Origin of the sequence: Tardiphaga robiniae, assembly GCF_013359755.1 — a bacterium.
Lineage (GTDB): Bacteria > Pseudomonadota > Alphaproteobacteria > Rhizobiales > Xanthobacteraceae > Tardiphaga > Tardiphaga robiniae.
This window is the reverse complement of sequence record NZ_JABMCJ010000065.1, coordinates 1-56,727: the sequence shown is the minus strand read 5'-3', so window position 1 is coordinate 56,727 and position 56,727 is coordinate 1. Positions and strand designations below refer to the sequence as shown.

56 protein-coding genes, 1 tRNA gene and 2 pseudogenes (1 of these 59 only partly in view) are annotated in these 56,727 nt (G+C 58.9%); 35 read left to right on the top strand and 24 right to left on the bottom strand.

Annotation, left to right across the window (positions count from 1 at the left end; all coding sequences use genetic code 11):
• A protein-coding gene (locus HP556_RS03070; RefSeq protein WP_175365869.1) for a glutathionylspermidine synthase family protein crosses the window boundary here: on the top strand, positions 1-981 show its 3' portion. It extends 177 nt beyond the left edge of the window; 981 of the gene's 1,158 nt are visible here — the last part of the coding sequence; its start codon lies beyond the left edge, outside the window; the stop codon is at positions 979-981.
• A 6-nt stretch (positions 982-987) separates the two neighbouring features.
• On the opposite strand, the gene HP556_RS03065 is transcribed toward HP556_RS03070, so the two are convergent.
• The 6 genes from HP556_RS03065 to chpT all read right to left on the bottom strand — a co-directional run bounded on the left by HP556_RS03065 (position 988) and on the right by chpT (position 7,617).
• Positions 988-1,869, bottom strand: a complete 882-nt coding sequence (locus tag HP556_RS03065; protein ID WP_175365868.1) for a CheR family methyltransferase — start codon at positions 1,867-1,869, stop codon at positions 988-990.
• On the bottom strand, positions 1,866-3,032 hold the full coding sequence (locus HP556_RS03060; protein WP_175365867.1) for a protein-glutamate methylesterase/protein-glutamine glutaminase: 1,167 nt from the start codon (positions 3,030-3,032) through the stop codon (positions 1,866-1,868). Before HP556_RS03060 ends, HP556_RS03065 begins: the two co-directional genes overlap by 4 nt.
• Before the next feature lie 102 nt (positions 3,033-3,134).
• Positions 3,135-3,500: a response regulator gene (locus tag HP556_RS03055; RefSeq protein ID WP_068737128.1), complete on the bottom strand. Its 366-nt coding sequence runs from the start codon at positions 3,498-3,500 to the stop codon at positions 3,135-3,137.
• A 45-nt stretch (positions 3,501-3,545) separates the two neighbouring features.
• Positions 3,546-4,043 carry a chemotaxis protein CheW gene (locus HP556_RS03050; protein ID WP_089267521.1) on the bottom strand — a complete coding sequence of 166 codons (498 nt, stop codon included), beginning with the start codon at positions 4,041-4,043 and terminating at the stop codon, positions 3,546-3,548.
• An 11-nt stretch (positions 4,044-4,054) separates the two neighbouring features.
• Positions 4,055-6,769 (bottom strand): hybrid sensor histidine kinase/response regulator, encoded by a 2,715-nt coding sequence (locus tag HP556_RS03045; RefSeq protein WP_175365866.1) that lies wholly within the window; start codon positions 6,767-6,769, stop codon positions 4,055-4,057.
• A 200-nt stretch (positions 6,770-6,969) separates the two neighbouring features.
• Complete coding sequence (gene chpT, locus HP556_RS03040; protein ID WP_068737134.1) at positions 6,970-7,617, bottom strand: histidine phosphotransferase ChpT; 648 nt, start codon at positions 7,615-7,617, stop codon at positions 6,970-6,972.
• A gap of 170 nt (positions 7,618-7,787) precedes the next feature.
• Here chpT and cysQ point away from each other — a divergent pair, with 170 nt between their 5' ends.
• Positions 7,788-8,624, top strand: a complete 837-nt coding sequence (gene cysQ / locus HP556_RS03035) for a 3'(2'),5'-bisphosphate nucleotidase CysQ (RefSeq protein WP_175365865.1) — start codon at positions 7,788-7,790, stop codon at positions 8,622-8,624.
• Positions 8,625-8,631: 7 nt separating this feature from the next.
• Here cysQ and HP556_RS03030 read toward each other — a convergent pair whose 3' ends face one another.
• On the bottom strand, positions 8,632-9,126 hold the full coding sequence (locus HP556_RS03030; RefSeq protein WP_175365864.1) for a YHS domain-containing (seleno)protein: 495 nt from the start codon (positions 9,124-9,126) through the stop codon (positions 8,632-8,634).
• 113 nt (positions 9,127-9,239) lie between these two features.
• Here HP556_RS03030 and HP556_RS03025 point away from each other — a divergent pair, with 113 nt between their 5' ends.
• The 4 genes from HP556_RS03025 (at position 9,240) to HP556_RS03010 (ending at position 12,126) form a co-directional block, all read left to right on the top strand.
• A complete protein-coding gene (locus HP556_RS03025) occupies positions 9,240-9,824 on the top strand; it encodes a DUF1134 domain-containing protein (RefSeq protein WP_089267524.1) in 585 nt (194 codons plus the stop codon).
• Positions 9,825-9,959: 135 nt separating this feature from the next.
• The gene (locus HP556_RS03020) at positions 9,960-11,222 is read left to right on the top strand and encodes a coiled-coil domain-containing protein (RefSeq protein ID WP_175365863.1); all 1,263 of its coding nucleotides are present in this window, start codon (positions 9,960-9,962) and stop codon (positions 11,220-11,222) included.
• A 183-nt stretch (positions 11,223-11,405) separates the two neighbouring features.
• Positions 11,406-11,480 (top strand) — tRNA-Val (locus tag HP556_RS03015).
• Between the two features lie 286 nt (positions 11,481-11,766).
• Positions 11,767-12,126 carry a hypothetical protein gene (locus HP556_RS03010; RefSeq protein ID WP_175365862.1) on the top strand — a complete coding sequence of 120 codons (360 nt, stop codon included), beginning with the start codon at positions 11,767-11,769 and terminating at the stop codon, positions 12,124-12,126.
• Positions 12,127-12,187: 61 nt separating this feature from the next.
• Here HP556_RS03010 and HP556_RS03005 read toward each other — a convergent pair whose 3' ends face one another.
• From HP556_RS03005 to HP556_RS02985, 5 genes are all read right to left on the bottom strand, one after another.
• Positions 12,188-12,877 (bottom strand): alpha/beta fold hydrolase, encoded by a 690-nt coding sequence (locus HP556_RS03005; protein WP_175365861.1) that lies wholly within the window; start codon positions 12,875-12,877, stop codon positions 12,188-12,190.
• A gap of 86 nt (positions 12,878-12,963) precedes the next feature.
• A complete protein-coding gene (locus tag HP556_RS03000; protein ID WP_175365860.1) occupies positions 12,964-13,596 on the bottom strand; it encodes a hypothetical protein in 633 nt (210 codons plus the stop codon).
• 9 nt (positions 13,597-13,605) lie between these two features.
• The gene (locus HP556_RS02995) at positions 13,606-15,861 is read right to left on the bottom strand and encodes a xanthine dehydrogenase family protein molybdopterin-binding subunit (protein ID WP_175365859.1); all 2,256 of its coding nucleotides are present in this window, start codon (positions 15,859-15,861) and stop codon (positions 13,606-13,608) included.
• A 1-nt stretch (position 15,862) separates the two neighbouring features.
• The gene (locus HP556_RS02990) at positions 15,863-16,327 is read right to left on the bottom strand and encodes a (2Fe-2S)-binding protein (protein ID WP_175365858.1); all 465 of its coding nucleotides are present in this window, start codon (positions 16,325-16,327) and stop codon (positions 15,863-15,865) included.
• 44 nt (positions 16,328-16,371) lie between these two features.
• Entirely contained in the window at positions 16,372-17,343 is a 972-nt protein-coding gene (locus HP556_RS02985; RefSeq protein WP_175365857.1) for a helix-turn-helix transcriptional regulator, read from the bottom strand.
• A gap of 391 nt (positions 17,344-17,734) precedes the next feature.
• Here HP556_RS02985 and HP556_RS02980 point away from each other — a divergent pair, with 391 nt between their 5' ends.
• From HP556_RS02980 to HP556_RS02960, 5 genes are all read left to right on the top strand, one after another.
• The gene (locus HP556_RS02980; RefSeq protein ID WP_175365856.1) at positions 17,735-18,496 is read left to right on the top strand and encodes an alpha/beta hydrolase; all 762 of its coding nucleotides are present in this window, start codon (positions 17,735-17,737) and stop codon (positions 18,494-18,496) included.
• Positions 18,497-18,591: 95 nt separating this feature from the next.
• Positions 18,592-19,605 carry an aldo/keto reductase gene (locus tag HP556_RS02975; protein ID WP_175365855.1) on the top strand — a complete coding sequence of 338 codons (1,014 nt, stop codon included), beginning with the start codon at positions 18,592-18,594 and terminating at the stop codon, positions 19,603-19,605.
• Positions 19,606-19,699: 94 nt separating this feature from the next.
• Positions 19,700-20,554: a VOC family protein gene (locus HP556_RS02970; RefSeq protein WP_175365854.1), complete on the top strand. Its 855-nt coding sequence runs from the start codon at positions 19,700-19,702 to the stop codon at positions 20,552-20,554.
• Positions 20,554-21,075, top strand: a complete 522-nt coding sequence (locus tag HP556_RS02965; protein ID WP_246297357.1) for a putative quinol monooxygenase — start codon at positions 20,554-20,556, stop codon at positions 21,073-21,075. The genes HP556_RS02970 and HP556_RS02965 overlap by 1 nt, the downstream gene beginning before the upstream one ends.
• A 408-nt stretch (positions 21,076-21,483) precedes the next feature.
• Positions 21,484-22,776 (top strand): ATP-binding protein, encoded by a 1,293-nt coding sequence (locus tag HP556_RS02960; protein ID WP_175365853.1) that lies wholly within the window; start codon positions 21,484-21,486, stop codon positions 22,774-22,776.
• 171 nt (positions 22,777-22,947) lie between these two features.
• Here the strand turns inward: HP556_RS02960 and HP556_RS02955 are convergent, their stop codons facing one another.
• Both HP556_RS02955 and HP556_RS30170 read right to left on the bottom strand, forming a co-directional pair.
• Complete coding sequence (locus tag HP556_RS02955) at positions 22,948-25,749, bottom strand: ATP-binding protein (RefSeq protein WP_175365852.1); 2,802 nt, start codon at positions 25,747-25,749, stop codon at positions 22,948-22,950.
• 396 nt (positions 25,750-26,145) lie between these two features.
• Positions 26,146-26,442 (bottom strand): annotated as a pseudogene (locus HP556_RS30170) (beta-barrel domain-containing protein); the annotation flags it as partial.
• Positions 26,443-26,550: 108 nt separating this feature from the next.
• On the opposite strand from HP556_RS30170, the gene HP556_RS02945 reads away from it, so the two are divergent.
• The gene (locus tag HP556_RS02945; protein ID WP_175365876.1) at positions 26,551-27,108 is read left to right on the top strand and encodes an alpha-ketoglutarate-dependent dioxygenase AlkB; all 558 of its coding nucleotides are present in this window, start codon (positions 26,551-26,553) and stop codon (positions 27,106-27,108) included.
• A 190-nt stretch (positions 27,109-27,298) separates the two neighbouring features.
• Here the strand turns inward: HP556_RS02945 and HP556_RS02940 are convergent, their stop codons facing one another.
• Positions 27,299-28,300, bottom strand: coding sequence for a helix-turn-helix transcriptional regulator (locus tag HP556_RS02940; RefSeq protein WP_089267557.1), 1,002 nt, complete (start codon positions 28,298-28,300; stop codon positions 27,299-27,301).
• Between the two features lie 444 nt (positions 28,301-28,744).
• Here HP556_RS02940 and HP556_RS02935 point away from each other — a divergent pair, with 444 nt between their 5' ends.
• The 9 genes from HP556_RS02935 to HP556_RS02895 all read left to right on the top strand — a co-directional run bounded on the left by HP556_RS02935 (position 28,745) and on the right by HP556_RS02895 (position 38,660).
• Complete coding sequence (locus HP556_RS02935) at positions 28,745-29,671, top strand: formylglycine-generating enzyme family protein (RefSeq protein ID WP_175365850.1); 927 nt, start codon at positions 28,745-28,747, stop codon at positions 29,669-29,671.
• Positions 29,664-32,048, top strand: a complete 2,385-nt coding sequence (locus HP556_RS02930; RefSeq protein ID WP_175365849.1) for an arylsulfatase — start codon at positions 29,664-29,666, stop codon at positions 32,046-32,048. Before HP556_RS02935 ends, HP556_RS02930 begins: the two co-directional genes overlap by 8 nt.
• A gap of 125 nt (positions 32,049-32,173) precedes the next feature.
• Positions 32,174-32,521 (top strand): HdeA/HdeB family chaperone, encoded by a 348-nt coding sequence (locus HP556_RS02925; protein WP_089267559.1) that lies wholly within the window; start codon positions 32,174-32,176, stop codon positions 32,519-32,521.
• Positions 32,522-32,586: 65 nt separating this feature from the next.
• The gene (locus HP556_RS02920) at positions 32,587-33,408 is read left to right on the top strand and encodes a DUF2092 domain-containing protein (protein WP_175365848.1); all 822 of its coding nucleotides are present in this window, start codon (positions 32,587-32,589) and stop codon (positions 33,406-33,408) included.
• Positions 33,405-33,728 (top strand): hypothetical protein, encoded by a 324-nt coding sequence (locus HP556_RS02915; protein WP_175365847.1) that lies wholly within the window; start codon positions 33,405-33,407, stop codon positions 33,726-33,728. The genes HP556_RS02920 and HP556_RS02915 overlap by 4 nt, the downstream gene beginning before the upstream one ends.
• A 266-nt stretch (positions 33,729-33,994) precedes the next feature.
• Positions 33,995-35,074 (top strand): SphA family protein, encoded by a 1,080-nt coding sequence (locus HP556_RS02910; RefSeq protein WP_338117525.1) that lies wholly within the window; start codon positions 33,995-33,997, stop codon positions 35,072-35,074.
• Positions 35,075-35,682: 608 nt separating this feature from the next.
• Positions 35,683-36,504: an acid phosphatase gene (locus tag HP556_RS02905; RefSeq protein ID WP_246297355.1), complete on the top strand. Its 822-nt coding sequence runs from the start codon at positions 35,683-35,685 to the stop codon at positions 36,502-36,504.
• A 76-nt stretch (positions 36,505-36,580) separates the two neighbouring features.
• Positions 36,581-37,429 carry a hypothetical protein gene (locus HP556_RS02900; RefSeq protein WP_089267598.1) on the top strand — a complete coding sequence of 283 codons (849 nt, stop codon included), beginning with the start codon at positions 36,581-36,583 and terminating at the stop codon, positions 37,427-37,429.
• A gap of 196 nt (positions 37,430-37,625) precedes the next feature.
• Entirely contained in the window at positions 37,626-38,660 is a 1,035-nt protein-coding gene (locus tag HP556_RS02895; RefSeq protein WP_175365846.1) for a DUF1254 domain-containing protein, read from the top strand.
• A gap of 411 nt (positions 38,661-39,071) precedes the next feature.
• Here HP556_RS02895 and HP556_RS02890 read toward each other — a convergent pair whose 3' ends face one another.
• Complete coding sequence (locus HP556_RS02890) at positions 39,072-40,724, bottom strand: acetolactate synthase large subunit (protein WP_175365845.1); 1,653 nt, start codon at positions 40,722-40,724, stop codon at positions 39,072-39,074.
• Positions 40,725-40,776: 52 nt separating this feature from the next.
• Here HP556_RS02890 and HP556_RS02885 point away from each other — a divergent pair, with 52 nt between their 5' ends.
• On the top strand, positions 40,777-41,301 hold the full coding sequence (locus tag HP556_RS02885; RefSeq protein ID WP_141137188.1) for a hypothetical protein: 525 nt from the start codon (positions 40,777-40,779) through the stop codon (positions 41,299-41,301).
• Between the two features lie 74 nt (positions 41,302-41,375).
• Here the strand turns inward: HP556_RS02885 and HP556_RS02880 are convergent, their stop codons facing one another.
• A complete protein-coding gene (locus tag HP556_RS02880; RefSeq protein ID WP_089267600.1) occupies positions 41,376-41,600 on the bottom strand; it encodes a cysteine rich repeat-containing protein in 225 nt (74 codons plus the stop codon).
• A 264-nt stretch (positions 41,601-41,864) separates the two neighbouring features.
• Between HP556_RS02880 and HP556_RS02875 the strand changes: the two genes are divergently transcribed.
• Entirely contained in the window at positions 41,865-42,122 is a 258-nt protein-coding gene (locus HP556_RS02875; RefSeq protein WP_175365844.1) for a hypothetical protein, read from the top strand.
• 36 nt (positions 42,123-42,158) lie between these two features.
• Here HP556_RS02875 and HP556_RS02870 read toward each other — a convergent pair whose 3' ends face one another.
• The 4 genes from HP556_RS02870 to HP556_RS02855 form a co-directional block, all read right to left on the bottom strand.
• A complete protein-coding gene (locus tag HP556_RS02870; RefSeq protein ID WP_175365843.1) occupies positions 42,159-42,335 on the bottom strand; it encodes a hypothetical protein in 177 nt (58 codons plus the stop codon).
• Between the two features lie 284 nt (positions 42,336-42,619).
• The gene (locus HP556_RS02865) at positions 42,620-42,772 is read right to left on the bottom strand and encodes a hypothetical protein (RefSeq protein WP_175365842.1); all 153 of its coding nucleotides are present in this window, start codon (positions 42,770-42,772) and stop codon (positions 42,620-42,622) included.
• A 67-nt stretch (positions 42,773-42,839) separates the two neighbouring features.
• The gene (locus HP556_RS02860; RefSeq protein ID WP_089267567.1) at positions 42,840-43,013 is read right to left on the bottom strand and encodes a DUF3606 domain-containing protein; all 174 of its coding nucleotides are present in this window, start codon (positions 43,011-43,013) and stop codon (positions 42,840-42,842) included.
• Between the two features lie 436 nt (positions 43,014-43,449).
• The gene (locus tag HP556_RS02855; RefSeq protein ID WP_175365841.1) at positions 43,450-43,710 is read right to left on the bottom strand and encodes a hypothetical protein; all 261 of its coding nucleotides are present in this window, start codon (positions 43,708-43,710) and stop codon (positions 43,450-43,452) included.
• 593 nt (positions 43,711-44,303) lie between these two features.
• On the opposite strand from HP556_RS02855, the gene HP556_RS02850 reads away from it, so the two are divergent.
• On the top strand, positions 44,304-44,456 hold the full coding sequence (locus tag HP556_RS02850; RefSeq protein WP_170849795.1) for a hypothetical protein: 153 nt from the start codon (positions 44,304-44,306) through the stop codon (positions 44,454-44,456).
• 165 nt (positions 44,457-44,621) lie between these two features.
• Here the strand turns inward: HP556_RS02850 and HP556_RS02845 are convergent, their stop codons facing one another.
• Positions 44,622-44,897, bottom strand: coding sequence for a hypothetical protein (locus HP556_RS02845; RefSeq protein WP_139285936.1), 276 nt, complete (start codon positions 44,895-44,897; stop codon positions 44,622-44,624).
• A gap of 445 nt (positions 44,898-45,342) precedes the next feature.
• On the opposite strand from HP556_RS02845, the gene HP556_RS02840 reads away from it, so the two are divergent.
• On the top strand, positions 45,343-45,522 hold the full coding sequence (locus HP556_RS02840; RefSeq protein WP_093760758.1) for a hypothetical protein: 180 nt from the start codon (positions 45,343-45,345) through the stop codon (positions 45,520-45,522).
• 67 nt (positions 45,523-45,589) lie between these two features.
• Entirely contained in the window at positions 45,590-45,850 is a 261-nt protein-coding gene (locus HP556_RS02835; RefSeq protein WP_175365840.1) for a PepSY domain-containing protein, read from the top strand.
• A gap of 26 nt (positions 45,851-45,876) precedes the next feature.
• On the opposite strand, the gene HP556_RS02830 is transcribed toward HP556_RS02835, so the two are convergent.
• The gene (locus HP556_RS02830) at positions 45,877-46,044 is read right to left on the bottom strand and encodes a hypothetical protein (RefSeq protein ID WP_175365839.1); all 168 of its coding nucleotides are present in this window, start codon (positions 46,042-46,044) and stop codon (positions 45,877-45,879) included.
• Between the two features lie 86 nt (positions 46,045-46,130).
• Between HP556_RS02830 and HP556_RS02825 the strand changes: the two genes are divergently transcribed.
• From HP556_RS02825 to HP556_RS02810, 4 genes and pseudogenes are all read left to right on the top strand, one after another.
• Positions 46,131-46,340 carry a hypothetical protein gene (locus HP556_RS02825; RefSeq protein ID WP_175365838.1) on the top strand — a complete coding sequence of 70 codons (210 nt, stop codon included), beginning with the start codon at positions 46,131-46,133 and terminating at the stop codon, positions 46,338-46,340.
• A 1,176-nt stretch (positions 46,341-47,516) separates the two neighbouring features.
• Entirely contained in the window at positions 47,517-48,242 is a 726-nt protein-coding gene (locus HP556_RS02820) for a Crp/Fnr family transcriptional regulator (RefSeq protein ID WP_089268285.1), read from the top strand.
• 207 nt (positions 48,243-48,449) lie between these two features.
• Positions 48,450-49,048 (top strand): annotated as a pseudogene (locus tag HP556_RS02815) (LOG family protein).
• Between the two features lie 474 nt (positions 49,049-49,522).
• Positions 49,523-49,726, top strand: coding sequence for a hypothetical protein (locus tag HP556_RS02810; protein WP_141137220.1), 204 nt, complete (start codon positions 49,523-49,525; stop codon positions 49,724-49,726).
• 782 nt (positions 49,727-50,508) lie between these two features.
• On the opposite strand, the gene HP556_RS02805 is transcribed toward HP556_RS02810, so the two are convergent.
• A complete protein-coding gene (locus tag HP556_RS02805) occupies positions 50,509-50,916 on the bottom strand; it encodes a BLUF domain-containing protein (RefSeq protein WP_089268287.1) in 408 nt (135 codons plus the stop codon).
• 377 nt (positions 50,917-51,293) lie between these two features.
• Between HP556_RS02805 and HP556_RS02800 the strand changes: the two genes are divergently transcribed.
• From HP556_RS02800 to HP556_RS02780, 5 genes are all read left to right on the top strand, one after another.
• Positions 51,294-51,515, top strand: coding sequence for a hypothetical protein (locus tag HP556_RS02800; RefSeq protein WP_089268288.1), 222 nt, complete (start codon positions 51,294-51,296; stop codon positions 51,513-51,515).
• Between the two features lie 69 nt (positions 51,516-51,584).
• The gene (locus tag HP556_RS02795) at positions 51,585-51,908 is read left to right on the top strand and encodes a hypothetical protein (protein WP_089268289.1); all 324 of its coding nucleotides are present in this window, start codon (positions 51,585-51,587) and stop codon (positions 51,906-51,908) included.
• Positions 51,909-52,536: 628 nt separating this feature from the next.
• A complete protein-coding gene (locus tag HP556_RS02790; RefSeq protein ID WP_338117523.1) occupies positions 52,537-54,819 on the top strand; it encodes a TonB-dependent receptor in 2,283 nt (760 codons plus the stop codon).
• A 90-nt stretch (positions 54,820-54,909) separates the two neighbouring features.
• Positions 54,910-56,124, top strand: a complete 1,215-nt coding sequence (locus tag HP556_RS02785; RefSeq protein WP_175365837.1) for a PepSY-associated TM helix domain-containing protein — start codon at positions 54,910-54,912, stop codon at positions 56,122-56,124.
• A gap of 408 nt (positions 56,125-56,532) precedes the next feature.
• The coding region (locus tag HP556_RS02780; protein WP_175365836.1) for an FAD-dependent oxidoreductase at positions 56,533-56,727 on the top strand (195 nt) is incomplete at its 3' end.

Below are 56,727 nucleotides of genomic sequence, written 5' to 3'. Positions count from 1 at the left end.
TGCCGCGAGCTGGTGAGCCGTGCGGTCAAGGATGAGCGCTATCTGCGGCTGCTGAAGATCCCGCAGGCCTACTGGACCTTCATCGCCGCAAGCTGGCAGCGCAACGATCCGAGCCTCTATGGCCGTTTCGATTTCCAGTTCGACGGCAAAGGTCCGGCAAAGCTGCTCGAATACAATGCGGACACGCCAACCTCACTGTTCGAGGCCGCGGTGTTTCAATGGACCTGGCTCGAACAGGCGATCGAACGCCAGATCATCCCGAAGCGGGCCGATCAATACAACTCGCTGCATGAGCGGCTCATCGAGGCCTGGCGCAAGATCGGCGCCGACAAAGCCATTCATCTCGCAGCCGCCATGGACAATGCCGAGGACCGCGGCACAGTGCAGTATCTCGCCGATGTCGCGCAGCAAGGCGGCCTCACACCGGCGCTGATCGACATCAAGGACATCGGTTATGCCGACAGCGGGCACTTCGTCGATCTCAAGGACCAGCCGATCGACCTGATGTTCAAGCTTTATCCGTGGGAGTGGATGTTCCGCGAGGCATTCGGCGGCCGTCTGAAAGGCGCATCGACGCGCTGGATCGAGCCACCGTGGAAAGCCATTCTGTCCAACAAGGGCATCCTGCCGCTGCTATGGGCGATGTTTCCGAACCACCCGAACCTGCTGCCGGCCTATTTCGACGATGATGCTGCAGCCGCTGAGCTTGGCACATCCTATGTGCGCAAGCCGCTCTATTCGCGCGAAGGCGCCAATGTCACGCTGGTGAGCGGCGGCAGCGCCATCGATGCGCAGCCCGGTCCCTATGGCGAAGAAGGCTTCATCCGGCAGATGCTGATGCCGCTGCCGAACTTTGCGGATCAGTATCCGGTGCTGGGCAGCTGGCTGGTCGATGAGGTGCCATGCGGGCTCTCAATCCGCGAGGATGAGAATCCGATCACCGGCAACATGTCGCGCTTCATTCCGCACGCGATCCTGTGACGGCGCTCAGCGTGCCGGCGAAGCAGCGGCCTTCAGACCCACAGGCGTCATGCTCGGCACGATCGACGGTGCGGCACGGACGACGTTCGGGCGGTACAGGCCACGCTTGTCGGCATGCGGCTTGAACGTGTCGGTCAGACCGACAACGGTCTCTGCGGCGCCCAGCGCCAGGAAGCCATCAGGCTCCGTGCACTTGGCAAGGCGGCCAAAGATCTGCGTCTTCATCTCCTGATCGAAATAGATCAGCACGTTGCGGCAGAAGACGATGTCGAACTTGCCCATGCTGGAGAAGTCCTGCAGCAGATTGAGCGGCTTGTACTGGATCATCGACCGGATCTCCGGATTGATCTGCCACATCTCGCCGGTCTGCTTGAAGTATTTGACCAGCAGCTGGATCGGCAATCCGCGCTGGACTTCGAACTGGGTGTAGATGCCCGACTTCGACTTCTCGAGCACCTGCTGCGAGATGTCGGTCCCGATGATCTCGATCCGCCATCCGGCGAGCTGGGCGCTCATTTCCTTGATGGTCATCGCGATCGAATACGGCTCCTGACCGGTGGAGGCAGCCGCACACCAGATCCGCAGGCTCTTGCGGGCGGCACGTGCCTGGATCATCTCCGGCAGCACGACGTCACGCAGATGGTCGAACGGGACCTTGTCGCGGAAGAAGAAGGTCTCGTTGGTGGTCATCGCCTCGACCACGTCGGACGCAACCGTGGACGAGCCGTTCTTGATCTTCTGGACCAGCTCTTCAATGCCCGACAGGTTGGCCTTGCGTGCGAGCGGCATCAGCCGGCTTTCGACCAGATACTGCTTGTCAGCAGACAGATCGAGACCCGAGCGCTCCTTCAGGAACTTGCGCAGGAAATCATAGTCTGCCGGTGTCATGACCGATCTCCCGAGAAAAGACGAACCACTTTCGAACCGATTTGATTGAGCGGCAGGATAGCCGAGCAGATGCCCGCATTGGCGGCAGCGCCGGGCATACCCCACACCACGCTCGATGCTTCGTCCTGCGCGATGACATTGCCGCCAGCCGCGACGATATCCTTGCCGCCGCGCATGCCGTCCGAACCCATGCCTGTCAACACGACGGCGAGAATGGCGCCGTGCCAGACGTCGATGGCAGACGTGAACAGCGGATCGACAGCAGGCTTGCAGAAATTCACCGGCGGACCGTCATCGAGCGCGATGGCGATGTTGGCACCCTGCTTGACGGCGCGCATATGCTTGCCGCCCGGCGCAAGGTAGATCTGACCGGCCTTGACGATTTCGCCATCGACACCTTCGCGAGCCGGACGCTTGCTGGCCCGGGCGAGATGTTCGGCAAGAATGGTCGTAAAGGTCGGCGGCATATGCTGCGTGATCAGAACAGGCACCTTGTCGATCACGGCGCCGATTTCGGCAACCAGCGTCATCAGGGCTTGCGGACCACCAGTGGACGAACCGATCAGCAGCGCGCGTGGCATCGTGGCGCTGAAAGGACGCTTCACGAGCTGCGCCTGCGCGGCGACTGATGTCACGGACTTGAAAGACGGTGCAGCCTCACGCGCCGCGGGAGCTGGCACGATCGACGGCGTCGTCGCCGACTTCAGGCGGCGAACCTTCGCGCCAAGATGACGGATCTTCTGCAACAGGTCGTGCTTGAAGATGTCGGCTGCGGAAATCTCCCGGGTGCTCTCCGGTTTCGGAATGTAGTCGGCGGCGCCGAGCGACATCGCCTTGAAGCTGATCTCCGCGTTGCGGCGGGTCAGCGTCGACGCCATGATGATAATGAGATTCCGCTTCTTCGCCAGCAGCTGCGGCAGCGCCGAAATGCCATCGAGCTCCGGCATTTCAATATCGAGAATCGCAACGTCGGGATTGATGCGCTCGATCTGGTTGACGGCATCGAGACCAGTACGAAGCGACGCCGCGACGGCCATATCAGGCTCGGCCTCGATCCAGCGCGAGATCAGGCCACGAATGACGACGGAGTCGTCCACCACCATGACTCGCAGTGGCTCATACCGCGAATCGACAACAGCAGGACTTATCACATCAACACTCATGAACTCACCAGACGCAACACAACGCGACAAATGCACTGACAAAACAAATGCACAAACAAAAAGGCGGCGCCGGAAGTGGAATACGCAATTCCGGCGTAGAACTTAGATCAGGCCGACTTCCTGAAACTTCGCCGACACGATTTCCTTGTCGAACGGTTTCATGATGTATTCGTTCGCGCCGGCGTGCAGAGCGCGCGCGATGTGGGCCACGTCGTTCTCCGTCGTACAGAACACGACCTTCGGAACGTCACCGCCCGGCATGCGGCGCAGGTTACGCAGGAACTCGTAGCCATCCATCACCGGCATATTCCAATCAAGCAGAACAGCGTCCGGCAGGTTCTGCTTGCAGATTTCGAGCGCTTTCTCGCCGTCTTCAGCCTCGGTGATCTCGAAATCGAGACCTTCGAGAATCCGACGGGCGACCTTACGGATGACACTGGAGTCATCGACAACCAGACATGTCTTCATGTGAGCCTCATTTTCACCGCGGACAAAATTGTCCAAGTGCTGGTCTTAGGCGGCCAGCTTGTCAGGCGAGATTTCAAGGATGCGATCAACGTCGAGTACGACCATCAGTTGCCCATCGAGACGATGGACGCCATCGGCCATCTTGGCCATGCGCGGATCCAGATTGACCGGATTCACCTCACGGCTCTCATCGGCGAGCTTCAGGACTTCACCGATCGAATCGATCAGCAAGCCGTAGGATTCACCGCGGAGATCGACGCCCACAGCCATCGGCGGTTTGCCGTCATCGTTCTTCGGCAGGCCAAGGCGCGAACGCATGTCGATCGCGGTCACAATTCGACCGCGCAGATTGAGCACGCCGGCGACGTCGCTGGAGGACAGCGGCACGCGGGTCAGGCGCTCAGGCATGAACACGTCCTGCACGCGCGAGATCGGCATGCCGAACAGTTGTCCACCGATCATGGTGGTTACGTATTCGGTGATCGCGCCGTCAGCGCTCGGAGCCTTGGTGGTGGTGGTGGTCGTAGTGGTGGTGGTGGTCATTGCGATTTCCCTCACGCAGCCTGGCGAACTTCAGTGGTCTGTTCTTTGAGCGCCGCAATCAGGCCGGGGCGATCGAACTTGGCGACGTAATCATGGAAACCTGCGAGACGACCGCGCTCGATGGCAGCCGGCGAGATCATCGCCGAGAGAGCAATAATCGGCGTGTGGCTGAGTTTCTGATCCGCACGGATGGTCTCGGCGAATTCGAAGCCGTTCATATCCGGCATTTCGATGTCGGTGAGGATTACGTCGACCTCCTGACCCGAGCGCAGGAATGACAGACCTTCCTGGGCGTTGGTAGCGACGCGTACCTTGTAGCCGGCAGCCTTGAGCACGGGCGAGAGCATGTTGCGGAAGAACGCGGAGTCGTCGACCAGCAGCACCGATTGGGCGGTCGCCGAGACACGCATTTCCTTACGCGAGAACCAATCGGCGAAAGCCATCGGCAGGAAGTGACCGACGTCGATCACTTCGGTCGCGAGACCCTTGATGACAGCCGAGCCGAGGATTCCCTCGCGACCGCTGGCCACTTCGATATGCAGCCGCTCTTCGACGATATCGACGATTTCGTCGACGACGAGACCCATCGAGCGACCGTCGTCTGCGAAAACGAGGATTGGCTGGGTACCCGACGTACGGACGGTCACGCCTTCCATCTGCACCAGCGGCATCAGCTGATCGCGGTACTGGACCATGTAGCGGCCGTTCGACAGCTCGACCTTGTCAACGCCCACTTCTTCGAGGCGCGTGACGAGACCGAGCGGCACCGCCTTGGGCTGTGCGGAGCCGGCGCGGAACACCAGCAGCGACGTCAGCTGTTCTGCATTCATCGCGCGCATTGCGGCGTTCTCGTCGGCAATCTCGTGAGCGTTGGATGCCAGAGCACCAAGCTCCTGTGCGATGCCGTTCGGATCGACGATCATGATCACCGCGCCATCGCCCAGGATGGTGTTGCCGGAGAACATGCCGATGTGACGGAGCTTGGTGGACATCGGCTTGACGACGATTTCTTCGGTGTGGAAGACGCCATCGACGACGATGCCGAAGGTCTGGTTGCCCACCTGGGTCACGACGATGAAGCCGTTCTCCGGATCGGCCGACGAGCCGTCATCGATCTGCAGCAGCTTCTTCAGATGCATCAGCGGCAGCAACTTGTTGCGCAGACGGAGCACCGGGGTGTCCTTGATGCGCTCGATGCGATGTTCGGAGTTGGCGCGCGCACGCACCAGTTCGACGACCGCGAGCTGCGGGATCGCGAAGCGATCACCACCGGCCTCGACGATCAGCGCGGACACGATGGCCAGCGTGAGCGGGATCTTGATGGTGACGCTGGAGCCCTCGCCGGCGACCGACTTGATGTCGATGGTGCCGCCGATCTGATCGATATTGGTGCGCACCACGTCCATGCCGACGCCGCGGCCGGAGACGCTGGTAATTGCAGCTGCAGTCGAGAAGCCCGGTGCGAAGATGAACTTGTGGATCTGGGCTTCCGACATCTTCTCGATATCGGCTTCGGTGGCCAGACCGTTCGAGATCGCCTTCGCCTTGATCCGCTCGGTGTTGAGGCCACGGCCGTTGTCGGCGATGCAGATCAGGATGTGGCCGCCTTCATGATAGGCGGACAGACGGATCGTGCCCTGCTCCGGCTTGCCTTCGGCAGCGCGCTCAGCCGGCGTTTCGAGGCCGTGATCCGCCGAGTTGCGCACCATGTGGGTGAGCGGATCCTTGATCAGGTCGAGCACCTGGCGATCGAGTTCGGTATCGGCGCCGTGCATCTCGAGTTCGATCTGCTTGCCGAGTTCGCCGGCCAGATCGCGCACGATACGCGGCAACTTCTGCCAGGCGTTGCCGATTGGCTGCATGCGGGTCTTCATGACACCGTCCTGCAGTTCGGCGGTCACGGTGGACAGGCGCTGCAGCGGCACCTTGAATTCGGTGTCTTCATGACGACGGCTGATTTCCAGCAACTGGTTGCGGGTCAGCACCAGCTCGGAGACCATGGTCATCAGATGTTCGAGCGTGTCGACGTTCACGCGGATCGACTGGTTTGCGACCTTGTCGGCTTCTGGCTGGTCGACCTCGACTGCAGTCTTCTTGGCAGCGGGCTTCGGAGCGACAGCCTTCGGCGCGGCGGGCTTTTCAGCAACCGGAGCCGGCGGCGCGACAGGCGCTGCAGCTGCCGGCGGTGCGACTTCGATGGCGGTTTCCTGGAAGGCGCGCTCAAGCTCTTCGAGCGAGACTTCACCGGGACGCAGCTCACGCTCGAGGGTCGGAACGATCAGCGGGGCCGTCTCGGCCGCGACAGGCGCTTCCGGTGCGATCGGAGGTGCGGACTCAGTCATCGATTCCATGCCTTTTTCGACCATGTGATGCAGTTCGCCGATCAGATCCTCGTCGACGCCTTCCGGCTCCGCTTCCGTGGCTTCGAGCTGACCGAGGATTTCCTTGATGCGATCGATCGTGGTCAGGATGAGCGTAACCGCTTCTCCGGTGACCGGCATTCCATCGCGGAATTTGCCCATCAATGTCTCGGCGGCGTGGGCCAGGGCTTCGAGACGGGGCAGTCCGAGAAATCCGCACGTGCCCTTGATGGTGTGAACCAGGCGAAAAATATTATCGAGAATTTTCGCGTTATTCGGGTCCTGTTCGAAGCGGACCAGCTGATTGTCAACCGTATCCAGGCTCTCGTTGGTTTCCGTCAAAAACTCGCGGAGAAGATCATCCATGAAAATAGGCCTTCACACTCCAGGCTCGCGACTTTCGCTACGCCTTTCGAAGTCTGGCTACTTTCCCCGCAAAGCGTTTAATATTAGTTGAGCATTCCCAAAAACAATGAATACGACATTTAGCTATATGCTCGCACACGTACGAGCCCGCCAAACGGCGGACTCGTAAAGAGTTCATTAAGAGTTGAATGAGTTTGCGATCAGATCGCGGTGACGACGATGGCGTCGCCTTCGGGCACCAAGGTCACCTTGAGGCCGCAAGCCTGCGCCAGGAGCCGCGTGTAGTAAGGCTGTACGGCATGGGCATCGATGCTGCCAACTTGTTCCGAGGCTAGCATATCGACGATGGCCTGCGGCAGGCGCGCGTTGAGGCCTGCAGCGGTGATCTTGAAACCCTGCGGCTCACCTTCGCCGATGCCATCGATCTTGAGCACGCCGCCGCGCGGAATCGTCTGCTGCGCGATTACCAGCATGTTGAGCAGCAGCTTGACCTTGTTCTTCGGCAGCAGAAGCCGCGGCAGATTCCATTCGATCTTGGTCTTGGCATCTTCAAGATGGCCGCGCGACATGGTCTGCGCATCGCCGAGATCGATCTGCGCGCCAGCGGAACCGGCGGCGCCGAAGGCGAGCCGGCAGAACTGCAGGCGTGCCGATGCGGTCTTGGCGCTCTTCCGGATCAGATCGAGCGCGAATTCCTTGTCTTCCGGCTTGGGATTGTCGTCGAGCACTTCGAGCCCGTTGACGATGGCGCCCACGGGGCTGATCAGGTCGTGGCAGACGCGCGAGCAGAGCAATGCCGCGAGTTCGAGGGCATCGGGGGCCGGACCTGGCGTGGGGGTGTCGGACATGAAATGCGCTCCTGGGGCCACACAGAATGAACGGCGAATCAAGCATTTGCTTTACGGTTAGATACACCGCAGATGGTGGCGCGACCACAACAAGGCTGGCACAGTCCACCGGTGCAACAGGCGCGTGTAAAAATGAACGGGGATGACATGCAGGGGATGAAGGCTAGTCGATGACGGATGATTCGCGACCTCGCATGGATGCCGCGCGGGCTGCCACCCTGATGGCGCCGCTGACCGAGCTCGCCGCACAGGCCGGCGCTGCTATCCTCAAGGTCAACCGCACTGTCATGACCGTGGATGGCAAGGCGGACGGCTCGCCCGTGACCGAAGCCGATCTCGCGGCCGACCATGTCATCGGCGAAGGACTGGCCCGGCTGTTTCCGGGAATCCCGTCGCTGTCCGAAGAGCGCCTCCATCTCGCCACGCCCCCCTATGCCGGCACACTGTTCCTCATCGACCCGCTTGACGGCACCAAAGAATTTGTCGCCGGCCGCCAGGAGTTCACCGTCAATATTGCATTGATCGTCGATGGCACTCCGCTGCTGGGTATTGTCGGTGCCCCTGCCCTCGGGCTGATCTGGCGCGGGCTGGTCGGGCGCGGCGCCGAGCGTGTCGAACTCGCGCCAGACCTGTCCATTCGCAAGGTCACACCGATCCAGACCCGCACGGCGCCTGCTCCGGGCGCGGCATGGACCGCAGCGGTCAGCCGCTCCCATGGCGACCAGCGAACCGAGGCTTTCATCGCCAGTCGCCCCGGTGCTGTCAGACAGGAGTTCGGCTCGGCGCTGAAATTCTGCCGCGTGGCCGAGGGCCAGGCTGACATCTATCCGCGGCTGGCGCCGACCTGCGAATGGGATGTGGCTGCGGGCCATGCCGTGGTGGTGGCTGCAGGCGGCAAGGTGACCGACACCTTTGGCAAGGCGGTTCGCTTCGGCGGCAACCGGGAAGACTTCATCGTGCCGGAATTCATCGCCTGGGGTGACAGCACCGCGAGCGCGCGCGGCTGAACCCGCATTATTTCGCCAGGATATCCTGCACGCCCGGCCAGCGCTTGCGCGCGCCGGGCAGATATTTGGCCGGTGCCGCAGCAAAGGCGTCGCGGGTTTCCTCCCGGCCGAACAGGTAAAGGCGTTCGCCCGTAATGAGCCACAAACGCGGATTGCCGGCGAAGGCGACGCCGCGGGCGACGTCGACGGGATCATAGCCACCGAATTGCGGACCGTAGATGTCCGGATGCGCGGCAAAGGACGCGCGGTTACCCTCATTGCGGAAGCGCCAGACGGTGCCCTCTTCCGACATTTCGAAGTCCGGCTGCCCCAGCGTCGGGCGGCCTTCGGTGAAATAGGCCACCGGATCGAAACCGCTGATTGCGAGACCCGTATATCGGTCAGTGACCACGCGTTCACTGGTCGCAGCCTGCGCGCCCGCCGGGACCAGAGTGGCCGCCAGCAGCAGAATCAAGGCAATTCCACGGCTCCAGCCTGACAATTCCCGCCGTTGTGCCGTCATAGTTGATACCGATAGTATAGGGAGTCGGGGACAATGACTGCAGAGTTAAACCGTGCTTCTCAGCATCCGGTTAAAGCCGCGGTCGCAAATTTGAAATACCAGGGGTTCTTTTCATGACCTTCGCATCACGCCTGGCAGCGGTCGCGCTAGCCACGTTCACGCTCGCCTTCTCGCCGGCTTCTGCGCAGCAACCACCGCGCGGCCAGGCCGCACCGGACACCTACCGGTCCGAAGAACTCATGACGGCCGGCCATCGCTTCTTTGGCAATGTCTCGCGCGGCCTCGCCTCGGTGATCGAAAAGGCCGTCAGCCAGTGGGGGCTGCCGAACGGCTATATCCTCGGCGAGGAAGGCAGCGGCGCGATTGTGGCGGGCCTGCGTTACGGCGAAGGTACGCTCTATACGAAGAATGCCGGCGATCTGCGCGTCTACTGGCAGGGCCCTTCGGTCGGCTTCGACTGGGGCGGCGACGGCGCCCGCACCATGACGCTGGTCTATAACCTGCCCGCCACCCAGGCGATCTATCAGCGCTTCGCCGGTATCGACGGCTCCGCCTACATCATCGGCGGCTTCGGCATGACGGCACTGACGGCCAACAACGTCGTGCTGGTGCCGATCCGTTCGGGCCTCGGCCTGCGGCTCGGCGCCAATATCGGCTATCTCAAATATACCCCCAGTGCGACCTGGAACCCGTTCTAACCTCTTCGATTTGAGAGGCGCGCGATCAAGCGCTTCTGAACGGCTGAATAAAGGTTAACGAGGCGTTACGCTGTCTTTGCCGGCGGTGCCATGGCATGCTAACCGCTGCATTTTGAGAGCGTGGGAGCATTCGTCATGGTTGAACCGATCATGTATCTGGCGATCGGTTTTCTGGTCTCGATGCTGTGCGGCCTGATGATCATGCCGCTGGTGCATAACCGTGCCGTCCGCCTCACCACCCGCCGGCTCGAAGCCGCGACGCCGCTATCGATGGCGGAAATCCAGGCCGACAAGGACCAGTTGCGCGCGGAATTCGCGATGGCGGCACGCCGGCTGGAAATGAGCGTCGACCAGCTCAAGAACAAGACCACCAGCCAGCTCGCCGAACTCGGCAAGAAGTCCGACGCCATCAACCGCATGAAGCTTGAGCTCGGCGAAAAGAACGCCACGATCTTCGCGCTGGAAGCCCGTGAAGCCGCCGTGAAGGAAAAGCTCGGCCTCACCGAGGCCGACTTCACCAGCAAGACGGAAGCGTTGCGCGCCGCCGAACAGGCCTTGAGCGACAAGCAGAGCGAACTCGCCAAGCTGAACCACGACCTCTCGGACCGCTCCATGGTGGCCGACACCCGCCAGGTCGAGCTCATCGCCGTACGTGCGCAGGTCGAGGAATTGAAGGGCCGCGTCGGCGATGCCGAAAAGGAATTCGCCAATACGCAGCACCGGCTGGAGCTGCAGCGCGGCGAGTCCGACACCGCGACGCGCGAGCTCACCGAGGCGCGCGCCCGCGTCGAGAATCTCAGCCAGCGCGTGACTGACCTCGATCAGCAGCTCACCATCCAGGTGCGCGAAGCCGAACAGCTCGGCGCCCGCGTCACCGATCTCGAGAGCCAGCTCTCGACCCAGACCAAGATCCTGGCCGAGCGCGATTTCGAGAACAGCCAGTTGCGCCAAGCCAATGAAGCCGCCGAACAGATCGCGCGCGACCTGCGCGTCGAGCTCGCCGCCATGAACGGCGCCAAGGGATCGCCCGTCATCGAGAAGCTGCGCGCCGAGAAGGCCGCCGTGGAGACCGAGCTCGCCGCCGCCCGCGAGGAGCGCGCCAAGCTGCAGCGCGACCTCAACGGCGTCCATCAGCAGGCCGAGAGCGCATGGGCCACCGAGCGCATGGAAAACGCGCTGCTGCGCGAGCGCATCAACGACATCGCCGCCGAAGTGGCCAAAATGGCGATGACACTGGAAGGGCCGAATTCGCCCATCGAGGCAATTTTGGCCGCCGCTCCGGCGCCCGCGGCCCAGCCGCGCCCGGCCAATGACGCAGGTTTCGCCCCCAACAGCACCCTCGCCGACCGGATCCGGGCGCTGCAGTCCCATGCCTCCCGCGCCACGCAGCCGGGCTAAATCGCGCGCCAGGAACCCGGATTGGCCGTCCGGCCGGATCGGGAGACTTATTGTGCGGACTTATTGTTAGAACTTGCGGCAGGGTTTGCTTGACACCCCCGCCCCCTATTCCCTAAATCGCGCCACTGACGTCAGTCCCCGCCGGGCCATTACCGCCCGGCCTTTTGGTCTGTACGGCATCCCGGGCGCATAGCTCAGCGGGAGAGCGTTCCCTTCACACGGGAGAGGTCCAAGGTTCGATCCCTTGTGCGCCCACCATTATTCCAGCATATTCAAGTACTTAGCGGCCTTATTCCCTCGAAGTGTGCCCCGGAAAAGCTGGGGCACAGCAGGGGCACACTCGTTTCGGCGCTTGATCATCGTCATGGATTGGCCGGCGCAGCTCTCTAGCCGCCAAGTTAGACTTTCGTGAAATCGGGCTTTCGCTTCTCTGCAAAGGCAGAGAAGACCTCGCGAGCTTCCGCGCTCTGAAGCCGCTCTTTGAAAAGAGCGCTCTCTTCAGCGATCCTTTCAACCATTTCCTGCTGCTCCCGCATCAAAAGCTTTGTATGGCGAAGTGCGCCTGTCGGACGCTGCGTCAATCGACGGCATTGCGTGCGCGATTTGCCCGGTGGAGATTACTGGATCCGACCGCGTCGTAGCGCTTCTGCTGATCTTCACCCCACGCGTGAGAGGCCCGTTGCGGATATCCCCGGACAACCTGAACGAGCTGTTCGGTTCCTTCTTCACGACGAAGCGTCAAGGAATGGGATCGGCCTGGCAATCTGCAAATCCATTGTGGAGGCACGGCGGCTCGCTCGCGGCGCGCAACAACGAGCTTGGCGGCGCAACCTTCGAGGTCGTCCTGCCGATATTTGCCCCCCAACCGGAGAGCGTTGCGGTTGAGGTGCGCCGCGGCGCTTGAGTCGCTTCTGGCGGCTAATTACCCCACCCCGCAGGCGCCGCCAAGCGCCCTCCGATTTACATCAGCCGTGCAGAGAAACCGCCGCGTTGGCGATAAACTCCGCGACTGCATCGGGCTGAGAAAGCATCGGCACATGCGAGCTTTCAAGCACCAGGGTCTTGGCACTCATCCGCTTCGCAGAATCGCGCTCAGCGTCGGGAGGAATGGTTTCATCGTGAGCTGCAACGATATACCATGATGGCTCGGAGCGCCAAGCTGCCTCGGTAATCTTGTCGCCGAAGCATTTTACTGCCAACGGCCCTTGCGTGGCGAATACGATGTCGGCTTCATCCGCCGGGATGTCTTGCACGAAGTGTTTGCGAACACCCTCGAGGGTTAAGGCGACGTAGCCTTCACCATAGGGTTTGATTTCGGAAGCGCCAGGCGCTGGCGGATACGACTTCCACCAATCATCGAAGGACTGCCCGCTGTCTGGCGCGCCGGCAGCGACATAAACAAGGCCTTTAACCTGCGGATGGTTGCCGGCCTCGGTGATGACGGCCCCGCCCCAGGAATGTCCAACCATGAGAACCGCACCGTCCTGCATGTTTACAACCCGATGCGTGGCCGTAACATCGTCGGCCAGCGAACTAAGAGGATTTTGAACTGCGATAGCTTTCAGGCCTCGCTTCATGAGCAGAGGGATAACCTTCGCCCAGCAAGAGCCGTCCGCAAAGGCCCCATGGACAAGAACGATCGTACCGATTGCCATAACGCTCTTCCTTTCGTGTATAATCCTGGCTCAAGACTTGGCGGCCTGCATCAACCTGGTAGCTGCTCGCGCTTTGGCGGAAACCGTCAGTTCGGACACGGTTGCCCGGCAGCTCCCCACAGGGCCATGTCTTTGACGTGATCCTCGAACGTCCCCGGAGGGATCGAGCGGCCTGCTCCGGGTGCCCACCCGCGAGGGATGAAGCCGTTTAACGATGCATCGTGCCGCAGGTGTCCAACGAGGCCAGCGGCGTCGCGACCACCATTGCGTTTGGGATCTTTCAGTTGCGCACAAATCTCGGCGCCGCTCTTGCCGAACCAGATGAAGGCCACCGGGGCGAGCTGCCAGTCGATGCCGGCGCGCGGTGGCGAGGGTGCTGGCTCGTTCGGCTGGGTGGAGGTCATGTGACAGGTCGAGCAGGCGAGTTTCTCAGTCCCGATGCGGCTCTCTCCGCCATGGATGTTCATCCCATGCACGCGGGGTTTGCTTTCGCCTGCCGGCGTCCATATGGGAATCGCCTTGGCATCAACATGGCAGTTGGCGCAACGCGGATGCGTCACCACAGCCTCAATCCGCTTCCACGCCTCCAGCCCCTCGGTGCGGCTCACGCTACCAGGCCGCAACACGTCCTTGGCAGCCTCGTCCTTGGCCGCGACAATTCCCGTGAAGGCCGAAATTACTGAGACCGCAAAGACGACCGCAATCAGAGATGCCTTCATGTCTCGCCCTCACACGAAATCAATGAACTTGTCGAAGGGCATTTCGCGGATCCGCTTTCCGGTCGCCGCGAATATCGCATTGGCGAGCGCGGGAGCGGCAGGAGGAACAGGCGGCTCTCCGACCCCTCTCACTTTGGGATCATTCTCGAGCCCGCGAACTTCGATCACCGGACATTGGTAAATCCGCATGGCTTCGTGGTGATTGTAGTTCGTCTGCTGCGCCCCGCCCTTTGCGTAAGTGAGTTCGCAGTTGATGGCGTGGCCGAGTCCCCAGACGACTCCACCCTGTACCTGGTTCTCGAAATTGACGGGATCGACAACCTTGCCGACATCGACCGCAACCCAGACCTTGTCGATCCTGATACCTCTGTCAGTCACGCTTACTTCGACGACTTCGGCCGTTGGGGTTCCAAACGACTCGACGAACGCGACGCCACGCCCCTTGCCGTTACCGAGTGGCCCCTTCCAATTCGACATCTCTGCGACCGTTTCAAGAACCTTACGGTAGGTCGGCACAGCGCACATTTCGATGCGCGCCTTCAATGGATCGAGGCCGGCCGCATGGATCAGTTCGTCGATGAAACTTTCGGTGAAGAAGCCGGCTGTAGAGGCTCCCACCGACCGCCATGTGGTGCACGGCGATAATCCCTGCGCCTCAAAGCTCGTGGCCCTGAAATGCGGAATGTCGTAATAGACATTCCACATGCCGGCCGCCAATTGGGGATCGGGGTCTTTCGAAGGCGCTCCCATACGCTCGAGCAGCCCCTTGAACGGAGCGGTCGCTGCCAGTTGCAGGTCGGCCGCGACGATCTTCCCTTTGTCGACGCTCCCTCTGTGTCGGGCGATCGAAATCTGTCGTGGAATATCCTGGAGAAAATCCTCTTCGCGCGAGAACACGAGCTTGACCGGCGTTCCGCGCATCTGATTTGCAATCTCGGCCAGGACGCGGACGTTCTCGAATTCAAGGCGGTGCCCGAAACTTCCACCTGTCCATTGATTATGGAAGATAACTTGTTCCGGCTTGAGGCCGATCGCTGTCGCCGCGACGTACTGCACGGCCTGAGGACTCTGATGGCCGACCCAAATCTCCATCCCTGCGTCGGAGACAACCCCGATCCCATTGAGAGGCTCAAGCGGTTGATGCGCGACATAAGGCGCGCGATACTCCGCCTGGACCAGCGTTCCGACCTTCAACCCGGTCTCGACATCGCCGATTTTCCGCCACTCCTTGCCGAGGAATTCCGGCTTGAATGACGCCTCCAGAACCTTCCAATGGTCGGCTTGCTCTGCGGGATATATCGAAGGTGCCCACGCGCAATCGATCATGTCGACCGCCTTCATCGCGTACCAGCTGTTCGTCGCGATCACCGCGACGCCATTTTTTATTTCGAGGATCTTTTTGACCCCCGGCATCGACCGCGCCTTGCTCGCGTCATATGATTTCAGCGGCTGACCCTTGTGGGGATTCAGCTTGACGGCAGCGTACACCATGCCGTCGATCTTCAGATCGATGCCGAACTTCAACTCGCCCATGACCTTCGAACGAACGTCGAGGCGCATCATCGGCTTGCCCAGTATTCGCCATTTTGACGGGTCGCGCGGCTTTGCATCGAGCACAGGCGGAATTTTTGCGGCCTCCGCCGCGAGTTCAATGTAAGGAATTTTCCTTCCGTCTGGCAGAATCACATGGCCGGATTGGGTGCGGATATCGGCAACAGGGACGCCTGAACGCTTGGCCGCCGCGGCTTTGAGTGTTTCGCGTGCGACCGCGCCGGCAACTCGCAACTTTTCGTAGGTGTCGGGAATCGTACTTGACCCGCCTGTCATCTGCAGGCCCGACGTCCTGAGGCTTTCGAGCGCCGCGGCACGTGCCGCTTCAGCGGCTGGGCTTTGATCCGCTGCCAGGAACGGGGCCAGCTCATCCGCGAACCCGGTATTGAAATAAGCGGGGCTTGGCCCCGCGAACCGAATTTCGAATTGGCCGGGATCGAGGTCCATCTCTTCGGCAATCATGATCGGCTGCACGGAGCCGACGCCTTGGCCGATGTCGGCGTGTTGCGCGATGAGCGTGATTTTTCCCGGACTGATCTCCACCCATGGATTGAAGGTCGCGGAGTTGGGTCCGAGGCCGACGGCCAACGGATTGCCATTGGCGGTCGCGGCGGCCTGTGCAGCATTGTCAAAGGAGCCGAAAGCGATGCCGCCAGCCACGGCTGCGGAGCCGAAAACGAAAGCCCGACGGGAAAGTCTCTGCATATGGCCCATCTCACTTCCCCGTCATCTTTTTTGCAGCAGCCGTATGGATCGCGGCGCGAATGCGCGGATAAGTCCCGCAACGGCAAAGATTGCCGGACATGACTTCGTTGATCTCCTCGTCTGTCGGCCGGGGGATCGATTCGAGAAGCGAGATAGCCTGCATGATCTGACCGGTCTGGCAGTAGCCGCATTGCGGGACCTGATGTTCGATCCAGGCCTGCAGGACCGGATGGTCATTCCTGTTGTCCACCCCTTCGATCGTGACGACCGACTTACCCGCGACCTCGCCTATATGTGACTGACAGGATCGGACAGCCCTTCCGTTGATCTGGACGGTGCAGGCGCCACATTGAGCGACCCCGCAGCCGTATTTGGGACTTGTGATGCCGAGCTCGTCGCGCAATACCCAAAGCAAAGGCATCTCGGGAACGACGTCGACCTGCCGCTTGATCCCGTTGACCGTGAGTTCGATCATATCGATATGTTCCTGGCGGGTTTGACTGGTGCAACAGCACTGACTCACAGGAGCTGAGCAGTATTTCCGAATCCTGCGGGATCATGTGCAATCCCTGCGGAATCCTCAGCGTCGCGATCAGCTTTCACGTCGATCTGGCCACAGCACAACTCGCGATACTGCCCTGGGGTGAGTCTCGTGGCCTTTCGAAACACCCGCGTAAAATTGGCTTGAGAGCCGAAGCCGAATTCCAGGGCAATTTCCGCCAGGGATAGATTTCTGCGCGCCAGTTCTTGCCGTGCGGCCTGGACGCGGCGATCGATCACATAGCGGTGCGGTGACAATCCGGTTGCTTCGCGAAAAAGGCGGGAGAAATGAAACGGGCTGAGGCAGGCCTGGGCCGCGAGTTCCTCGAGCCTGATCTCGCGATTAAGGGAAGCGTAGATATAGCCCAACACGCGCTGGAGCCTTCGCGGATCGAGCGACGGTGACTTTTCGGGCGGATGCCAGCGGTCAATCGTATAGTGTCCAAGAAGATGCGCTGCGAGCGCTATCTGAATGCCCTCCACGAACAACGCGTCAGTCGGTTGGCGAGGACGATGAAGCAGGTCACGAAGCGGCGAGCAGATGTGGAAGAGCACCTGGTCCGCCAGACCGTGGGCATAGGCGATCTGCACCTCTGCGGGATCGACATCAAAACCTGCGAGGGTACTTTGGTCCAGCAGCGTCGGAGGGAGATAGACGTGAAGACATTCCATCCGGTCCCAAAGCTCGAGATGACTCTCCTGCGTTCCCGCGGGTACGAGATAGCTCATTCCCGGCCGGGCAAGGCTCTTCTGAACTTCGCCGTTGCCGGCCCGATAGACCATTCCGCCGCCTGACAGCAGCATCATGATCTCCGTGCAAATCGGAACGGGCGTATCCTGCCGCCCCGCCTCGAACCTTCGATGTTCGATGCTCAGTGCAGGCCAATCGGCGGTCTCCGCGAGCTTCTCGCTGTTCTTATATTTTTGATCTCCATGCGTGACGAGCGTCATTGTGACTCCCCTTAGCTGCAGCGAGTCCCTGCCCCATATCGCAAGCGAGCGCTGATTCCCCGTCCCCGTGTGCGACTGGAATCATGAACACTGTCGGCCACGGAAAAATCTCACAACGCGCCGCACCGGAGCGCTGTGCCGATCCATCCGAAGTTGTTGGATAAGCTTACTGCCAAGTCGAGAGATGGAGCGGTTAAAAGAAGTAAAAGCCAGGCAAAGCAAGAGCTTAATCACGCGGCCTGATTGCGCATCGCAATCAGGGGGACCTCGCCCGGGATGAGCAGGATTCGACCCTCATCGCGCAGGAATCGGAAATACCGGAATGCACGCGTGATCTAGTGATGGCGCTCATCGAACAGAAATTGCCGCCCATCGAGGAGTGGAGCCTATTATGAAGCCGATTATCTCCGCGCTTGCCGCGATATCGATCGTCGCCGCTCAAGCCGTCCCTGCGGCCTCGGCCGAGAGAACCGTTTCCATTGTCCTTGTCCATGGCGCCTTCGTCGATGGGTCGGGCTGGAAGAGCACCTACGACATACTTTCGAGTGCCGGCTATGAGGTACTCGTCGTCCAGCAGCCAACGATCTCGCTTCGCGACGATGTCGCCGAAACCGAGCGTGTGATCGCCAAGGCCCGACACCCGGTTGTTCTCGTCGGGCACTCCTATGGAGGAATGGTCATCACGGAAGCAGGCGATAATCCAAAGGTCCGCAGCCTCGTCTATCTCGCGGCATTTGTTCCCGAGGCTGGGGAGTCGGTGAGTACACTTGCAGAAGCGCCTGTGCCAGCCGGCGAGCACAAGGCTCCGCTCGTCGCTGAGGGGAACTATCTCTTCGTCGAAGCCGATAAATTCCCTTCGTCATTCGCGGCCGATGTTGATACCGCCACAACCCGCTTCATGAGTGCCGCGCAACTGCCGTGGGGATTGCAGGCGGTGCAGACCAAAGTCGGTCGTGTGGCCTGGAAGGCGAAGCCGACTTACTACATGGTGACAAGTGAGGATCATATGATCCCCCCGACCGCGCAACGAAATATGGCCCGACGGTCGGGCGCGAAAGTGGCTGAGCTGAAAAGCAGCCACGCGGTGATGCTGTCGCATCCGCGCGAGGTCGCAGCGTTCATAAAGAGCGCGGACACATCCGCTTCTGACTGAAGTTGACGCGGCCGGGCGTCGATGGCCGAGGTCGATGTTCTCACGATTATCTCTCGACGGATGGCTTGGTCTGCCCGAAACAGAGGACATGCCATATGACACTCAAGGATGTACTGCCCGGCAAGCTGGGTTTCGGTGCGGCGCCACTCGGCAACATGTTTCGCGACATCCCGGAGCAGGAAGCACTCGCGACGGTGAATGCAGCGTGGGACGACGGCATCCGATACTTCGATAACGCACCGTTTTACGGCGCGGGGCTCGCGGAGATCCGTATGGGCGCCGCCCTCGCCGGCAGGCTGCGTGACGATTATGTTATCAGTACCAAGGTCGGACGCGTGATCCTGGATGAGACCGAGGATGTCGATGCCCGTGACCTCGGCGAGAAAGGCAACGTGTTCAAACATGGGCGCCCGAACAAGATCGTCAACGACTATTCGAAAGATGCGACGTTGCGCTCTATCGAGGACAGCCTGAGGCGGCTGAACACCGACCGCATCGATATCGCTTTCGTGCACGACGTGGCGCAGGATTTTTATGGCGACGAGTGGCTGGCGGTGTTCGAAAGTGCGCGCAAGGGTGCGTTCAAGGCGCTTGACCAGCTACGCGATCAGGGCGTGATCAAGGCTTGGGGACTTGGCGTCAACCGGGTCGAACCGATAGAACTCCTGCTTGCGCTCGACGACCCGCGCCCCGACGGATTCCTGCTCGCGGGCCGTTACACACTTCTCGACCATGCCCGCGCGCTCCAGCGGGTGATACCCATGGTCGCCGAGCATGAGCTCGCCATCGTTGTCGGCGGCCCCTACAGCTCGGGAGCGCTCGTCGGCGGTCCGAACTTCGAGTATGCACCGGCGCCTCCGGAGATCATCGACAAGGTGACGCGGATCAAGACGATTGCCGACCGCTATGGCGTCAGCATGAAGGCTGCAGGCCTGCAGTTTGCGCTCGCAAATCCGGTAGTTGCGGCCGTCATTCCGGGTGCGAGCCGTCCGAGCCGCATCGCCGAGGATAGCGCCGCGCTCGAGGAATCCATACCCGCCGATTTCTGGCGCGAACTCCGTTCGGCGGGCCTCGTCAGTCCCGCAGCCCCTCTTATCGGAGTCGATTGAGCTGCCCGGGATCCCAGCAAGTTCATTCCAATCGGGCGTCGCTCCAACGCGGGATGGTGCAGGCAAATTCAACCGAACGACCAAGGAGACGGAAATGACAGATGAACCACAGGACGCCCCTGAAATAGGCCGCCGGGCCGCGCTTCGAACAGCCGGCGTAGCCATGATCGCAGGCCTGGGGATCGGCGGCACACCGACAGCCGCACCGGCCGCTGCACCGGACACCGGCGGAATGTCGGCGGCCGAGCGCAACGAGGCACCGCTCGGCGCGCGGCTCCAGGGCGTTCAGCATTTCGGGCTGACCGTCCAGAATATGGAGCGGGCTTATCAGTTCTACACCGAGGTACTGGGCGGCACCGAAGTTTTCCGCCACGGCGACTTCCAAGGCGATGGGGTGCAGAACACGCTGCTGGCCGACCAGGAAATCGAGGCGAACGCACGCGGGGTCAATCCTCGGACAATCGGTGTTCCCGACCTGCGCGGTGGAGCGCAGCGGCTCGATGTTCGCTTCATCCAGTTCGACAATGTGGTGATCGAGTTGCTCCAGTATCGAGACGCGGATCAGCCCATGGGCAGCTCCAGGAGCTTTGCTGAGCCGGTGCAGCACATGAGCCCCGCTTTTCCGCGTATGATGCACATCTGTTTCTATGTTCGCGACGATGTCGACTTCAACAAGTTCATCGCCGACCTCGAGGCAGAATCCGCGCGCCGCGGCATGACGCAAGTGAGAGCGAACCGCACTGTTCGGGTCATGACCGAAGCGGACCGCAAGGCAGCTCCCCGCAGCGCCAACACGAACCGGGTGACCCAGGCCCCGTCAGATGGCTGGGAACTGATCTATTGCAAGGGTCCGGAGGGCGAGCAGCTCGAATTCGTAAAAGCACTGGGGCCCGTCAAGCAACGTTTTGCCGAAGCCTTGGCGAAACGGCAGCAGACTATCACACGCTGATGGACAAGATGCGGCGGACGAACGGCCGCCTGTCGCACCGGCCAGATGTTCGTGACAACGATGTGAAGGCGCCCATGATGCAAACTATCCGTCGCAATTTGCTCGCCACGGCGCTGTTGGCCCTCTCGCTGTCCCTTCCGGCGTCGGCGGCAGTCGCTCAGCAGGCCCCGCATATGCGTTATCAGGATATTCGCGAAGGTGCCTATTCAGTAGTCGCCCAGGTGCGAGCCAAGCCTGGAAAGGAAGATGCTCTCCGGGCAGCTACCTTGCCTCTCATCGACCTGGTTCGCGCCGATCCCAAAAACCTAGTTTACTTTCTCCAGGAAGATCGCGCCAAACCGGGGCATTTCATCTTCTACGAGATTTTTGCCAGTCAAGCCGATTTCGACGCACATAACGCCATGCCCTATGTGCAGGAGTGGTTCGCCAAGCTTCCAGAGCTTGCCGAAGGTGGCGTCGAGGTGATGCGCATGGCGATCCACAGTATCGCCCAAAAAATAGCCGAAATCGTCGAGAAATAATCCGCAGCCTGGAGACAGCCAACCGCCGCTCACCGCCCGCGTGAAATTCCACGCGAGGCCTGTGCTGCGGCGAAATGTCCGCTGTAGTGGGCCCCGTGCACTTTAGCCCTTCTGCGTGTAGACTCCTGGTTAAAGTCTTGTTCGAATAGCTCTTGCCAATTTTCGCTCACGGATTGGTCGAACTATGCGATGTCGTCATTCAGAGGCACTGGCTGATAAGGCAAATCTACAGAGCGCCCCCTTCTGCGCTTCGCCTCTGATGCAAACCGGGTTACCCCGGTGAAGGTGGCGTCTCGATCAATCGCTCCAACGAGCTCAACGAGTGGTAAAAACACCGACCAGCCTCTTGGGCATAGACCCGACGCAGAGATTTTTTTCGGACCATATCGGTTCGATCGAGATCGGCGAATGTTGTGGCAAGGGGATATCTTATTACGAGTTGGGGCCCGGGCGCAGGCAATTCTGAGCGTGCTCACCGAGACCCCCGGACGTCTTGTAGGGAAACGTGAACTCCTAGAGAGGGTATGGCCTGATGGCCATGTAGACGATGCAAATCTTAAAGTACAAATTTCCACTTTGCGAAAAGCACTTCACCGCTGCGAGGGATTGATCAGGACCGAATCCTCGCTGGGCTATCGCTTTCTCGGAGAAACGGTGCCGAATGATTCGTATCGCAGCACCCAGCGGCGGTGCTTCTTGGCGCCAAGACATCTTACCGAGCCTATTGGTCGTGACGGCGTGGTTGCGGATATAGTCAGCCTTCTCAAAGAAAGCCGCCTGGTAACGATCCTTGGTCCCGGCGGCATCGGGAAGACAACAGTCGCGCTCGCAATCGCACATCAACTAGCCGATACATTTGCGGATGAAACCTGCTTTGTCGATCTTAACAGAATTGCGCGCGACGATCAGATTTGCGAGGCCCTGGCGCGCTCACTCGACCTCACCGTCGGGGGGGCGCCTGCTCTTGAGCAGATAAAGGTGGCACTGCGGGGCAAACGCCTTCTACTGGTCATTGACTCCTGCGAACACCTTACCGATACGGTAGCGTTACTGGTCGAGCAGATTCTGAGCTTCTCCAATGAAGTCTGGATCCTCGCAACGTCCCGAGAGACCTTAAGAGTTGGAGCTGAATTCGTCTGGCAGCTCGAACCGCTCGACGTGCCGCCGCCCTCTCCGAGTAATACCGCGGTGAATGCCGCACGCTATTCTGCAGTTCAGCTCTTCATAAGGATCGCGACCGAAGTTTCTGGCGACTTTAGGTTCAACGACGACACCGCACCGACCGTCGTCGAGGTCTGCCGACGTCTGGACGGAATTCCACTAGCCATCGAAATGGCGGCCTCGATGGTCGGCCCCCTCGACATTGGTGAAATCCTCCGCAATCTGGATCAACGCTCGTCCGTTTTGGAGTCCGATCGCCAAGCCGCCAACCCTATGCAGCATTCTCTGTTCTCAACCCTCCACTGGAGCAGCAATCTTCTTCCAGTCAACGAACGAGCGGTACTACGTCATTTGACATTTTTTACTGGTGCTTTCACCCTCGATGATGCGGTTGCGGTCGCCGCTGATGACATCACGGACGCATCCATCGTTCGCGAGGCGGTTATCGCGCTCGCCAATAAGTCCTTCTTGATCGTAAATCATGAGATCAGTCCCCCAGAGTACCGCCTTTTCCGGTTTCTTGAGAATTCACGGAGCTAACCGTGGATACTTCGCCAAGCGTCATTGGCCTCGCATGACCTGCTTCCGCATGAACATACATCAAGCAGAGATGTCAGCTCTCGGTAATGACGCTATCGCCGGCCGATAGCTGAAGAACAACCTCAAAATTCCTGAACGCCTGTCTCGCTGAGTGATCGCAGTTCGCAAGCGTCAGGATATGTTGATCCCGGCGAGGATAGTTTGAGCGCGAGAGAGAAACGGTACGCGTGATCTGTCCTGTAAATTGGACAGGACATCGACAAGTGCATTGCGCGCCGCCCACGGTCTCCCCACGTTTAGCTCAAGCTCGGCGAGGCCGACAGCAGCTTCGCACTCATAGAGATAGAAATCGTGCAGCTTGCTTAGCTCGATTGCTTGTCTGAATAGTTCGCGTGCCGTATCGACGTTCCCGGGCCGGTTACGAGCAATGAGCACCTTGGCGAGGATTGGGTGGTGTTTACCGATGAGACGAACATCGGACGGGCCCAGGCACTGGCTCATCGCCTTCAAGAGTGCAGATTCTGCACCGTCCAGATCACCAACAATTCGTCGTGCATCGGCCAGTTCGACCCACAAAATCGGATGAAGAGAACCTGTTTTAATTATGAACTCATCCTCCAAACACGAAGTCAGGATGCGTTCGGAGGATCCAGCATCTCCATCAGCATATCTGAGAAGAAGTGCTCGAAATGCCTCGGCAACCGCATGCCAGGGTCGGTAGTGCCGCGATACTTCCTCCAATTTTTGCAAGCAGCTGCGTGCACGGTGAAATTCCCCCGAGGATATGTTGACCCATGTTGCACCCTGGGCAAGAACGAAATAGGTGGTTGTCAGATGTCCTTTTGCCTCGGCCTCATCAACCGCTGTGTTCGCAAGCGACAATGCCTGTTCGCAGTACCCCATGTAGTGTTTGGCAAGCGCCAACCCGATCTTGCAGGAGATGAACGAGTCGATTCCTCCGAAATACAAGTAGGCGCTTCTGGAAATCGACGGGCAGTCCTGCAGGAACATCTCGAACCTCTCATGGGCCGATCGTATGGCAGAGGTTTCAAAATCGTTGAATGCGGTTATTCGTTGAAGAAGATAGTGCACATCAGGGGCATTGGATCGCTCCGCTGCCTTGGCAAATGCGTCGAGATGACGCGTCGCCTGGCGGCGAGTGAGAAGCATATTCTGAATGATACCGTAGAGAGCCCGCAGCTCCAGGAAATCATCTCCTGCGGCTTGCGCCGCGTGCCAGGCACGCTCATACAAGCTCGCTCCCTCGAATCCCGCCAGGTATACCTGCGCGGATGCAAGTGACACCAGCAAGCGAGGCCGCACGGCGGAATCAAATGCTGAGCTATCATCGACGAGATGAAACGCCTTGGTTAGATAAGGGACTCCTTGAACCAACGAGGTTAGCGCAAGCCAAAGCCGTTCCGCGACGATAACAAGTTTTACGCCGAGTTCAGGATCTGACGAAAACGCCCAGTCAAGAGCCACCCGGAGCTCGTCCAGGTAGCCCCGCATTTTCGTGTTCTCAGATGTCTCGTCGTAAAGGTCCCAGTCGATGCCGTCGAGCAGTTGGAGGAAGTATTCCGCGTGGCGTCTTTGCGCTATGTCGCTGGCAGGAAAGTCCAACTGAGCTATGTATGCTCTTGTCGTATCCAGCAGACGATACTCCGCATGTATCGAGTCCGGGTCGGAGGAGAGAAGTGAGCGGTGAGACAGTCCAATAATGGCGTCGCGCGCAGCGGATGCGCAGAGTTGGTCGCTGCTTGCCACGGCGATGCCGGCGTCAAGCGAGAAGGTCCCAGCAAAGCAAGCGATGTGTCGCAGAGCGGATTGTTCTGCCTCGGACAGCAGATTATAGCTCCAGTCAATCGTCGAGAACAACGACCGTTGACGGGGAACAGTACTTCTTCGGTCGACATTGATCACTGACGATTTTTCGCTCAGGCTGCGGAGTGTTTCCACGAAGCCGAGCACGGCGGCAATCGAAGCGGCAATTTCAATTGCCAGTGGGATCCCATCGAGGCGCCGGCAAATCTCCGCGACAGCAGCAGCTTGGCGATCATCAAAATGCAGCTTCGCCGCCCGCTGATGCAGGCACTTCAAGAATAGTTGGACTGACGAATAGGTCTTGATGTCGTCCGCATGCGTTTCGGCAGCCTTCGGGGGAACTGTCAGGGGGGCGAGTCGCCAAATGGCCTCATCATCAAGCTGCAGTGGCTCTCGCGTCGTAACAAGAATATCCACGTAGCTCGTGTTAACGAGGAAGCTGTCAACGAGTTTGGCCACTGGACCCAGCACATGCTCACAACAGTCCAGGATCAGAAGCATCCGCCTGTCGCGGAGCGCCAACACGATTTGTTCGATGCCGGGCCAGTCCGTTACTCGCAACCCGATCGCATTCGCCAATGCGGTGTAGACAAGATCAATTGAGGATATTCTACCAAGATCGATAAAGTAGGCGCCGTCGGCGTAGTTTGCGGCCCGGTCGTTCGCGACCTGCAACGCAATCGTTGTTTTCCCGATGCCACCCGATCCAAGGATCGTCACAAGTCGTCGGCTATTTAGAAGCTCATGAATCCCATCCGCTGCCGCCTCGCGACCGATCGGCTTTACAACAATTCCAGGGATACCGAACCGGGGCTGGTTTTCAGAGGGACGGATGACCGGCTCTTTCACAACATGAGCGTCGAAACGGTAGCCCCGAGATGGATCAGCTTGAATTGCGGCGCCGTAATCACGCAGAGCTTTTCTCAGCCCAGAGATTTGGACCCGCAAATTGCTTTGATCAACGTGCAAGCCTGGCCATGCGCTCCTGATCAAGGCGCTACGACTGACGGTTGCGCCAGGTGCTTCAAGAAGGACTTGCAGAATGGCTAACGCCCGAGCGCCAAGCCGAACTGGGACGCCTCCGTCCCACAGTGTGCGGGTAGCTGCGTCGAAGCGGAACGGTCCGAAGAATATCTCTCGGCTCACCATTGCACCTGCTTGGAAACCATATCTCGCAGAGCACCATAGAAGTATTGCCTCAGGTTTTACCAGAATTTCCGCAGGGTTTCGAAGAGGCTGCCATCACCTTCGGCAAAGCGGCCACACGCTGCAAAAGGCAACCTGGCCTATCCAGTGTCTGCGATTGAGCCATTTGATGACGCTTGGTGACTACGACCTCAGGGTATTAGCCAGGCGACCACCATTCCCTCAGCTAGTGCTGCCGTACCGATGTCTTGGGGGCAAGCAATGACCCCAGCGCGCTCGGCCTGAACGGCAACGCGCTGGACTCATACGCCTGCGAGTGCTGATGTCTACGTGGGACTATGTGGATGCATTCAAGGCGAAAACTCATGGAATTCCGGCCGACAAGTCATCGTAGTTTTGCTACCTCTCCCGAAACGCTTTTGCGATCTGGTCGTGCAACGGCTTCACTAGATAGGACAAAACCGTTCGATCTTCGGTACGAACGAAAGCCTCGACTGGCATGCCTGGCAGCAGTTTGAGGCCTACGAGCTTCGATAGCTCACCCGCCGAAAGGGACACCCTGCCAAGATAATAACTTACGCCCGTCTTTTGATCTTGAGAGATATCGGCGGAAATCCGGCTGAGTGACCCCACGATCTCCGGCGTCGTCCTTCGGTTGAACGCTGAGAATCTCAGATTCACCGACTGCCCTAATCGCGCGTATCTTGTCGAGGGTATCCCGAGCTGTACCGGAACTGGAGTTATTGTAGAGGTTTTCAAGTGTGGCCAGTATGTCTGCCTGAGCCTCGGCGCTAAAGCCGGAGAATTGCACGTAGTCTCGAATGTCTGAGCCACGCCGACAATTTCGTCTCGCCCGACATCGAAAAAGCGCTGATCCACGAGATTTCCACCCTGCCCCTGACGCCATTCCAGTTCGGCCAATACGAGGGCAAGCGCCGGATCGCCTCCTTCGGCCTCAGCTACGATTACACACTCCGCCGCCTGACCGAGGCCGCTCCCATTCCGGAATGGCTCGGCGACGTAATCCAGAACGTCGAAGCATTCGGCGGTCCGTCAACGCGGATCCAGCAGGTACTCTGCACGGAATACGACGTCGGCGTCGGGATCGGCTGGCACCGTGACAAGCCGCACTTCGACCGCATCTTCGGACTTTCGCTGGGATCGGACTGCAAGCTGCGCTTCCGGAGATCTGCCTCTACCAAATGCGAGAGGTTCGCGTTGGAGGCCAAAGCCCGCTCGATCTATCTCATGTCCGGCCCGTCGCGCGCGGAATGGGAGCACAGCATCCTGGCGGTTCCGCAGAAGCGGTACTCGATCACGTTCCGGACGATGGCAGGTCCCATTGTTCTGGGAGCGATCTAGCGCTTAGGATAACCTCCTATAGCCGCACAGACGCCGTCAAATCGCCACGCCAGGCGCCGATTCGCCGCTGTTTTGGTGGCGCACTCGGATGGCAGACGACCTTTCGCGAAGCGATCTCGTTCCATAGCGAGGAGCTTTGAAGGGAACGCAGATAAACGTCGAGCCGCGATGGTGGGCTGCAGTCATCCGTCTATCCCGATCGCGATTGCTCGCGAAACTGCCGCGGCGTCACACCGGAAATTCGCCGGAAGGCGCGGCTGAAATGTGCCGGATCCGTGTAACCGGACGAAAATGCGATATCGATAATCTTGGAATTACTGTCACGCAAAAGCTTGCTCGCATTCTCATATCTGACGGTGTCGAGCAGATCAGAATAGCTCAGGCCGACATCCGCGAGCTTGCGCTGAAAGCTGCGTGTGCTGACGCCCGCCATCTCTGCGACTTCAGCAAGAGCTGGAATTCCGTCGTCCAGATAAGACGGCAGCATCAGCTTTAGCAGTTCAACTATGTCATAGCCGGAAGGGCCGTCCTCGTAAGCTTGCGGCGCAGGGCTCACGTCTTTCCGATGGTTGGTGAGACTGAGATACGAGATCGGCACGTCGATCCACGCCGCATGCTGGCCTGACAGGAACCGCACATTCGGCCACAAGGATTGCGTCGCCGGACGTGGCGTGTAGCGCGCTTCAAAGGCGATCGTCGCCGGCATCCAGTCCGCTCCCGCGAACTGCCGGACGATGTGTATCGAGAAGATGTTCTGGATCCATTGCAGATGCTCCATATGCAGGAGTCCGTTTGTCCCGGCGAGCGTGGTGCAAATCCGCGCGTGATCGTCGTCGTGCTCGATCCACATGCTCAGGATCGTATCCTCCCGCGGCGCCCATGTGCAGGCGTGCCGCAGCGCAACGAGCAGTGTCGGAGAGTGAGCGATCAGGGCCCGCGTTTTCTCGCGCATATGGGAGAAATGCAGCCGTTGGCTGGCTAGGAAGCCGAATTCTTCAATGCCCTGGCTTCTCCGGGCGGTTTCCATGAAGCGGATTGCCGGCATCAGCGGGACATAGAGATCGCTCTTGTCGACCAGAGACGACGGAAGCCGAAACTTGGTCAGAAGCGAACTCGTCGGCGCACCGGTCTCATCGAGAATCCCGACGAAGGGCAGAAGAAACTGGCAGCGCGTCAAAGGGATGTTGGCCATTGGGTCTCGTTGCGATCATCAGTAGGTACTTTGCATCAGCCACAATTTCATTCGAATCGCTACTGGTGAGCCCGGAGAATGTCACCGTTCTCTTGCCGGCACCTGTCGGCCTCGAATTGCAACGGTCGCCGCGTCGTGTGCATGCAGCAAGAATTCACCTGCAAATGACATGATCGGCCGCGATTGGCGCGAAGTGGCAAGACGGCCGGCCCTCGTCTGCACGAAATGACCCGGACAGGGTGCACCTGTCGATCGGAAGGCAACCGGGCCGGGCGCAGGCCCCGGCTCCCCCAAGATTCCGCCCACGGAACGTCGGCACCGGCCCGGCTTTGCTTCCACCTTCACAATGAATCCGGCAAGTAAACTGGAACCACCATATTGAGAACGCTGACCTGCGCCGAAACGGCTCAGACGGATTTGCGATCGGAGCGTGTACGAGACGGCATGATCTTCGTGAGTGCCGGAACGTTCTGGATGGGTTCGGATCGGCACTACCCCGAAGAGAGGCCGGCTCACCCCGTCAGTGTCGATGGGTTCTTCATTGACGAGACTCCTGTCACCAATACTCAGTTTGCCGAGTTCGTGGCCGCAACCGGATATCGCACGGTTGCCGAATCCGTGCCCGATCCAAAAGATTATCCCGGCATAATGCCGGAGATGTTGTATGCGGGCTCGCTGGTTTTTCGCGAGCCGACCGAGCGTGTCGGTCTTGATGACTGGTCGCAGTGGTGGTCGTTTCTCGAGGGCGCCAACTGGCGTCGTCCCTATGGTCCGGTTAGCAGCATCGAAGGACGAGATGATCATCCCGTCGTCCACGTCACCCACCAGGACGCGCTGGCCTATGCACGATGGAAGGGCAAGGATCTTCCTACAGAAGCCGAGTGGGAGTTCGCCGCCAGAGGCGGTCTCGAACAGGCCGAATTCGCATGGGGATCGGAGTTAATCCCCGCTGGCCGACATATGGCCAATACCTGGCAAGGATCGTTTCCGACGGTCAATCATAACCAGGACGGATACGCCCGCACGTCACCTGTGAAAGCCTTTCCGCCCAACGGATACGGTCTCTACGACATGATCGGAAACGTCTGGGAGTGGACATCTGACTGGTACTCTTCGCAGCACGAAGTAGACATGACGAAGGCCTGCTGTGTACCCAGGAATCCCCGTGGGGGGCTTGAGTCTGCCAGCTACGATCCATGTCTCCCCGAAATAAGAATACCGCGGAAGGTCCTCAAAGGCGGCTCGCATCTGTGCGCCCTGAATTATTGCCGCCGCTATCGGCCTGCAGCTCGCCATCCGGAAGCAATCGATACTTCGACAAGTCATGTCGGGTTCCGATGCATTGTTCGAGACGGAGAATCGAATGAATAAGCCTATTAACAATCATCTCAGGACACGCTGGTTGGGCGTGAGCACGACTCTCCTGTTGTTGGGAACGCCCGCTGTCGCCCAGGAATCGCTGCCGTTCCCGCCCACGCCATCAGGAAGCAAGGCTGGTCCGACGATCGCGCGGTCGACCTACAACCCGGTGCCGCCGCAATCGCGCCTTCCAGCCAATGCACCGAACATCGTCGTCATCATGCTCGACGACGTTGGTCCGGCACTCCCCAGCACCTATGGCGGCGTGATCAAGACAGACACGTTGAGCCGTGTTGCCGAAGGCGGCGTGTCGTACAATCGCTTCCACAATGCGGCGATGTGCTCCCCAACGCGCGCAGCGTTGCTGACCGGGCGTAATCATCACCGCGTGGGGTTTGGCCAGATCGCCGAACTGGCAAATGATTGGGATGGCTACTCCGGCCACATCCCGGCGACATCCGCGGCCGCGCCGAAAGTGCTTGGCTATTACGGCTATGCGACGGGTGCATTCGGGAAGTGGCACAACACGCCGGCGAACGAGACCACGGCCGTCGGTCCCTATACGAACTGGCCAGCGGGGCGCGGCGTTGGTTTCGACTACTTCTACGGCTTCCTTGCCGGGGAATCCTCCCAATGGGAGCCCGCGGTCGTTGAAAACACGGTTCGCCTGGATCCATCCGCGGGCAAGAAAGAATATCACTTCACCGAGGACATGACCGACAAGGCTGTCTCATGGATCAAGCAGGTCCATGCGCTGACGCCGGATCGTCCGTTCTTCATGTACTGGACCCCTGGCGCCTCCCATGGTCCGCATCACATTTTCAAGAACTGGGCGGACAAATATAAGGGCAAGTTCGACGACGGCTGGGATGTCATGCGCGAGCGCGTCTTCGCCCGTCAGAAAGAACTCGGATGGATACCGAAAGACACCGAGCTGACGCCGCGGCCAAAAACGCTTGCGGCATGGGCCGATATCCCCGACGAGGAAAAGCCATTTCAGCGTCGGCTCATGGAAGTGTTCGCCGGATACACCGAGCATGCGGACGCCCAGGCCGGTCGACTGATCGATACGCTCGACGAACTCGGCATTCGTGACAACACCCTCATCTTCTACGTCTGGGGCGACAACGGGTCGAGCGCCGAAGGTCAGAACGGGACCATCAGCGAACTTCTGGCACAGAATGGCATTGCTTCCGAGATGAAGGATCACCTCCGCACCCTGAAGGAGCTGGGCGGCCTGGATGTGCTCGGATCGCCCAAGGTCGATAACATGTACCATGCCGGCTGGGCTTGGGCTGGCTCTACGCCTTATCAGTCCACCAAACTGATCGCCGCGCATTTCGGCGGGACGCGCTCGCCGATGGCGGTTTCCTGGCCAAGCAAGATCAAGCCGAACAAGACACCGCATCCGCAGTTTCATCATGTCAACGATATCGTGCCGACGATTTACGACATCCTGAAAATCACTCCGCCGAATCTTGTCGATGGCGTCACCCAGGATCCGCTCGACGGCATCAGCATGGTCTACTCCTTCGGGGCGCCAACCGCGCCCGGACAGAAGAAAGAACAGTATTTCGAGGTGATGGGCAGCCGCGCGATCTATAAGGACGAGTGGATTTCTTCCGTGTTCGGACCGCGCATCCCCTGGAAGGCAGGTCTCGATCCGGCGATCGCGCAATGGACGCCTGAGAACGACGTGTGGGAACTCTACGATCTTCGAAAGGACTTTTCGCAGGCGAAGGATATCGCGTCTGCCAATCCCAAAAAAGTCGAGGAGATGAAGAAGACGTTCGATGCAAACGCGAAGGCCAACAAGGTCTATCCTGTCGGCGGCGGCCTGTGGTCCGTTGTCTTCCATCCCGAAGACGCGCCATCCAATCCGGCCAAGGTGTTCGACTATACGCAGGAAGTCGTTGCCGTTCCGGAGTTCACCGCACCGAAACTCGGGTCACGAAGCAGCCTTGTCAGCATCGACGCAGAACTGAAGCCGGACTCGAAGGGCGTGCTCTATGCACTGGGTGCGATCTCGGGAGGGATTTCGCTGTGGGTCGAAGACGGCAAGCTCAGCTTTGAGTACAATCTGTTCGAGATAGAACGGACAAGGCTCGATACGACCGCTCCGCTCCCGACCGGAACGGTCAAGATCGAAGTCGAAACACACGTGGCCAGCAGCGTACACGCAGGTCCTCTCGACATCGTCATCCGCGTCAACGGCAAGGAAGTGGCCAAGGGCCGCGTGCCTCGCTCAACCTCGCTCGGGTTTACTGCCAATGACGCTTTTGACGTCGGCCGTGACAGCTATTCGCCAGTCTCGTTCGCATATTTTGACCGCAAACCATTTGCGTTCAACGGAAAGATCAACCGTCTACGGGTTGAGTATCTGAACTGAGTGGCTTGATCCCATCAAGTCATCGTCGGCCAGGAGCGGAGATCGAAGGTGTTCGCCGCTCCCGGTCGAGAACGAACGTCACCACCCCTGCAGATAACGCCTCCTGAATCACGAGGGAAAACTCAATGATGAAGAAACTTGCTTTTGCTCTTGCTGTTGCGTGCGCAGCACCGCTGGGCTCGGCTCAAGCCCAAACCGAATTGAAGGCCTATGCCGATGCGGATGGCTACATCAACGTGCAGAAGCTGACTTGCGCGCAGCTCGCCGGAACGTATCAGGAAGACGCGAACTTTCTCGGCGTTTGGTACAGCGGTTGGTACAATGGCCTCGGAAAGAAGTCTTCCATCAACTTGCCTAGAGTTCGAGAAGGCATTCACGAATTGATCGTCTACTGCAAGGCCAATCAAGGCACGACGATCATCAAGGCCATCGATGTTCTTCTGAAGGCTGAAAAGGTCCGCACTGCCAAATGAATGTTGGTCCCCCCATCATTCCGACTTGTCGGCCCAGCTAACTAACAATTAACAGGAATCATCTCTTGAAAAGCCAATCCAGAACGCCCTTGAATGCGGCGCGCCGTTCGATCCGCTCTGTTGCCGCACTCCTGATCGCGTCGGGTTTATCTGCGACATGCATCGGAGCTGGCGCTGCCCACGCGGATGATGCTGCATCGATCCTGCGCGCAATGTCCGACTACATCGCGAATCAAAAGAATGTTTCGATATCGTATGATTCCGATATCGAGATCATGACCCCGGACATGCAGAAGATTCAGTTTGCCAGTTCCGGGCAACTCACCATCCATCGGCCGGACAAGCTCCGCGTGACACGGACCGGCGGCTACGCCGACGTTGAGCTCGTGTACGATGGCGCCAATTTCACCGTTTCTGATCGTGCCCGCAAAGTCTACGGGCAGATGCCAGCCACCGGTACGATTGATCAACTCGTCGACAGCATTCGTGACAAGTCCGGCATCGAGGCGCCGGGTGCCGATCTTCTTCTCGCCAATTCCTATGCGGCCTTGATCGATGGAGTCTATGACGCCAAGCATATCGGCAGGGGCGTCATCGATGGCCATGAGTGTGAACACTTGGCTTTCCGTACGCCGGATACCGACTGGCAGATCTGGATAGAACCAGGCGCGACGCCGATTCCGCGCAAATACATCATCACCACCAAAACGGTGACGGGCGCGCCTCAGTACACGCTCCGAATTAGCAGCTGGAAAACCAGCCCCGACACCACTGCCGATGCATTCGCTTTCAAGCCGAGCGCAGACATGAAGAAGCGCGAGATTCAGAATCTCGGCCATATCGATGAGATTCCCCCAGGAATCAGCCCCAGCGGAGAGAAGAAATGACTGGATTGAAAAGCAAGCTGCTGAAGATCGCCCTCGGAACGAGCGTGGCCATCCTGTGTCTGTCGGTCAGCGAACAGGCGTCGCTCACGCATGGCGGTACCTTCATGACCTCGGCTGAGGCACTCATCGGAGCTCCGCTCACGCCCCTGAGTTACGCCGGCGTAGCACGGCGAACGACGCGCCGAGCCATCGTGGGTGGAGCCGTCGTTGGTGGAGCCATCGTGGGCGGAGCAATCGCGGGTGCAGCCGTCGTAGTCGTGCCACCCTCTTGCGTTCAGGCGGTCGACGTCTACGGCCGAATTTATAACCGATGCTACTGATCGCACTCTGACCGAGAGCTATTTCAGCAGGCCGTTGTTGTCGATCTACGTCGAACAGTGACTGCTACGGTGTTCTCAACGTTCCTGAAAATGCTGGAGCGCGTTCCCATCGGAAAGCGCTCCAGCTTTTTTTGACGCATCCCGTCTCAGAGCGAATGCGTTTGTGCTGGAATGGCCCGATTCAAGATCGGGTCCCTTAGCGTGGTGTAGCTTTTCGATGCAAACGCAACACCCTGCGAATAATGTAAGTAGCGCGGGAATTCGGTGTGACGAATATCGATTTGCGCGTATGTCGATCCAGTTTTGATTTGTGCTGTTTTGCCACGCGGAGTTTGTTGATGCGCTTCTCTTTGACGATGACGGTCGCTGCCAGCGCCATGCTGTGCTGGTCACAAACGCCGGTCATAGCAGCCGAAGGCGGCGTAAGTGTCTCCCTCCTCGGGTCACACGCAACCGGCGCAGGCATTACGCCGCCGCCCGGCGTCTTCTTTCAGAACGACTTTTATTATTACGACGGCAAACTCAGCGGCGGTCGAACTCTGCCGACCGGTGGTCTTCTCGTTGCAGACGTCTCGGCCCAGAGCTGGATCGAATTGCCAACAACACTCTGGGTTACACCTGCCAAGATTCTCGGCGGCAATCTCGCATTCTCGTTGACGGTGCCCGTTGGTGAGCCGCGCGTGAATGCAAATCTGCTGGTGAACTCGCCGCGCTTCGGGCCGATCGGTGTCGGCGTGACGGACAAGAATGCTAACCTCAGCGACTTCTTTCTCCAGTCCTTTGTCGGGTGGCAGTCGGGCAACTTTCACTGGCAGCTCGGCGTCAGCGGTGTGATCCCGTCCGGAACGTACGTCGCCGGTCAACTGTCGAACGCCTCGCTGAACAGACCCGCGCTCGACGTCTTCGGCAATTTCACATGGCTAGATTCTGCCATTAGCTGGGATCTCTCCGCCGCGGTGGGCGTCACCTTCAACCAGACCAACACGGCGACCGACTACAAGAGCGGCGATGAATTCCACCTCGAATGGGCAGCAACCAAATACATCACCAAGGAATTCACGCTCGGGCTCGTCGGTTACTATTACCAGCAACTGACGGCGGACTCCGGAACAGGCGCGAGGCTGGGCGCCTTTGAAGGTCGTGTCATCGCACTCGGCGTCTCGATTGGGTACACGTTCGAGGTCGGGAAGCTCCCGATTTCAACGCGCCTGAAAATCTATCGTGAATTCGATGCCGTAAACCGCATGGAAGGCACTGCCGGATACTTTACCGTGTCTGTGCCCGTCGCGTTGGATACCAATGTAATGGCGCTCGCCGATGGGCGCTCGATAAAAACAAAATTCTAGCTCCTTCGACTGGGAAGCCTCCAGGCTTGTTCTTTGTCGATGTTCTGAGGAACGATGGATAGGATTGATGACGGGCATATCAGTCAGGACACACCGGCTCACAAATTTCGAAGAACTCAATGCCGCCGTTTATGGAGCACACATCAGCGGGACGTAGAGATCGCTAAATGGCTTGACCGGTCGCGATTGGCGCGAAGTGGCAAGACGGTTGGCCTTCGTCTGCACGAAATGACCGGATAGGATTCGCCTGTCGATCAGAGGCAATCGGGCCGGACGCAGGCATCGGCGTCCGCGAACGATCTGCTCCACGGAACGTCGGCACCGGCCCGGCTTTGCTTCTGCCTTCCCAAGGATTCCGACAATTAAACTGGAACCACAATCTTTACCGCCTCCGCTTCGATTGCTTTTTCACGGGGCAACTGGTTGTGCCGAAAAAGTCAGGTGGCAACCATGTTCAGAGCACTGATCATTGCAGCAACCTACCGTTTTTGATCGGCGGCTCTGACTTACCTTCTAAGGGGCGGCTCGGTCAGATGGCGGGAACCCGCATTCGAGGAAACTCAGTCGCCTGATGATCCCGGCACTCTTGAAATGAATAGAGACTATCCATGACCGCAAACCTGGTTCGGTCCGCAGGCCCATCCATCTTCGTGCTGCTTATGATTTGCGGGCAGGCCGTCGCGCAATCGAACGAAGCCCAATCGAAGGTCACCGATCCCCATTTCAAAATAGCGCCCGGTTATCTGAAGCCGGCCGACCTGCCGAATAGCCTGGTCCTGCTCGGTCCGCCCCCCGAGAAGGATTCGGCCGCGCTTGCCAGGGACGAAGAAGCACGCAAGGTAACGCTCCCCCTGCGCGGCACCGACCGCTGGAAGCAGGCCTCCACCGACGCCGATCTTGCCTTCCCGCAGGCCGCCGATAATTTTTCCTGCGCGATGGGGATCAAGATCGACAAGGAACAGACCCCGCGCCTCTATGCCATGATGCAGAAGATGCTGTCCGACCTCGGCCTGTCGACCTATGGCGTGAAGAACAAGTACAACCGCACCCGCCCCTTCGTCGTTCACAACGAAGCCACATGCCGGACGGATCAGGAAGCAATCCTGCGGACAGACGGCTCCTATCCGTCAGGCCATACGGCTGCGGGATGGGGATGGGCCCTCGTCTTCGCGCAGATCAATCCCGAGCGTTCCAATGAGTTGTTCACGCGCGGCATCGCTTTCGGCCAGAGCCGCGTGATCTGCGATGCGCATTGGCAGAGCGATGTCGATGCGGGCCGCATCATGGGGGCAGCGACCGTCTCGCGCTTGCAGACCAACGCGACCTTCCTTGCCGACCTCAAAGCTGCGAAGGTGGAGGTAAAAGCAGCGAGGGCGAGGCGCGCTGCACCGGTTTGTGCGGCCGAAACAACAGCCTTGTCCACGCAATAAGCGGGCCTCGACCTTGAGCAACGGACGTCTTCGACCGATCTGTGGATGGCTTCTGGTGTGCGCCGTTTGCATCGGTGTGACCGATGCTGCCTTCGGCCAGGACGACAACGATCAAGCGGCTCAATTCACCCCGCCAAGCGTCTATCTGGATCTCCGAACCACCTACGCGACAGCCCCCAGCGGTGCGATCGGAATAGGCTTCGGCAACACGTCGCTGTTTTCGGTTCTGGGGGCGATCGCGCTTGCGGCCGGCCACACGCCATCGACCGTGCCGCCCCATAAAAAACTGCCGGCGGTGCACGCGGTCACAGTCGATATCCCGCTCACGGTCGACCTGAACGATCGGGTGTCGGTCTATGGCGGTATTTCAGTGAACGCCAACACGATGCCGCTCGGCGGCTGGACGGATATCGACATCGCGAGCTGGAATGTCGGATTTCAGGCCGATCTCTATAAGCAAAACGGTGGCATGCTCCCCACCACCACCGTGCAATCGACCATCACGCAATCACTGCCGAGCGGGCCGTTCGCGACGACGAATTTCAACAACGTTATCGAGTTCGACTATGCATTGGACGAGGATCAGACGAGGGGACTTCTCCTTGGCTTCCAAGACACCCGCGTCGCGATCCAAAGCGCAGCAGCGGAGGTCCGTCCGAGTATGATCGGATATGCCGGTGGCTACTACCAGTGGCCAAGCAACTGGAAAATTTCCGCGCGCGTCGGCGTGCAATCATTCGGCGGCGTTGAACTCCTGAACCGAACGCTGATCCAGCCCTTTACCCAGCCCGTCCTACGCCTTGACCTCGACCGAATGGACGACAACGACAATCGCTTGTTCGGTTTGATGTTGCAGATCCAATGGATCCCGCTGCCGTCTTATCAATTGACGTTCAGGACGCCGCTTTATCTGACGCAGAACTAGCCAGCGCGCCCCCCCACGCGGTGTCGGATGTCCATTAGCGCGAAATGGCAAGACAAGTGATCCGAGATGCTCGAAACGCTCGGAGGCAGTGCCTACCGATTACGCGTTGATCGCTTGGATGGCATTTAAGCTTCAAGGGGCCGCGCCTGTGGAATGCTCCTGCGTCGCCAGTCAGATTGAATGAAGAGGTATGTCGATGTTTCGCTCGGTTGGGATTGGTTTCGCATTGGCTTCGGTCGCACTGGCCGGAGGAGCGTTCGCCCAGGCTCTGGACGGCAAACTGCCTGTCACCGTCGATAATTTTGCCCGCGCCGAGACCGACCGCTACCTCGCGGTGAATGCAACGGCCATCGGCGGACTCGGCAAATTCCAACACTCGCGGGAGCCTGTATCCATCGACAAACAAGCAGTGATCCGAATGAACCGGGATACGCTGTACTCATTTGCGGTGTTTGATCTTGCTGGCGGGCCCGTAACGCTCTCGCTGCCCGACACGGGCAAGCGCTATATGTCGATGATGGTGGTCGATCAGGACCACTACCTGCCAATCGTCGCCTATGGCACGAAGCCGGTGACGCTGACGCAGAAATCAGTTGGTACGCGATACGCCTTTGTCGCTGTCCGAACGCTGGTTGATCCCAACGATCCAAAGGATCTCGCCGAGGTTCACAAACTTCAGGATGCCATCAAGGTCAGCCAGAAGAAGATAGGCACGCTGGACCTTCCAAACTGGGATCAGGAGAAGCTAACCGACATCCGCAATGCGCTGCTCGCGCTGGCAAAATATCAGACGTCGTATCACGGTGCATTTGGAGCCCATGACCAGGTCGATCCGATCCAGCACTTGATTGGCACGGCCTCCGGTTGGGGTGGCATTCCGGAAAAGGACGCCATGTATCCGAGTTTCACTCCCGCGAAGAACGACGGCAAAACGGTCTACACCCTCGATGTGCCAAAGACCGTGCCGGTGAAGGCTTTCTGGTCGATCAGCGTCTACAACGCAAAAGGCTTCTTCGAGAAAAACGCCTACAATGCCTATTCGATCAACAACATCACCGCGAAGAAAAATGCGGACGGCTCGGTCAAGGTCCAGTTCGGCGGCTGTGACGGCAATATCCCGAACTGCCTGCCGATCGTTGAGGGCTGGAACTACACCATACGGCTTTATCGCCCCGAACAGCCCATCGTCAGCGGCAAGTGGAAACTTCCGGAGGCCAAGCCCTTGAGCTGAGCCTCACGATCTGGCGGTGCTGACGCAGATCGAGAGCACCCGTAGTCCGGTCACTCGCGCGCACCTATTTGCGCTGGCGGCTGACGCGGAACCCCATCGCGGTGTACAAGCCCGCCTCGAGCGCCGTCGGCCTCTATCAGATGATAGGCCCCCTTCCGCGAGGAATGCGAAAAGATCAGTGGGTGACATTCAGAGTATACGTTTGGCCTGTCTTTGGCCAATCGGCAACGTTCGAGCCATGGCGGTTTTCCCAAAAACTGATTTATAACTACGATATCTACATGCGGGAGAGCGCTCCACCACGAAATGCTCGCCGACCTTCGCGCAAGAATTTCCGAACTTCCCACTGTGCAGATGGTCGTCGATTACAATGCGGCATCGGCGATGGGGCAACGTTAGGAGCAAAGCGTCCTAGTGCTGCATGTCGGCGAGTTCGTCCACCAAAACACGAATATTCTCGCTGTAGTCCACCGGCACCACTACGAGGTGGAGGCCACCGGCCGCGAAGGCCTTCTCCAGTGTCGGTGCCAGACCGCCCGCCTCTGTCACGCGATGACCCTGGGCACCGTAGGACTGCGCGTAGGCAACGAAATCCGGATTGCGGAAAGTCATCCCCGCATCGGCGAAACCGTCGACGGCCTGCTTCCACCTGATCATCCCGTAGGCGTGATCCTCGATGACGAGCACGACGAGATCAAGCTTCAGACGCTGCGCGGTCTCCAGTTCCTGCGAATTCATCATAAAACCGTCGCCGGCGACAACGAGCACACGGCGCTTCGGATTCAGTAGCGCTGCCATCATGCCCGACGGAAGCCCCGCTCCCATCGTCGCAAGCGCGTTGTCGAGCAGCAGCGTGTTGGCGACGTCCGTGCGGTAGTTGCGCGCGAACCATATCTTGTACATCCCGTTGTCCAATGCGACGATGCCGTCGGGTGGCATGACCTGGCGGACGTCGTGGACGATCCGCTGCGGGGTCAGCGGAAAGCGGTCTTCGTTGGCCCGGTCGCCGATGTGGCGCAGGATATCCGCGCGTACACCGTCCCACTGCGTGGTCTGCTTGAGCTTTCCATCGAGCTCGGCCGCCAGCATGTCGAGACCTTTCGCAATGTCGCCGATAAGTTCAGCTTGCGGGTAGTAAACCTCCTCGACCGTCGCCGGCGTAAAGCCGATGTGGAGCACCTGATGGCGGCCACGCCCCATGATGAATGGCGGCTTTTCGATGGTGTCGTGGCCGATGGTGATGATCAGGTCGGCGCAGTCGATCGCGCGATGGACGTAGTCGCGTTCGCTCAGCGCCGCCGTGCCGACATAGTAGTCGGACGCCCCGCCGACGGCCCCCTTCCCCATCTGCGTGTTGAAGAATGGGATCTTCACCCGGCGGACGAATTCGGAGAGCGCGGGCGCCAGCCTGGGCCTGCTGGCACCGGCACCGAACATGAGCAACGGGCATTTTGCCGAGAGGATAAGCTCGGCGGCCTTCCGGACGGCGTCCATCGAGGGCGCCGGGAGATCGGTCGGGTGGACCGGGACGACCGAAACACCGGACACCTTCTCCGCCGCGACATCTTCCGGAAGCTCCAAGTGCACGGGTCCGGGACGCTCCTCCATCGCAATCCGGAAAGCGTTCCGGACGACGGTCGCGATGGAAGACGCACTTACGATCTGCTGCGACAGTTTCGTGAGCGGCTTCATGCTCGCAACGACATCCACGATCTGGAAGTGCGCCTGCCGGCTGGCGTGGATCGCCTTCTGGCCAGTGATCAGGACCATCGGCATGCCTCCCAGGAGCCCATAGGCAGCCCCTGTCGAGAGATTCAGGGCTCCGGGCCCCAAAGTGCTGAGGGCGACACCAGGCCTCCCTGTGAGGCGCCCGTGGGTCGCTGCCATGAAGGCGGCGGGCTGCTCGTGACGCGTGACGACCAGCTCGATGGAAGACTTGCGCAAGCTCTCGACGACGTCGAGGTTCTCCTCGCCGGGGACGCCAAAGATGCGGTCGACGCCCTCGTTTTCGAGGGCTGCCACTAGCAGATCGGAGCCTTTCATTTCGCGGTCCCCGTTATTCATCGTCAAGCTCCTCCGTTTGCCCATTAGCGTATTAGACAAACAGGTCCATTTAATGAAACGTTTGGTGGACGCCTGCGGCGCGCCCTTCACAGATTGCCAGGAAGCTGTTGGGGACAGCCTCGGCAAAATGGGTAAAGAGGCGCGATTGTTGTTCCGTCATTGTGCGATTTTTGTCCAAGGAACAAGAACCGGTCAATCGACTTCAGCTTGTTCGGGGCATGAAACGAACGAGGAAAATATGAAGAAGATGTTGATAGCAGCTACGGCGGCAACACTGATGATCGCTCCTGCCGCAATCGCACAGAGTGGAGCAAATCTGAGCGCGCCTCAGGTCAATTCCGCAGGCAACGGCGTTACACAGCCCGGCACGACAAGCACGGGCACGGCAATTGATCGCCCGACATCGAGCACTCCACACGCTGCAGGATCGCAGACTGGCAACAATGCGAGCTCCCTTAGTGGATCGAACGCAGCGACGGGCACGACTGGGTCCAATAGCTCTGCCGAAGGTCGCACTTCCGGTGGTGGTGGCGGCGCAGGCGGCGGTGCCGGTGGCGGCGCGGGTGGTGGGAACTAGTTAGATGGATGTACTGAGCTAGGCGATCGGGGGCTCCGGAAATAATCGCCGGGGCCCTGCGTCTGCCTTCAGGCTTATTGGCCATACTTCAATAACACTTGCCGACATGCTTTCGAAATCCGCGGCCTATTCTGTTGAAGGCACGAGAGCACCATCATGTCCCCACCCTGTATCGCTTGGGCGCAATAGCGCTTCACGCTGGCACGACAGGCTGCCTGATCCTCTGGTGTCCCACTTTGCGCGAAGGCTGTGCCTGATAACGCTATCGCAGCGGCGAGTAGGTAGATCGAACGTATCATAGCGGCTCCCATCTGGCGCTCGATAACAGACTGTTCCTACCTCTGTTCCTCGCGGCCACCCGTCGGACAATGTATTGCACCAATTGAGAAGCATCGTCGGACTGGAACAGCTGCGGCGTACGTCGACTTCACCTGCACCGCAGTCACCCGGTCGGCTACGGCAAGCTAAAAAACTCAACTCAAATCCACTGTGGGTCTGATAGCAGGAGAGCACTGACGAAATCCAAGTGATACAATGCGTACTTGATCGCGCAGCGAGGTGCCATGAGTGACAATCTTACAAACGATGGAACAGTCTTCATTGATGGTATACAGGCCGGCACAGTCTTTTACTGGCTTACGCTCGTAGAAGAGACAGGGTCGGTAATTGCTGAAGGCTGCATTAGCGCGTCGGAGGAGCTCATGCTGAGGATCGCAGCTTCCGAACAGGTCAAACTCCAACTTGATGAGGGACCGACCTTCTCCTTGGAAATAGAGGGCGGCGCCAGCGGCACGCGATGGATCCGACTATCTAAGCTCTGAGCCTAGAACGAATCCGATCACTGGTGGCTCCAACCTCTATGCCGAGACGCCATTGTCGAGCAGGCTTTTCTCACCCTTCGGCGTGAGCTGATAAAAGTCGCCGTCCTTCTGAACATATCCGTCCAGCACCAACTCTTCAGCCTTGGCTGTATCGTCAAAAGCGAAGGCGTTATCGATTTCCCGCAGAACCATCAGTTGATCGTCTGTAAGCATGGGAACCTCCGTTTCCATGGCAACCACGCAACGCGCAGCTTGTTCCTATTTGCGATGTCACGCTGAAGTCCTTGTCGCTTCCGCCTCTAACGCACGTTGTCGTTTGCGCGTCTCTCGCGTTGTGGGCAATGAGATCCCCAATCGGTTCGCTTGACGTCTGACAGCCTGCACATTACGTTTCATGGCCGCAGCAATTTTGATCGGCGATGCACCCGCGTTAGCCATGGCTTTAAGTTTTTCACTTTCTTCGGCCGACCAAGGCCGGATTAGCGGCATCATCACTCCTACTCCACCACTCGAAGCGGCGTCTTTTCCCTATGGCGCTCGTAGGCTGCAATCGCCTGGTTCGACAGCAGCAGAGGACTGACGACCCCCTGCCCGATCTGGTACGCGACGTACTTCCCGATAAATTCAAACGCTTCTTGCGGATCGCGCAAGCGCCCAACCCCCGCCAAGTAATCCAGCGCGATAAGGATTGCTCGTGCAGGGATTCCGTTGACTGGCTCAGGCTGCCAACTCCTTGCGAACGGCGGCGGCTGAGTTGCCGACCTTGTCGACCGTCTTCTGCAGCTTGTCTTTGTCCACGCCGAGCTCCTTGGTCCAATACTTGACCTCATGCGCCTCGTGCATGTTGATCTTGCTACGATCGGGTTGCCCCCTGTTCTTCAGATCGTCCATGGCATCCTCCAGTGTTTGATGCCTAAAGAAACGCATTTCTGACTTCCTTGTTCCGGCGCGGCAGTGTGGCGGCCGCCGCAGTAGGTCGGAAAGTCGAACTACCTTTTGCTATTCGCCGCGCCTCTTCGCGGTACTTATGCCGGCCTTCTAAAGGGACGAGGTGTCTCTTTGCCGCTTGATCTGCACGAATGAACTTTGGGTTGAGTGGCGGGTTGAGAAGTATGCCCAAGCGCACGCGGACATCGGCCCCTATGGGGCTTCAACCTTCCCAGTCGGAATCCTGCTCGCAGATGATGCCGGCAATGCCGATGGCCGGAAATTCGAAGACCGGCCCATTTCGTCCTATCAAGAAATCGGCGAGCGACAAGGAGCGTGCTCACTCTGCGAAAGCGACGCTCCGTAAATCATTGCAGAAGCAGCGAGCTATGCAGCGCGCCTAGCTGTTGCGCTGAAGATCGTTCTGCCGAAGGAACGAGAGGCCATGCACCGTAAGGCGGTGATGATCGGTCTCCCCCTCACTGTGCAGTTGGTCAAGATGCTGGGAAAGCTGGGCGCGGACGCCAGGTGCTTCCGAATGTCCTGAGAGGGCGCCATAAATATCGATGGCGCGGTCGACGGCCGGGATGTTCATGGCGAGCTTTCTGATGGCCACAGCCACCCGTTCACCGCCGCCATGTGCGACAGCTGTCGAAGTCAAGTCCCGCTACTTCCGATCGTTCCGAAGTTTCTCAGTTCTCAGTCGGAGCCAGGTGATCTCACCGGATGATGGATAGAGTTGGCATTCAGCCAGTCCTCGTTGGCTGCAGCTGAGATCCAGTAGTGTGCCATCTGTAAAAGCCGGAGAGCTTCAGCTTGGTCCGTAGCTTCTTTTGCTTGTCTCGCTGCATCGGATGCCATCAACCGAAACGACGTACCTTGGCGCATTTTCGCTCTCCATTTCAGCGAAAACATAAGCCACTGTTGCGCTAAAGGTTTCTTCGACGGGTGGGAGGACTTACGTAGTCCGCCTCCAGTGACGGAGCCGGAAATTTAGCCTTAGAGATCTTGCTCTGCTTCGACGTTGACGACAGATTTGGCCAGCGCGGCTTTTTGGCCATGGAAAATTTCCTCCAGTGGCCCCGGTGAGCTGGGGCGGCTTATCACGCCAGCCCAACAGACCGCTGGAACTCAAGTTCCGATGAGGAGCTGCACTGCGCTCTTCTTTCCAAAACGCGATGGCCGCTGTTCAGTTGCCCTTTATAGCGCCCAACGAAAAAGGCCCCCGTGAGGGAGCCTTTTGATTAAAGAGCAATGAGCTCAGCGGTGGCCGTGGTGCATTCCGCGATGCATGTGACCATGACCGCGCTTCACAATAACAACCTTGTTGGCACGATGCCCGCGATGGTAGCCGCCGTGATGGCCGCCGCCGTGCCGCACCACTACGGTCTGAGCATCAGCCTGTGAAGTAGCGGCAGGAACAGCTATGCCGATGGTAGCGAAGGCAGCGAGAGCCAAAAGAACCTTGCGCATTATCTTCTCCTTTGAATGAGCGGAGATTGAATGCGCGACGGTACGGTCCGTTCCGTGGTCTAAGGATAAATTTCCTGAACGATTATTCAGGAAACGCCGTCAAACCTGCTCTTGCTTGCGCCGTAGCGCCTCTACTGCCGCCATACCCGCAGACACCATGCCACCGAACGTGCGCTCACCCGCATTCACGCGCTTCAGTATTTTCTTGGCGACGAAACAGCGGTTCTTGTGGCTGTCCAACTCGCGCGGCAAGACCTCGCAGGCTTTGGTAAGGGCTATCTCCATCTCGAGAATTGTTCGCTTGTCGACCGTCTGTGCGACCAATCGCGGTGCGCCGGCGAGTGGCCGTCCGCCAATTCCATCTTCCATCAACATGACGACCTCCCTTGTTTTCCCCTATATCGCGCGTTCGGTGTTTTGGTTCCTTCAATGGGGCTTGCGGTGCTTGCGGTGCTTGCGGCGCTTGCGGCGCCTACCGACCTTGGCAGCCCATTGATTACGCGCCACGCTGCAGCGCACCATCAATTCATTCTGGACCCTGCGATCTACCGTCGCTACGCTTTGCACAAGTTCGCCTCAAGATGCGAGCGCCGATGACAGAGATTACAGGGAGAGACCATTGAACGTTCTTCAGAAGACGAATCGGAATACCCCAGATGAAGCCACTATTATTGCGTGGGGGCTTTTTTGCTTCATCTTGGTATCGGCCATTACCATGATTGGTCTCTACGTTGGTTTTCGGCATTAGATAGTGAAAGCCCCCGTGGACGATCCGGCGGGCTTTTAATTTTTCAACCTCTGCCGGCGACGGCCCCATCAGATGAAATACTGGAGAGACGATTTCGAGCTCAACTGGACGCTCCGCGATATCGGTGGCGGCCGGCTGAAGCTGTCCCCGATCACGGAAGACCAACTCAGCGAACTCCTAGAGATGGGCCTCGTCGAAATCGTGGACGACCAGGTCAAACTGACGGAGGCCGGAAATCGGAAGATCCAGTGAAGCCTTTCTACCGAAGGACGATTTTCCGGTATTCTAATTTGGCTCACACAGAACAAGGGAGGCTGCGATGAACAGGCTTGCTGCAGTTATTCTCTGTGGAGTCTTGCTAATGGGCGCATCGACTATGGCGCGAGCTGATCAGCCTGGACCGGATTGGATGCCAATGGAGCAAGTAAAGGCGAAGGTCCTGCAGTCCGGCTACTCGCAGGTTACCAAGCTCGAGGCTGATGATGGCCGATGGGAAGGTAACGGCATCAAGAATGGTCAAAAGATGGACTTTCACGCAGATCCGAAGACTGGCGTGATCGTCTCTGAGAAGCTTGACTAGCCTTTGCGGTCTGCGGTGAAGGGGAGCTACTTCCTCACCTTCCTTTTTTTCTTTTCAGCTTTCAGAGCCTCGGCTTGCGCGCGGAATGCTTCAGCCAGGTCGTGCATCCGCTCAGCATGCTCGGTGTCTTCCAAGCGATGAGCAACGGCCTCGGCTTTCTCAGCTTGCTTCTTGAACGACTCGGTTGGTTTCATGCGGAAATTATGCCGCAAGCCGGGGAAGTGGTTCTAGCTGCAGCGCGGTGCTATCGCACGCCCTCCGGACGGCGTAGGCTTTCGGGATGAAACAGTCCGACACTTACCGCGCGAACGCACACAACTGCGCCGAGATGGCTGCTGCAGCCGACAACGAGCCTGCCAGGAATCGGTTCAAGCGCATGGAAGCGGCATGGCTCGCATTGGCCAAAGAAGAAGACTGGCTCGATGGCGAGGCTTCGCCGAAAACTGATCTGCCGCGCAAGCAGAGCATGCCCGATCCAGAAAAGAACTGAAACTTTCTTGCGCCCGTGCCGTATCCGGATTGATCATACCGCGAGGAGCACGTTTTTGACTTATGACGATCAGATCGAAACAGCGATTGCAGATCAGGACATCGATAGATTGATAAAATTTGCATACGGCGACACATGCAGGTGCACTACCGTCAAAGGCGAACCGATGTGCGTCTGCAAGATGTTGGCGACGGCACTTCGCTCCAAAGTTGTTCCACGTTCACTTTTCGAGAACAGGATTGAGCGAGTTGCCTCAAACGGCTGATGGATTTGCGGTCGGAGTTAACGCAGGATGACAGCGACCGAATCTTGACCCCAGAAGCCTCGCTTCGGTCGGCCCGGCGGTAGAGCGACCTACCCGCCGGGCCTTTAAGCGAAAATGTTCCCTAACGTTGCTGTTCGAGCACCAGACAACACCCTCCGGTATCGACAAGCCGGTCAGGCCCGACGCGCACTACCTAGTTCCCAAAGACGTCAATCTTCGATCGCAAGCTTCTGCTGCCTCAACTTGTGCGGTGAGCCTCGGTCGAGGACACCACCGATCACATGCAGAAGTCTGACCATGGAAGGCACCAGGCGCGATTTGCCAGCAACGTGGAGACGACGCGACGGGTGCAAGGATCCGGGTGGCAAAACGGCGAAGGTGCACCGCAAAAACATTGAGATCCACTCTCGGCAATTCGTCTCAAATGATACGACGTCACCTCCTGGCTTGTGGTTCCATCCCGAGGAACCGTTGGAGGAACCGACGTGAATGAGCGTCAGCTGATAACCCGCGCATGGCAAGATGCGGACTTGGAGAAGCTCAAACAGTTGCATGCAGAGGGGGCTTCGCTTCTACGAGCATGTGCGGCTATGAAGCGACCAATGGCTTCCGTCAAAAAGCGTGCTCATGAACTTGGCCTGCATTTCGCAAGTGTTCGAGAAGTTCGGCGCGAGATCAGCGCTCGCGAGCAAACCCAATGACAGTTATTGGGTCTACAGCGCCGAAATGCCCGAAGTGCAATCGCAAGATGACGTCATTTGAAAAGCGAGATTCGGAGTTCAGATGCTCAAAGTGCGAGGTCGATCCGATGGAGCGCAGCAAGGGTTGGCTTTCGAGCGAGTTAAAGCCACCGTCAAGATGACTAGGATGCTGAGCGCAGCCGAACAGGTTCAGCCGCGTAGGAGGCTACAATCGACCCTCTAGTCGTCCTTATAAAAAAACTGAAAGAGCACTCGCACCTGAGCCAAGAGGACCTTTTGGAGATCCGCCGGCTGCCGTGCTCTGTCCGCGAATTGGATAGTCATGAGGACTTCATTCGACAGGGCGATCGACCCAAGGTGTCCGCCATCGTCGTCGAAGGGATGCTGGCTCGCTATCATCTCCTGCCGAATGGCGCGCGCCAGTATTTATCCTTTCATCTCGCTGGCGACATGCCGGATTCACAGTGTCTTTTCATCGAGGCGATGGATCATGCCGTCTGCGCGATCGGCAAGGCCGTCGTCGCCTCGGTCCCGCATCGGGACTTGATGAAGTTATTCGATAGTAGACCAAAGGTTGGCGCTGCAATCTGGCGTGAAACCCTGATCGACGCCGCCATCTTCCGTGAGGCGATCACGAACAATAGCGCGCGATCCGCCCCTGCCCGCATGGCTCATCTCTTCTGCGAGCTTTTCTACCGATCGCGGGCTTCCGGCCTGGCTCGCGGGGATACCTGTGTTCTGCCGATAGGTCTCAATCAACTTGGAGAGGCGCTTGGGCTATCACTAGCTACGGTGAACCGCGCATTGGCGAACCTTCGAGACAGCGACCTTGCTGACTTCAAGAGCGGATCTCTCACAATCAAAAATTGGGCGAATCTGGCGAAATGTGGCGAGTTCAATCCTCGCTACTTGCATCTGCGACGCGAGCCGTTCTGAAGTCAGCAATGTGGAGACGACGCGGAGGGTGCCGCATCACATGGGGCGGCGCTGGAGCGAGGCAATCCAGCACATTGAGCTGGTGACGAGCACAAGCCTCATACGAGGCACTCTAAAGGAATCGGAAGATTCGAACGACCACGCAAATCCCGCTCGATGCCATCTTCCCGCTGGACTTGACGGATCGAGACTGGTTCTTATGCGGTAATGAGCAACATCAAATCAGTTTGTGTCTACTGCGGGTCATCACCCGGCAACGATCTCGCCTACGCGGAAGCTGGGGAGCAGCTGGGCGCGGCGCTCGCTGCGGCGGGAATGAAGTTGATCTACGGCGGTGGCACCACAGGCATCATGGGCGCGGTCTCGCGCGGCGTGTTGGAGAATGGTGGAGAGGTGGGATCATCCCGAGCTTCCTCGTCGGTCGTGAGACCACCAAGGCTGCGTTGACCATGTTCACTGACGTGACGGTCACCGAAACGATGCACGAGCGCAAGCACCAGATGTTCGAGCGGTCAGACGCCTTCGTGGCACTACCGGGCGGCATCGGCACCATTGAAGAAATCGTCGAGATCATGACGTGGAGCCAGCTTGGCCAGCACCGGAAGCCGATGGTCTTCGCCAACGTGAAGGGGTTCTGGAACCCGATGATCGCCATGCTCGACCACGTCGGCAGCGCGGGGTTCATCCACACCGCGAGCCTCATGCGACCTCTCGTGGTTGATCGGGTCGATGACATCATCCCAACCATTGTCAACGCAATCGTCAAGGACGATGAAGGCAACCCCTCGGTGATGGCCAAGATGTAGCGAAGATCGCCTCCGCAGTGTCTCACGCTCCGTGCTCTGTTCCATCCTGACGTTGATCGATACCACCTCGTCGAGACAGTTCTGGGCAGATGCCGGTGACATGAAAAATACGCACAGCAAAACGCACGCCGAGAACAGGCGGATCATTGAGTTTCCTTTGGTTATGATGCAGGAATTCCGGGCTGAGGATTGATTCCACATCGCCCTAGGCAGGCCCGGCGCTCATGGATTCGGTTGAGCGTCGGGCCGTTTCATTTGCGAGGCATGGCGCGGAACGAATCTTGGTATTGCCACTTTTTTCGTGGTCGGCGGTTCTCGCAGTGGCTGTCGGCCGGGCTCGGCGGCTCTCCTATCCCTCACCTCCAAGGCCGCCGAGCCTCCGTTGCGCTGCGGCGGTCATGCACAATTCATGGAACGCCATGAAGTCATTCGCCGTTTGATCCTTGGTTTAGACAACGGAGGACGGAGAAGCTCATGCTCGACCCTAACGAACTGCTGAAGCAGGCCGGTGAACTGAACGAAAGAGCATCAATTGAAACGGATCCTGCAATCCGAGAGCGCCTCGCCAGCATGGCAAATAGCTACATCCACCTAGCTGCAACAGAGCAACAAATGGCGTCCCATCCCGTTTCAATCGCCAGCGTAGGTGTCCTGAAACGGCATTCGGCCTTGTGGTGAACGGCGACGAAGCTAGGGTTTTAACCGATGCCGGACGATGGAAAGGTTTTCTAATCTGACGCTACAGTCGATCGCCTACGCTGAGGAGGTATGGATGACTGAAACCCCTGACCGCCGGTCATTCCTTCGTTTAGCGAGCAATGCGATCGCGCTCACCGCAGTGGGCGCCGCAGGTATTCGCTTCATTGATATTGCAGAGGCGATGCCTGTCGCACCTTTCGTGGGAGCAACTGAAAAGCGAGCTGACCTCATCACGCCAGTGCAATGGGGGCCGCCGCACGGACCCGGTTGGAGAAGACGTTCCCGGCGCGGACATCGTTGGGTGTGTTGGTGGCACCGGGGCCGGCGTCGCTGCGGATGGCGATGGTAGCTTCATTTGGCGTGGTGGCCTTGAGATTGGCGGGGGCGTTCCTGTCCCCGGATATTTACGCCTCGCGTCGCCTGCGAGTGCATTGCGCTCGTCGAGTAAGAGATCGGGCTCGCTTTGACCGAGGCTTCGACGATTCCGAAAGCTTTAATCAATTCGTCCGCACTATCGGTCGGGGCCGAACCGACAGGTGTGTCATGCGTACTGATCGAGACGACGTTCCTGAGCGATACCTTGCCGTCACCGCAGCCGGGATATTCCTGCTCTTCGGAAGTTTGCTCGCCATGGCGTTCGGGTAATCTGCGCCTAAGACTAAGACACGGGAGCAGTTCGGCTACGCCGCGCCTGCAACAGCCATGCGCGTGCGAGCTTGGAGATAAAGGGCTTTCAATCTGTGAGTCGCCAGTGCGGATTACTACGTTTGACTTCGGCTGCACGCCAGCAGGAAATCCAACGCCGACATTGCATCCAGATATCGCATTTTGACCCGGCCATTAACGCCAATCGCCTCGTCAATTAACGTCTGATCCGGCACGCGCTTGAAGCCCATTGTCCAGTTCGGAAAGAGCCGGTCTCCATATCCAAGCCCCCGCTGCAGTACGCTGATGTCTCGATGCCGCGGGTCGACGCTGATACGATCGTAAACCCCGATAACATTCTCCGGCTCGCCCTCAAGCACCTGAAGAAAGTCGCCGTCCGAATGGATAAGCATGCCTGTTACTTGAACCGCCTCATTCCGCGCCCTTGCCTTCTGTAGCAAGTCAGTAAGCTCCTGGGATGAAAACTGCTGATTTGCGGTGCTGAGATACAAAATGCGAAACATAAAGGGCCTCCAACATCCATTAACGCCAGATTTCAGAGAGAGTTCACTGGCTCATTAACGACAACGCCCGCCGAGGACATATCCGGGGCGGGCGCAGTTCTTCGCTCAAGGTTAGTTTGGCAGTGAATATACCCAGGCCTGTGCAGCATCATCTGATCGCCCTGTTTCAGACCTGTCCCTCGTTCTGAAATCTCATCTCGGAGTGCCGAGCGCATCCAAAACGATGATTGCGCGTTTGATCACAGTCTTCAGGGCTGCATGATATTTAGATACGGACGGTGCACTCATTTGTATCACCTGCAAAACATATCGACTTGAGCAGAGCATGGGCCGGGCTAGGCTTGATTTCGCAACGACGCGCTCAGACCCAGACCATCATGCCTAAGAAGCCAATTCCCGCCGACGAGTTGATCTGGCTCTTTCACGAGAAGCTTGCAGGAACGGCCGTGCCCAGCGCCACGATCGCTATTGTCCCCGGAGGTAATAATTGGACGGCGCTGACTAACGCTGCCGACTGCCGGCGGCACCCTGAACTTGCGACCACCGTGGCGCGCATCCAAAAACAGCTTCGTTCCCGGTACAGCCTGAAATCGGTTTGATCTGCCTTTGTGAGCAGGAACTAAGCTGGCAACTGCCTGTTCTATGGTCTCATCGACCAAGGCGGCATTTTGACCAATACGATCGAGTTTGACCGACAGAGCGCCCAAACGGGCGACGAACGAAGCCTCATTAAGGCCCGCTACTGCCGATCGATCTTGAAGGTCGCCGCGATCAGCACCGAGCAAGAAGCCCGCATTTTGCTGAACGGCCTGTCCACCGAGCAGGTCACCACGAACACGTCTGCCGCGATCGCCGAGGCTGAACGAGCAGCTTTGACTGCGATCCGCGACCTAGCCGGATATCAGCACGGTCGAAGCGTCCCCCAAACCTCCAGCGAGTGGATGCGCGCCGCTCGCGCAATTCAGTTGTGGCTGAACGTTCACGACCAATAGACATCGCGCGCGCCATGCGGGGAAGTGGCTTCGAACAAATCCGTTTCCGATGATACGGGCGTATAAGAGGTAGTCCCACTGCCTCGACAACCTCACGCAATCTTCGACAAACGCAAGGAACGAAAATGGGGCGGATCGACGCGCAGCGTACTGAATTCGCCCCTTCCCGCTGTATTTCCAGCGAAGGCATCGATCATGGCGCTGGGATGTCCTCCCGACCAGTCAGGAAGACAGATCGACTCCGGTCAATACTAGCGCTGCCACCTGCTTCGCCCAAATACCAACGGCTTACAGGCCAAGTCCGTGAAGGTCATGGTTGCTGGTACGCAGTACGCATTTTCTCCAGACAGGAAAAATCTGCGCGTGAGCATTCCGCGAAAATGCCCGGCAAGAACTGAGCCGGTGCGACGATTGGCGCTGCGACTTTTTAGAGGTTCAAAGAACACATCAAACCACGCGACTTCCTGCAACCGACGCGGGTTTCGGCGTGTCATGGCAGCAACAAACGGAAACCCAATCGAAGGTTTAGACTGCTTCTACGTTCCACCTTCTATGACGAGAGTTCCAATACGTTAGACCGCACTCTGGAAACGCCGCAGAAGCTGGCGATGACTTGGGGTGCCTGAACGTGAACGTGAATAATCTGGCTCGGACCGTCTGCCTCGGCGCGGTGAGTTATCTCGCATTGTCGATTGATCTGGCGAGCCCGGCTCTTGCCCAGTCCACCGTGCTCCCGGCCGTCACGGTTGATTCTCCGTCGCGTCATAGCACGCGCCGCGTCACGCCATCGCGCCGTGCAGCTGCCAATCGTGCTGTGCCCCGCCGTGCCGCAACACCGTTGCAGGCGGCTGCTCCCGTGCCTTACATCGTGCCGGGACGCGGCACTGTCGGCGCGCTGACGCCCTCTTATGCCGGCGGTCAGGTGGCGAGCGGCGGTCAGCTCGGCCTGCTCGGCAATCGCGGCGTGCTGGATACGCCGTTCAACCAGACCAACTACACGCGGGATTTCGTCGAGAACACGCAGGCCCGCACGCTGGCTGATGTTTTGGTCAGCGACCCCGCAGTCGGCTCGGCGCTGCCGCGCAATATCGGTCGCGAGCAGCCGGTGATCCGCGGTTTCTTGCTTGGCAACTCCAGCGTCGGCTTCAACGGCTATTTCGGCCTGATCGGCAACAACAACTTCAACGTCCTCGATGCTGTCGAACGCGTCGAGGTCATCAAGGGCCTCAACGGCCTGCTCAACGGCCAGTCGCCGGACGACTCCGTCAGCGGCGCCATCAATCTCGTGATGAAGCGCGCGCGCAACGAGCCGATCGCCGAACTCACCAGCTCTTTCGCATCGCGCGGCCAGGGCGGTGTGCATCTCGATGTCGGTCAGCGCTATGGGGAGCACAAGGAATACGGCATTCGCTACAACGGCAGCTATCGCGACGGCAAGACCGAGGTGGACAATCAGAGCCTGCGGGATGAGTCCCACGCGCTGGCGCTGGATTATCGCGGCGAGCGCGTGCGCGTCTCCGCCGACATTCTCTACAACGAGTTCAGCGGCAGCGGCCTCGGCGCGCGCAATACGCTCGCGACGTCGCTCCCCGGCGTGCCGGCCGCACCCTCGCCGACCAATTTCTGGAATCCGGCCTGGACTGGCATCAAGGGAGCAAACACGGCGGCGCTGTTCCAGGCGGAAGTCGATGTTACCGACTGGCTGACGATCTATGGCGGCGGTGGCTTCTTCGACAATGCGATCACGCCGGTCATCTCGAATCCGACCATTATTAATGCCCGCGGCGACACCACGGCGACGCCCTTCGTCAACCGGCAGGATCGCCACAACCACACGGAACAAGCCGGCTTCCGCGCCACGGTCGAGACCGGTCCGGTGCTTCACGAGATCAATTTCAACACCACGCTGTGGAGCAACCAAATCGCCAGTTCGCGCACCAATGGCACGCTGGTCACGTCCAATATCTATAATCCGCAGCCCTCGCCCTTCCAGGCGATTTCGCTGCAGGAGGTGGTCAAGGCCAATACCAGTTCTCTGAACAGCTATGGCATCGCGGACACCATGTCGGTGTGGAACAAGCGCATCCAGTTCACCATGGGCATCCGCCGGCAGGAGGTCGCGTCCGAAGCCTTCAGTGCGGTCACCGGCGCCGCCACGTCGGGCTACGATTCGGCCGCCTGGTCGCCGGCCTACACGCTAATCATCAAGCCGCTCGAGAATGTGTCGGTCTACGCAAACTATATCGAAGGCCTGCAAATGGGCACGATCGTGGACACCACGTTCCAGAATTCGGGGCAGGTGTTCCCACCCTACAAATCCGTGCAGCACGAAATGGGCGTAAAGGTGGATTGGGGCCGCTTCACCACCACGGTTGCCGCCTATGACATCTCGCAGCCGGCTCAGATCAGCATTCCGAATCCGCCGCTGCTGCCGATCTATTCGATCGACGGCGAAAACCGCAATCGCGGCGTCGAGATCAATACGTTCGGCGAACTGACGCCCGGCTGGCGCCTGCTCGGCGGCGCCTCCTTCATGGATGCCCGTCAGGTGAAGACCCAGAACGGCACCAATGACGGCAAGCGCGCGGTCGGCATTCCCGACGTGCAGGTCAGCCTCGGCACCGAATGGGATACCCCATTCGTCAATGGCCTCACGCTGACCGGCCGCGCCATTCACTTCGGCGATGCCTATGCGGACGCCGCGAACCGGTTCCTGATCCCGAACTGGACGCGGTTCGATCTCGGTGCGCGCTACACCTTCGCATCGCCCTGGAACGGCAAGCCGATCACGTTGCGCCTAGCTGTGGAGAATGTCGCCAACAACGCTTTCTGGATGACCAGCTCGGCGGATAGACAGATCTATCTCGGCGCGCCGCGCACCTACCTTGCCTCGACCACGTTCCGTTTCTAGAGCAGCAACTGCGAGGAACGTGACAGGTATGACGAACGACACACGCAGGACCGGACCGCTTCATGGCTCGTCCCGCGTGCGGCCGCAGGCATGACGCGTATGATCCCGTTCTCGATCTTCATCCACAAATGGACGGGCCTATTCACGGCGGTGTTTCTCATCATTGCTGGCTTGACCGGGAGCCTTCTTGCCTTCGAAAAGGAGCTCGAGGCTCTCGTCAACCCAGAGCAGTATGTGGTGCAGCCGCGCATCGATGCGCAGGGGCAACCCGCTGCCATGCTGGATCCGTTCGAGCTGCATACGCGGGCGATCGCGGCGCTGCCGGGCTATCAGATCTTCGGTTTTCCGTTTCTGCGCGAGGCCGATCGTTCGGTCCGCTTCAACCTCACGCGCAGCGATCCGAAGCTGGCCGATGCAGATCAGGCGTTTTTCGATCCGTATGACGGACGCCTGCTCGGCATCCGCAAATACGGCGCGACGCCGTTCGACCGCTCCACCCTGATCGGCTTCATCTACCGCCTCCATTATGCGCTGGCGCTACCGAAGCCTTACGGCGAATGGTTGTTCGGCATCGTCGCGCTGGTGTGGACGGTGAATTGCCTGGTCGGCATCGTGTCGACATTTCCGCGCATTTCGCCATTCTGGCGGCGCTGGCTGCCGGCCTGGCTGATCAAGCGCAATGCCAGCACTTATCGTCTGCATTACGACATTCATCGCGCCTCCGGCCTGTGGCTATGGGGCGTGCTGTTCCTGTTTGCCTGGTCGAGTGTGATGCTCAATCTGCGGCAAGAGGTCTATACGCCTGTAATGTCCACCTTCCTCGAATTCAGGAAGGCGCCGGAGCGCCGCAAGGCCGATGTGAGCAAGCCGATGCTCGCGTGGCAGGAGGCTTATCGCATCGCCGCGCGGGCCATGGACGAGGTGGCCGCAAAGGAAGGCTTCACTGTCAATTTTCGCAGCCAGTTGTTCTACAATCGCGGCTTGGATGCATTCATCTACTACGCCAACACCTCGCGCGACGTGCAGAACGATCGCGGCCAGACCGGCGTGTTCATTGATGCTCGCAGCGGCGCCCTGCTCGGCACGCGCATTCCCACCGGCGAATATTCGGGCGACACGGTGAGCCGCTGGCTGCAGTCGTTACATATGGCAAAAGTCTTCGGCCTGCCCTATCGCATCTTCGTCGCGATCATCGGCATAGCTCTCGCCATCAGCGCTTACACGGGACTGTATATCTGGTGGAAGAAGCGAAAGGCTCGTACCAGAAAACACCGCTTAGACGTCCGTTCACACACATGCCTTTAGCTGGTACTGACGAAACGGACGCGTTAGGCCAACCTGCATTGACAATCTATTCGCCAAGGACTGGACGATTACGTAGGACAAGCTCGATGCAATCGAACAGCCGCGCGACTGGCTGAAGGTCGGCTTTTCGCCTCTCAATGATGGCGGCAACATCTCGATCGTTTTCGATAACGTTCATTCGCCGAAATGAAATTCTTGTTCTTGCTGACGAAGACCGCACGCAATCGCAGATTGCGACGTTGGTCTCTCAAGGAAGCGATAGTTCTTTCTTCACCCCGCGCCATTGCGGCGTGTTTGTCCTCCGCTTGGAGCAATATCTGAAATTGCCAGAGCGAATGTTGTGGGCAAACATTGACGACAGCTTCTGACGCCTTGCGGGCGCATCTCGATTTGCAGCGGAGACATGAAATGAGCGACAACGCGCCTCGCGTCGATGCACGCATAGCGGACGGCGTCGAGCTGGATGCAGATGTGCTGGTGCTCGGCGGCGGCCCGGCCGGCACCTGGGCGGGAATCAGCGCTGCCGGCGAGGGCGCGCGCGTCGTGCTCGTTGACAAAGGCTTTTGCGGGACCTCCGGCGCCACAGCACCATCCGGCACCGGC

Bases quoted from the DNA above. Each gene is read 5' to 3' on its own strand.
- HP556_RS02785 (WP_175365837.1), top strand. From the start codon at position 54,910: ATGACGCGTATGATCCCGTTCTCGATCTTCATCCACAAATGGACGGGC.
- HP556_RS03030 (WP_175365864.1), bottom strand. From the start codon at position 9,126: ATGACGGCACAACGGCGGGAATTGTCAGGCTGGAGCCGTGGAATTGCC.
- HP556_RS03025 (WP_089267524.1), top strand. From the start codon at position 9,240: ATGACCTTCGCATCACGCCTGGCAGCGGTCGCGCTAGCCACGTTCACG.
- HP556_RS03050 (WP_089267521.1), bottom strand. From the start codon at position 4,043: ATGACCACCACCACCACTACGACCACCACCACCACCAAGGCTCCGAGC.
- HP556_RS02835 (WP_175365840.1), top strand. From the start codon at position 45,590: ATGAACAGGCTTGCTGCAGTTATTCTCTGTGGAGTCTTGCTAATGGGC.
- cysQ (WP_175365865.1), top strand. From the start codon at position 7,788: ATGACGGATGATTCGCGACCTCGCATGGATGCCGCGCGGGCTGCCACC.
- HP556_RS02850 (WP_170849795.1), top strand. From the start codon at position 44,304: ATGAGCTCAGCGGTGGCCGTGGTGCATTCCGCGATGCATGTGACCATG.
- HP556_RS03045 (WP_175365866.1), bottom strand. From the start codon at position 6,769: ATGGATGATCTTCTCCGCGAGTTTTTGACGGAAACCAACGAGAGCCTG.
- HP556_RS02830 (WP_175365839.1), bottom strand. From the start codon at position 46,044: ATGAAACCAACCGAGTCGTTCAAGAAGCAAGCTGAGAAAGCCGAGGCC.
- HP556_RS02955 (WP_175365852.1), bottom strand. From the start codon at position 25,749: ATGGTGAGCCGAGAGATATTCTTCGGACCGTTCCGCTTCGACGCAGCT.
- HP556_RS02895 (WP_175365846.1), top strand. From the start codon at position 37,626: ATGTTTCGCTCGGTTGGGATTGGTTTCGCATTGGCTTCGGTCGCACTG.
- HP556_RS02875 (WP_175365844.1), top strand. From the start codon at position 41,865: ATGAGTGACAATCTTACAAACGATGGAACAGTCTTCATTGATGGTATA.
- HP556_RS02935 (WP_175365850.1), top strand. From the start codon at position 28,745: ATGATCTTCGTGAGTGCCGGAACGTTCTGGATGGGTTCGGATCGGCAC.
- HP556_RS02940 (WP_089267557.1), bottom strand. From the start codon at position 28,300: ATGGCCAACATCCCTTTGACGCGCTGCCAGTTTCTTCTGCCCTTCGTC.
- HP556_RS02845 (WP_139285936.1), bottom strand. From the start codon at position 44,897: ATGTTGATGGAAGATGGAATTGGCGGACGGCCACTCGCCGGCGCACCG.
- HP556_RS02995 (WP_175365859.1), bottom strand. From the start codon at position 15,861: ATGGGCCATATGCAGAGACTTTCCCGTCGGGCTTTCGTTTTCGGCTCC.
- HP556_RS02870 (WP_175365843.1), bottom strand. From the start codon at position 42,335: ATGCTTACAGACGATCAACTGATGGTTCTGCGGGAAATCGATAACGCC.
- HP556_RS02915 (WP_175365847.1), top strand. From the start codon at position 33,405: ATGACTGGATTGAAAAGCAAGCTGCTGAAGATCGCCCTCGGAACGAGC.
- HP556_RS03060 (WP_175365867.1), bottom strand. From the start codon at position 3,032: ATGAGTGTTGATGTGATAAGTCCTGCTGTTGTCGATTCGCGGTATGAG.
- HP556_RS03000 (WP_175365860.1), bottom strand. From the start codon at position 13,596: ATGAAGGCATCTCTGATTGCGGTCGTCTTTGCGGTCTCAGTAATTTCG.
- HP556_RS03005 (WP_175365861.1), bottom strand. From the start codon at position 12,877: ATGGCAATCGGTACGATCGTTCTTGTCCATGGGGCCTTTGCGGACGGC.
- HP556_RS02805 (WP_089268287.1), bottom strand. From the start codon at position 50,916: ATGTTTCGCATTTTGTATCTCAGCACCGCAAATCAGCAGTTTTCATCC.
- chpT (WP_068737134.1), bottom strand. From the start codon at position 7,617: ATGTCCGACACCCCCACGCCAGGTCCGGCCCCCGATGCCCTCGAACTC.
- HP556_RS03020 (WP_175365863.1), top strand. From the start codon at position 9,960: ATGGTTGAACCGATCATGTATCTGGCGATCGGTTTTCTGGTCTCGATG.
- HP556_RS02885 (WP_141137188.1), top strand. From the start codon at position 40,777: ATGAAACGTTTGGTGGACGCCTGCGGCGCGCCCTTCACAGATTGCCAG.
- HP556_RS02800 (WP_089268288.1), top strand. From the start codon at position 51,294: ATGCCTAAGAAGCCAATTCCCGCCGACGAGTTGATCTGGCTCTTTCAC.
- HP556_RS02960 (WP_175365853.1), top strand. From the start codon at position 21,484: ATGTTGTGGCAAGGGGATATCTTATTACGAGTTGGGGCCCGGGCGCAG.
- HP556_RS02975 (WP_175365855.1), top strand. From the start codon at position 18,592: ATGACACTCAAGGATGTACTGCCCGGCAAGCTGGGTTTCGGTGCGGCG.
- HP556_RS02970 (WP_175365854.1), top strand. From the start codon at position 19,700: ATGACAGATGAACCACAGGACGCCCCTGAAATAGGCCGCCGGGCCGCG.
- HP556_RS02905 (WP_246297355.1), top strand. From the start codon at position 35,683: ATGACCGCAAACCTGGTTCGGTCCGCAGGCCCATCCATCTTCGTGCTG.
- HP556_RS02980 (WP_175365856.1), top strand. From the start codon at position 17,735: ATGAAGCCGATTATCTCCGCGCTTGCCGCGATATCGATCGTCGCCGCT.
- HP556_RS02985 (WP_175365857.1), bottom strand. From the start codon at position 17,343: ATGACGCTCGTCACGCATGGAGATCAAAAATATAAGAACAGCGAGAAG.
- HP556_RS02810 (WP_141137220.1), top strand. From the start codon at position 49,523: ATGCTCGACCCTAACGAACTGCTGAAGCAGGCCGGTGAACTGAACGAA.
- HP556_RS02965 (WP_246297357.1), top strand. From the start codon at position 20,554: ATGGACAAGATGCGGCGGACGAACGGCCGCCTGTCGCACCGGCCAGAT.
- HP556_RS02825 (WP_175365838.1), top strand. From the start codon at position 46,131: ATGAAACAGTCCGACACTTACCGCGCGAACGCACACAACTGCGCCGAG.
- HP556_RS02880 (WP_089267600.1), bottom strand. From the start codon at position 41,600: ATGATACGTTCGATCTACCTACTCGCCGCTGCGATAGCGTTATCAGGC.
- HP556_RS02930 (WP_175365849.1), top strand. From the start codon at position 29,664: ATGAATAAGCCTATTAACAATCATCTCAGGACACGCTGGTTGGGCGTG.
- HP556_RS02925 (WP_089267559.1), top strand. From the start codon at position 32,174: ATGATGAAGAAACTTGCTTTTGCTCTTGCTGTTGCGTGCGCAGCACCG.
- HP556_RS03055 (WP_068737128.1), bottom strand. From the start codon at position 3,500: ATGAAGACATGTCTGGTTGTCGATGACTCCAGTGTCATCCGTAAGGTC.
- HP556_RS02990 (WP_175365858.1), bottom strand. From the start codon at position 16,327: ATGATCGAACTCACGGTCAACGGGATCAAGCGGCAGGTCGACGTCGTT.
- HP556_RS02890 (WP_175365845.1), bottom strand. From the start codon at position 40,724: ATGAATAACGGGGACCGCGAAATGAAAGGCTCCGATCTGCTAGTGGCA.
- HP556_RS02840 (WP_093760758.1), top strand. From the start codon at position 45,343: ATGAAATACTGGAGAGACGATTTCGAGCTCAACTGGACGCTCCGCGAT.
- HP556_RS03065 (WP_175365868.1), bottom strand. From the start codon at position 1,869: ATGACACCGGCAGACTATGATTTCCTGCGCAAGTTCCTGAAGGAGCGC.
- HP556_RS02860 (WP_089267567.1), bottom strand. From the start codon at position 43,013: ATGGACGATCTGAAGAACAGGGGGCAACCCGATCGTAGCAAGATCAAC.